The following is a 48,702-nucleotide window of genomic DNA, read 5'->3' on the forward strand; positions in this document are numbered from 1 at the left end:
GGTCTTCTTTCTTCTCGACCTATCAACAGCACCGTACACAGAACTATCAGGCAGAGATCATTAAAGATTTAGAACAAGCAGACCCTCTAGTCGCTCAAAGGCTCTCTACCTATCAACGCAGTGCATCAATCACCACTACTGACCCAGCATTACAAACAGCTCAATCCATGCGCTCACTTAATCAAGTGGTCACTCGTGAAGCCCAAGTGCGAGCCTACAATGACGTTATTGCATTAAACGGTATTTTTGCCGTCGCCCTACTCTTATGGGGTGGATTTAATATTGCACGTAGTAAATATCTACAACGCAGAGGAATTAGCCGTCCTTAACGGCTTTCGTATTTGATGAAATAGAAATTGAGATTGATATATGTCAGATGATCAAAACAAACCAGAACAAACACCTGCTCAGGCACCTGCCAACGAGCCAACACCTGCACCTGCACCTGCACCTGCAAGTAAACTCATTCCGACAAAACGCTCAACTTTATTATGGATGCTGGTTGTTCTTATTGTCGGTATTTTAGTGATTTTATGGGCATGGAGAATCGGGCCATTTGCAACCAGTGTTCAGCAAACTGACAATAGTTATGTCAAAGGTAAAACCACAATTTTATCTTCACAAATTAATGGCTACGTTAAAGATGTAGTCGTTAAAGACTTTGATCATGTCAAAAAAGGTCAAGTGCTCATGCATATTGATGCAACCACTTACGACCAAAAAGTAACTCAAGCAGCATCAGGTGTTGAGCAAGCTAAAAATACTTTAGCCAATCAAACTCAATCCATTGCCCAAAAACAAGCTGATATTGTGGCGGCACAAGCCAAAGTGGATCAAGCAAAAGCTCAATACGAACTCTCTTTAGCACAGCTTAGACGCTATCAACAGTTAGGAAATAGTGGTGCAGCCTCTAAGTCTGAGCAAGATAAAGCCGCGGCAGATGCAGAAAATAACCTTGCAGCCCTTAAACAGGCAGAAGCCAATGTATTAGTTGCAAATGAAGCGCTTAAAACAGCACAAGTCGCAGAAGCCGGCTTAGAAGCACAAGTTTCAAGCGCTAAAGCACAGTTAGATCAAGCACAAACCACCAAAGACTATAGTGTCATTGTTGCCCCAATGGAGGGTCAACTTGGTGAAGTGAACCCACGTGTTGGTCAATATGTAGCAGCAGGATCACAATTACTCTACCTCATTCCCCAGCAAACTTGGGTGATTGCCAACTTTAAAGAAACCCAGATTACCAATATGCGGATTGGGCAAAAGGCATGGTTTACAGTCGATGCCATGAAACACAAAAAATTTACTGGACATGTTGAACAGATCTCTCCTGCTGCGGGTTCCGAGTTCAGTGTATTAAAACCTGACAATGCAACAGGTAACTTTACTAAAGTTGTTCAACGTATTGCTGTGCGCATCACCATAGACCCAAATCAAAAAGGAATGGAACATTTACGTCCAGGTATGTCAGTAGTTACTTCTGTCGATACAAACTCGTAAAGAGCTTTTTAAAGTTCTATTTAAAAAGCTACAATGTGATCAATCATTATTTTCTCAATTTCTAATGTTTGATCACATTGCTCAATCCGTTCCTTATCAACATATTCAACTACCCTACTCCCTGCATCTCGACATTAAGCGGTTAGATCTCATTCATCCTCAAATCTCGGGGAATAAATTTTTCAAACTAAAATACAATCTACTTGCAGCGCAGCAACGAGAATTATCACGTGTTTTGACTTTTGGTGGGGCTTATTCAAATCACATTGCTGCAACTGCATATGCAGCTCATCTCTTTGGCTTTAAAAGTGTAGGCATTATTCGTGGTGAAGAGTTAGCTGATAAACCTCTTAATTCAACCTTAGCAAAAGCTCAAAGTTTAGGAATGCATCTACATTTTGTCTCGCGCACTGAATATCGCTTGAGAGATGACGCAAACTACCTTCAACAATTACACAATCAATTTCCTGAAACTTTCATTATTCCTGAAGGCGGTTCTAATGAGCTAGCAGTTCAAGGCTGTCAGGAAATTCTCAGTCAAAGCGATTTACAAAACTATGATGTGATTTGCTGTGCAGTCGGAACTGGTGGGACTATTTCAGGACTAATTGAACAAAGTGCACCACATCAAAAGGTTCTAGGGTTTTCAGCATTAAAAGGCGACTTTCTACAACAAGATATTATGCAGTGGACTAAAAAACAGAATTGGTCACTGACAGATGCCTACTGTTGTTGTGGTTATGCTAAAACTTCATCTGAGCTATTCACATTTATCCAAAACTTTGAAGAGCAACATGCGGTACCTCTTGAACCGATCTATACGGGAAAAATGATGTTCGGTCTCTTTGACCTTATCAAAAATAATTATTTCCCTGAAGGAACTCGCATTCTGGCAATTCATTCTGGTGGCTTACAGGCCGATATAAGTAACAAGCTAAGCTACTGATTCATTAATATTTAGGAGATATCGCTCCTCATACCGATAAATGTCTTTAGCATGAGTAAGTGTCGGCATGATAGTATATGCCCCTTTTTAATTTTCAAGATTAATCGAGAATCTCTTATGTCTAACAGTCATGTCGATGTCATTGTCTTAGGTGCAGGTGCTTCTGGACTCATGTTGGCTGCACATGCTGCTAAACGCGGGCGCTCGGTTTTAATTTTAGAAAAAGCCAATAAAATTGGTAAAAAGATTTTAATGTCGGGTGGTGGTAAGTGTAATTTCACCAATCTATATGTAGAACCTGATAACTATATTTCTCATAATCCGCACTTCGTTATTTCAGCCCTGTCACGTTATAGCAACTGGGACTTTATCGGTTTGGTATGTGATTATAAAATTGCCTATGAAGAACGTAAACACGGGCAATTATTTACTCTAAACGGCGCTAAAGAAATTTTAGAAATGCTGGTGAGTGAGTGTAATAAAACTAAAAATGTAGATATTCAAACCCATTGCGAAGTTGGACAAATTACACCCTTGGAAAAAGGTGGATTTTCACTAAATACCAATCAAGGACATTACACTTGTGATTCTTTAGTTATTGCTACTGGGGGCTTATCGATTCCAACATTAGGCGGTTCTGGTTTTGGCTATGAACTAGCACAAAAATTTGAACATCAGGTTTTTCCAACTCGTGCAGGTTTAGTTCCATTTACTTTTTCAGACCATATTAAAGAAGTGACCACACGTTTAAGTGGTAATGCTTTGGATGTGACGTTAAGCAACTCAAAAAATAGCTTTACTGAAGCATTATTATTTACCCACCGTGGTTTGAGTGGACCAAGCTCCCTACAGCTTTCAAACTATTGGAATTCAGGAGAAAGTTTTAAAATTGACTTTTTCCCAAGCCAAGATTTAGTGACTTATTTAAAAGATAAAAAGAAAACACAGCCTAAAGTTTTATTACGTACTCTTCTTAATGAGTTTACTGCCAAAAGTATCATCCAAGAGTTACAACAACTCATATGGTCAGAGCAGAGCGAAACAGCGATTGGTAATATCAGTGATGTACAGCTAGATCATATTGCCGAGCAATTACATGGATTCGCAGTTAAACCATCTGGAACAGAAGGATATCGTACCGCTGAAGTTACTTTAGGCGGAATAGATACAACAGAAGTATCTTCCAAGACTATGGAAAGTAAAAAGCAGAAAGGATTGTTTTTTGTTGGCGAAGTACTCGATGTAACTGGCCATTTAGGAGGTTATAACTTCCAGTGGGCATGGTCTTCTGCCTATGCTGCTGCTCAATACGTATAAGCTAATTTGAGTTTTTCGAACTATTTGATGCGTTCTGTGAATCTTGCGGCTGGGAAGTAGTCTGTTTCGAGTTTTCTGACTTACTAAATACAAACTTATAAGCACTCGCTAAAAAACCTACCGTAATTCCGGCAATGACAATTGGTGCTAAAAAACGACCTGGTTTCTTCATCGTATTTTCCTCACTTATTTGTTTTTATAACGGCCAAAAAAGAACGACCACTCAATATAGAGTGGTCGAACTTATCACAAAAATCAAAGATTTTTTGTACTGTTTATCTGAAATTTAATTTAATTCCCTTAAATTTCATCATTTTCCCCCGTAGAACCAAATGGTTTATTGACTGGAGGTTGCGCTGGATTCACCTGCACAGAATCTGCTGGTTTTGCATCAGATGAAACTGTTGATGGTGGAGTAATTGGCGCAGATGTAGTTGTCGATGAAGCCGCACTAGTCGTACTAGAAGGCGGTTGATAAAGAGGATTTGGTTGATTCGCTTCTTTCTTAGCTTTATCTAACAAATCAGTTAAAAGTCGTTCTGCTGGTTGGCGACCACCTAAACCGAATGCAAGAGCGAAAGCCACTGCAACCGCACCTAGAGTTAAACCAAATGCAAGATTAACAATTGAATCTGCAATACCCATCGCTCTTAAACCAAGCGCAAGTACTAGACCAATAATTAAGACACGAACTAAACTAGCTAACCAACGCGAGCTATTATATTCACCACGTTGCACCACGTTCGCCACAACATTTGCGAGCCAGAAGCCAATAACCAAAATAACAGCACCTAACAGAATGTTTGCACCGAAATGGATGAACATTGCAATTAGACCACTGATTTGGTCGAAACCAAGACGATCCGCAGCTTCAGAAACCGCAAATAGCATGGTAAAGAATACGATTAGGCAACCGACAGCACTAGAAACTTTAGTTTGACCCAAAAAGCGTTGTACATCTAATTTAGCAGGAATTTCATCAACACCAGTGCCAGCAATTAACTCTGCAACCAAACGCCCCACAAAACGAGAAACAATATAAGCAACCAGTAAAATTAAACCAGCCGCAATAATGTTTGGAATCGCCTGCAAGATTTCATTCAGCATTGCTGTTGCTGGCTGAGAAATTGTTTCAATGCCTAAAGCTTCAAACGCTACAATCAATGTTGTAATAATAATGATGGCAAAAACAAACGAACCTAAGAATTTGCCTACATTAGAGCTTTTGAAAAGACCAATTTTTTCAGCTTGAGCCTGAACACCTAAGCTATTTACTAAACCTTCAACAATACCACGTACAATTTTTGCCAAGATATAACCAACAAAAACGATAACGCCAGCAATAAAGATATTTGGTAAGAACGCTACGGCGTCATTTACCATATTTTGAACTGGAATCAGTAAGCCTGTTAATCCTAATATTGAAAGAACAATCGGAAGGAAAAGTAACAATACAAGCCAGTAAAGAATTTCACCGATATTTTGGCTAATTCCACCTACACCCACTTCACTGCTTAACTTATCATCGAGTTGGGTTCTGGATAAAACATTGGTAACCCCTGCTCGCACCAGTCGAGCAACGATCCAACCAATAAAACCCACCACCACAGCAGCAATAATATTTGGAATATAGACGAGTACCTGATTTACCATATTGCTGAACGGGCCACTTACTCCACTAATGTTAAGTACATTTAGAGCCGCAACAACAGCTAAGATTAAGATAAACCAGAATACGACTTTGGAAATTAAGCCTTCAATATTGGGGGCTCGACCAGTGGCTGAGGATAGTTTTGCATTGGTATTTACTTTTTGTAGTAGCTTTTTCACACCTGCTGCTACCAATAAAGCAATTATCCAACCAACTAATAAGATCACTATCGCAGCCAGAATAGGATGAAACTGATCCCAGTAATACATTGCATCAAATTGAGCGCCGCGAGGCCCATCAAAAAAATCATTCATATTGTTATGTCCTCAATTGTTCTGTTCTTTTCAGTGTTATCTCTAGGAAACACCATTCGTTGTAAAAAATGACGATGAATGTGGTCTATCTCACATTATGTTTTGAATATTTTCTAATCAACACACTTCTGCATAAATACAACAAATTGATGCAAAAGGTTGCAAAAAAGCCTTCAGGTTTACACCTAAAGGCTTGATATCAAGATAAACTGATTCGCTTATTACCCTATATAGGTCTTTAAATTCAAATCTGAACTACCCTTAATTACATGTGGTGTGGTCTCATTTTGAAAAGCTCCCTCTTGTTTAGGAGTCTGGTTGTGGTCAGCAACCATATAAACGATAAGCGCAAGAAGAAAAAGCCCAACAATAATTAAAATATAAACTGGCAATCTTCTTTTTTTCGCAGTTTCTTCAGGACTCGTCACATGAGGTGGTTTTGAAAAATCATGCATCTTCTTTCCCCTCTTCTATTATCATTAACTTTATATTCATCATAGCAATTTGCTTTGTTGCATTGTGTGAAAAAGCATTATGCGAAGGTGTCTGTGATTGCAAAACTCTACTTTTAAAATAATAAAAATAGTATAAAATTTGCACACATTAATTTAGACGATTAAAAATAATTTCTAGTTATTCACAAACTTCGTCTATGTCCCATTTGTAATACAATATGTTTTAGCGCTTACTTTTTAGAAAATAGGCTATAATAAGCCCCCATGTTTTAAAGCTACTCTATTTTATGATGTATCGTCAGCAAAACGTAACTCTTGATCTCGACACTGACGTCACACATCAATGTTATATTCACCAGACAAGGGACGAACATCTCATTGGTATTATTGAATTTAATAAACCAAGTTATGAACTCAAATGGGGTGATCTGGAGTATTTTCGTCGTCGCACTGAAGAATTTTCAGTTATGCCATTTCCTGACTGCATTAACGCCATGATTGTTGATATTCGTAATATCAATATTTTTCTGGACAATGAAGTTCCGATTTTACCTTGGCGTTTACTTGAAGAAGACTGTCCTGTTCGCTTAGTTGTTCCCCAAGAACGTTTAGAACACTATGCAGGTCTTTTTGAGCCAACTTGGCTTTCAAGCGATGTAGACAGTGCGATTTCCGAAATTCGTGAATTTATGGATATGTTTGTCCATTAATAAACATATCCATAAAAATAATTTTAAAGTTCTTTTAATTGCCATTTATTACCAGTAATTTTCTACTGCAATATTTCCCTCACCTCGACGATTCATCGTCAAACCACGGCGTTTTAAAGCCTCTTTCGTGTCATCCACCATTTGTGGATTTCCACAAAGCATGACATGGCTTGTTGCGGGGCTCAATTCTATACCAGCACCTTTTTCTAATTCACCATTTTCAATCAAAACCGGCAAACGATCATGTAATTGTGCTGATGGATCACGAGTGATAATTGAAATAAATTTAAAACATACGTGCCCTTCTCCAAAAGTTTCAGCAATCTCTTGAATACGATCAACATAAGCTAACTCAGCTGCGGTACGTACACTGTAAACCAAATTAATCTTTTGATATTTCGACCATGTTTCAAAGTCTTGTAGCATCGATAAAAATGGAGCTAAGCCAGTACCTGTTGCCAATAACCATAAATCATGCGGTAAAGGCTGTTGATAGCGAGCTAAAGTAAGATAACCATATGGTATTTTTTCTAAATAAAGCTCATCTCCTACCTTCAAATGTTGAAGATTTGAGGTAAATGCGCCATCAGGTACCACAATCGAGAAAAATTCTAGCGTTTCATCAAATGGAGAAGACACCACCGAATAGGCACGAACAACAAGTTCTTCTCCAACTTTCAGTCCAAGACGTGCAAATTGCCCAGCCGTAAATTTAAAATGTGCAGGGCGAGTCATGGTGAAACTAAAAAGAGTTGGAGTCCAGCGGTGTACAGATAAAACTTTTTCTACGCTAAATTTTTCAATTGACATGATTTCAACGTGGCATGAAATAGTGCGCTCATGTTAGCATGACAGCCGAAATAATGAATACTTTTAAACGTTAAGGCTTTTTAAACATGCGCATGACATTACGCCAGTTGGCTGTTTTTGTAGCAGTCGCTCAAGAAGGAACTGTCACCAAAGCCAGTGATGCGGTCAGACTGACGCAAAGTGCAGCAAGTATGGCTTTAGCCGATTTAGAGGATGGTCTTGGTGCCCCTCTATTTGATCGTTTAGGTAAACGACTACAACTTAATGATCTTGGTCGCTTTTTATTGCCACAAGCGCTAGAAATATTAGGTCGCTGTGAGGCTTTTGAGCAAGCTGCAAAAGGTGAGTTGCAAAGCATTGATTTACGTATTGGGGCAACTCTAACGATCAGTGATTACCTCATGCCAGATTTAATGGCGAACTTTTTACAATCTCATCCTAAGGCGCACTTGCAATTACAGGTGGGCAATACACGCCAAATGATTGAAGCGGTTAATCAGTTTCAACTTGATTTGGCATTAATTGAAGGCTCGTGTCATCTGCCTCAACTTCAATGCATTCACTGGCGAGATGACGAGCTTGCTGTATGCTGCTCCCCTAATCACCCGCTAGCACGTTTAAATCGACCTTTAACAGCACATGATTTTTATCAAGTTGAATGGATTTTACGTGAAGAAGGTTCGGGAACTCGTGAAGTGTTTGATAATGCTATTTTGCAAGATCTACCAGACGCTAATATTCGCCTCACCCTAGGCCACAATGAAGCAATTTTGAAAATCGTTGCTGGTGGTTTAGGAATGTCTTGTATCTCTAAACTCGCTATTGAACCTTTAATTGAAAAAGGACAATTAGTTATTTTAGATACACCATTCTGGCAACTTACTCGCCCACTTTACATGTTGGTACACCGTCAAAAATACCAAGGTCCTGGCCTCAAAGCATTCTTACAATTCTGTGAAGAGCAGGTTTAAGACCTGATCTTCTAGTGCCATCTTGAGTTGTTCTCAGATAACTCACCATTCTTTTCATTTTATTATTTATTACTTAAAACAATTAAGGGAAGTTAACACCTCCCTTAATTTTGTATTACTTACTCGTTTCAAACGCGATCAAAAATCTTCTCTGCCAATCTCAGCCCAAGATAGCCTTGAAGATTGAGAACACTATTAACGTCGAAAATGTGATAACAACTCTGTTGTAATCGCTTTATTATGATCGGTAATTTGAGTTTTTTTGGTTTTAGACGGATTAGGATCGATACGTTCAATCTTTATAGCCTTAAATTTCCCCTGATTATCTACAGCGAGAAATTTCACTTTTTCATTTCTTTTCGGTTCCCCTTCTGATGCAGGAAAATCCGAAATATGAAAGAAAATATCTCCTTCAGCCGTTCCAATAAAACCAAATCCTTTGTCAGGATCATATTGTTTAACTTTTCCGGTATAAAACTCTTGCTTCATGATCTTTACCCTACTTTTTCAATACTGTTATTACAGCAGAAAATTAAAAAGAGACTTTCAATCCGCCCTCAAAACTTTACGGTTTGATTAAGTCTCTTTTTATCGTTATTTCAAAAATTAGTCTTTTTGGACACTACCAAAAATTTTATCGCCCGCATCACCTAAACCAGGAACAATATAACCCTGTTCATTTAAGCCATTATCAATAGATGCTGTATAAATCTGTACATCTGGATGAGCGGCTTCAACTTTAGCAACACCTTCTGGGGCAGCAACTAATACCATAACACGTATATCTTTACAGCCACTTGCCTTTAACACATCAATAGCAGCAACTAATGAATTACCTGTTGCCAACATTGGATCGATAATCATTGCAAGACGATTAGCGACATCTGGAACTAGTTTTTTATAATAAGTACGAACTTCCAATGTTTCTTCATTACGTTCAAGACCTAAAACACTAACCTTTGCACTTGGAATCAGATTAAGTACACCATCTAGCATACCAATTCCTGCACGTAAAATCGGTACAATCGTTATTTTTTTACCAGCAATACGCTGAGTAGTAACAGTTCCGGCCCATCCATTAATTTCACAATCCACAACTGGTAAATCTTTTGTTGCTTCATACGTCAATAACATAGTCACTTCCTGAGCAAGCTCACGGAAATTCTTAGTACTGATGTCAGAACGACGTAACAAACCTAATTTATGACGAATAAGTGGGTGACGAATTTCTTGAATGGCCACAGATGTTACCTAAAAATATAAAAACGTATTTATTATAATCTTTTTTTAATGCCCAATAAAAAAAAGCCTCCAGATTTGGAGGCTTTTTTGTACACTAGAATTATTGTTGTTGTGAAAGCATGAAATGTAATGGAGATAAAATTTCTGCTTTTAATGCCAAATTAATCATTGGATCTGGGTAAACACCCAAAATAATAACTAATGCAGCAGCAGCCAATACCATTAAACCACCTACTTTTTGACCCCAATGAGCATCTGCATCAATACGAGGAGTTTCTGGTGGTGTCATATACATTACAACCATCACACGTAAGTAATAGTACAAACCAATACCACTACCCACAATAATCATTGCAGCCAAGAACCAGTGTTGAGTTGTTACAGCAGCCATTACAACCAAGAACTTACCAATGAAGCCCGCTGTTAATGGAATACCAGCCAAAGATAGCATCATGACTGTTAAAGTTGCTGTAAGTACTGGACGACGCCAGAACAAACCACGGTAGTCTGCAAGGCTTTGTGCTTCATCTACGTTGTTATATGGGCTAGACATTAACGCTACCGCACCAAAAGCACCGATAGTTGTTAATACATAAGACACCACATATACAGTTACGCTACCCAAGCTCGCATAAGTCATGCTAATTAAAGCAATTAACAAATAACCAAAATGAGCAATAGATGAATAACCAAGAATACGTTTTAAGTTAACTTGACGAACAGCGAGTAAGTTACCCACTAAAATCGACAATACTGCAATGATTGTCAAAATAGTGACTAACGAGTCCACCATAATTGCGCCTGAAGCAAGCATATAGCGCACGAACAAACCAATTGTTGCAACTTTAGCAGCGGTCGCCAAGAAGGTTGCCATTGGCGCTGGTGCACCTGCATATACATCTGGTGTCCATTTATGGAATGGCGCAAGCGATAATTTAAATGCAACAGCAAAGATAATGAGTGCTAAACCTAATAACACCATTGGCTGTTTGATTGCACCAAATAACGCCTGTACAGAATCATAGAATGAAAGCGAACCAGTATATGCATAGATGTATGCCATACCCATCAACAGCATTGCAGAAGCTGTCGCTGAAAGTACAAGATATTTAATACCAGCTTCAAGTGAACTACTACGTTGATAGGTATAAGCAAGTAAGCCATATACAGGAATCGACATTAACTCAAGGCTAATGAAGAACGATGCATAGTGAGAACTTGCAACCATCAACATTGCACCTGCTACTGAAGCAAGTAACAAAAGATATAGTTCTTCGCGGTTATCTTTATAAGTTTCGATGTAAGCATGAGACAAAGTACAACAAGCCAATGCCGCAATCAAAATCATAAATTGATAGAACATGGTAAATGGATCAACCATAAACATGCCCATCACATTTGCCGGTACAAACTTACCGCCAAATACTGCAAATAAAATATAAAGTGCAGCGAGGTTTAGACCAACAACAGAAGTTGTTGCGATTAAATTATGATTACGCTTAATAGAAATTAATAGCATGACGACGATTGTTGTCAAAGCAACAATCATCACCGGAGCTAAAGGCATAAGCGTAGAGAGTGATACTGTGAAGTTCATGATTATTGGATCTCCACATGGTCAAGTTGAGTAGCTGTTTGCTGAACAGTTTCAACGACTTCTTGAACTGGCATATAACTATTGACCAACCACTGCATGCTTGAATGAGACATATCCAAGAATGTTTGTGGGTAGATACCAAGCCAAACGAGACCAATCGCACAAATCATCAAAATACCAACTTCACGAGCAGATAAGTCTTTTAGTGGACTAGTGTAGTGTTGCTTTTGTTCAGGATTTGGTTCACCAAATAAAGCACGGTGAATCAAGATCAAGCCATATAAGCCTGCAAATACAAGGCTGATAGAAGCAAGAATCGTGAAGACAGGATATTTATTAAATGAACCCATCAAAATCAGGAATTCACCAATAAAGTTACCCAAACCTGGCACACCTACAAGAGCAGCTACGAAGAACATCAAGAAAAATGGCAAGTACTGAAGCTGGCCACGAAGACCACCCATTAAACGTAAATCACGTGTATGTAAACGTTCGTAGATCTGACCAGACATAATGAACAATGCAGCTGATGACAAACCATGTGCCAACATCATGATCATTAGACCTTGGAAGGTCAAAATGTTACCTGCGTAAATTGCAAGTAAAATAAAGCCCATGTGTGAAATCGACGTATACGCAAGTAAACGTTTCATGTCAGTTTGCTGGTAAGCACACCATGCGCCGTAGAAAATACCAATCAAACCGAAAATAATCGCAATATCTGCAAACTGAGCAGAAGCTGTCGGGAAGAATGGAATTACAAAACGAAGCAAGCCATAGGCAGCTGTTTTAATCAAGATACCCGCTAAGTCCACAGAACCTGCTGTAGGAGCTTGAGCATGCGCATCTGGCAACCAGCCATGTAATGGAAATACTGGTAACTTCACGGCAAAACCGATGAAGAAACAGATCATGAAACCATAAGCTAGGTTCGCAGGTAAGTGATTGGCTACAGCTAATAAATAGTTGTAATCGAAACCGATCATGCCTGTCATCATGTAGCCATAAACTACAAGACCAAGGATACCGATTAACATCACTAAACCAGCGATCTGCGTGTAAAGGAAGAACTTGGTAGCTGCGTAAACACGTGAACGACCGTTTGAACCTTTATGACCCCATAATGCAATCAAGAAGTAGATGGGTACAAGCATCATCTCCCAGAAGAAGAAGAACAAGAACAGGTCAATCGCTAAGAATACACCGATAACGCCACCTAAGCTCCATAAGAGGTTTAAGTGGAAGAAACCAACGTTCTTTTGAATCTCGCCCCATGAACAACCAACAGCAAGTACACCAAGTAACGCTGTTAATAACACCATGAGTAAAGATAAGCCATCCACAGCAAGGTGAATGCCGATACCGAGTGATTGAATCCACGGTAAATAGAACTCAGCAGTCCAAGTTGGGATTTTTGAACCCAACTCATAGCTATAAGTTCCACTTTGCCAAAGTGCAAGACCTAAGCCCAAAGTAATGAGCATACCAATTAAGGCAATCCAGCGTGGCAAAGTTTTGTCGAGCTTATCGACTAACCAACAAATAAAACCAGCAATGAACGGAACAAGAATCAGCGCGGGTAAAATTAAATTGTTTTCCATTTTATTTCCCCACTACCTGAATAACGATCAAGATCATCAATAACACCACTACACCGAGTGACATACTTGATGCGTATTCACGCAATGAACCGGTTTGACGTGAGCTTGTAAAACTATTTCCGCCTTTCACAAGTGCAGGAAGAACTAGCCACAAACTGTCAATCGGATCACGGCCAAAGATTTTGGCGAAGAATAAATAAGGTTTAACAAAAACGATGTCATACAATGCATCAAAACCAAAAGCGGTACGGCAAATATGTGCCAGACCTGCACCCAAACTTGTTTGAGCAAATGATTTCACTGCACCATAAGCAAATGTAAATAATGCTATACCAACAACTAGACCAACTAGCGCAATCCCTACTGCTAAATGCTCTGCCCCATGCATGCCTTCTACAAATTGTTCAGCTACATGGAATTCAGGAATTTTTGCAGTATTAAGAATACCAGCTACAGGTGCTTTTAATACGGCACCAACAAAAGTAGACAGTACAGCTAAAATGCCCAATGGAGCCCAGTACGTTGCACCTTTAATTTCATGGTAAGGCGTGTTTTCTTGACCAAAGAATACAACCCAGATTAAACGGAATGTATAAATTGAAGTCAGGAATGCACCTGCTACACCCACCCAATATAAGGTGTGATATAGAGCAACTGATTGACCTTGTACCCAAACTTCACCAAGAATCGCATCTTTAGAGAAGAAGCCAATGGTCAAGAATGGAATAGCTGCTAATGCACCGCCACCAATCGCGAAACAAGCAAACAGGAATTTGTTACGTTTGAACAAACCACCCATTTTGAAGATATTTTGCTCGTGGTGGTAAGCAAGAATCACCGCACCAGAAGACAAGAATAATAAAGCTTTGAAGAATGCGTGAGCCAACATGTGGAACAAGCCAGCTTGATAAGCTTCAGCACCTACAGCCATAAACATATAACCCAACTGACTCATTGTTGAGTAAGCCAAGATACGTTTGATGTCTGTTTGAACGAGTGCAGCAAAACCTGCAACTAACAAAGTCACAGCACCAGTTACCGAAATGAATTGCATCACTTCAGGCGCAAGTTCAAATACGCTGAATAGACGGCAGCATAAATACACGCCCGCCGTTACCATTGTTGCAGCGTGGATTAATGCAGAAACAGGTGTTGGACCTGCCATTGCATCTGCCAACCATGTTTGCAATGGAATTTGCGCAGATTTACCAGCAGCACCCAAGAACAACATTAATGCAGTCCAGATGGTAAGTGACGAACTCTTCGTCATTACTTCTGCTGCGTGTTCAACGATGTACTGAGTATTCAATGTACCAAATTGTTGGTAAAGCAAGAATAAAGCAATAAGCAAGAATACGTCACCTACACGGGTAACTGTAAATGCTTTGATCGCAGCCCAACCATTTGCAGGGTTTGCATAATAGAAACCGATAAGCAAATAAGAGCAAAGACCTACGCCTTCCCAACCTAAGAATAACAACGCTAAGTTGTCGCCCAATACAAGCACAAGCATGCTGGCAACAAATAGGTTGAAATAAGAGAAGAAGCGCGCATATCCCTCTTCACCACGCATGTACCATGATGCAAAGATGTGGATTAAGAAACCAACACCTGTAACCATGCCCATCATAAGTAAAGATAAGCCATCTAAATGTAAGCTAATGCCCGGTGCAAAACCGCCAACATTGAACCATGTCCACAGATTTTGAACAAAAACTTGCTGACCACTTGTGGTAAATGCCATTCCAGCAATCAATGCAAATAATGCAGATAAACCTACAGAACCCACACCAATAATTGCTGCAACATTCTCAGAGAGTTTATCTCGTCCTGCCGCCAATAAAATAAAACCGATTAGCGGAAATAATACTGTTAGATATAAATAACTCATCCGCGCATCTCACTAGCAGCATCCACATCCAAATGATGGAAGCGATGATAGAACTGAAGGACAATCGCAAGACCAATACATGCCTCTGCTGCTGCAAGGGTCAAAATCAGAATGAACATAACTTGTCCATCTGGTTGTGCCCATACGCTACCCGCAAGAACAAATGCCAATGCAGCAGCATTCATCATGACCTCAAGGCTCATTAACATAAATAATAGGTTGCGTCGCACCATTACACCGTAAAAACCGAGTGCAAAAAGGATGGTTGCAACAATCAAACCATGTTCTAAAGGAATCTGGCCCATTATTCTTTTTCCTCTTCTGCACCTGGTTCACGTTTACCTAAGTGGTATGCTGCAACAAGGGCTGCTAGCAATAACATCGCGGCAACTTCAACCAATAGTAAATAGTGAGTAAAGAGTGCTTGACCAACTACTTTTGGTCCAATCACTTGTGCCCCAAGTGGTGCTGAAATTGTGGTGTATTCACCACCAAGCATCCAAACCAAAAGCAAGCCGAGTAAGAAACTCATGAGTGCTGGATATGCCCAAGCATCTGAAGAAAGCCATTTACGTTCTTGTTCAACCGTGTGTTGACCTAAATTCAACATCATCACCACGAAGACAAACAGAACCATAATTGCTCCGGCATAAACAATGATTTCAAGAGCACCTGCAAAAGGCGCCCCCACGATCATGAAAATACCAGCAACAGCAAGCAATGAAACAATTAGACTAAGTAAAGCGTGTACAGGGTTCGTGTTAGTCACTACACGAACCGTAGAAACGATGGCCACGAGTGCCATCAAATAAAACGGCCACATCATGGTAATAGACTCCGTACATCGATTGGTGCACTTTCTTTCTGCGCCTGACCTTTCTCTTTACCGTTAATTGCCATACCAGCTACACGGTAGAAGTTGTAGTCTGGGTATTTACCCGGACCTGAAATGAGTAAGTTTTCTTTCTCATAAACCAAGTCTTGACGTACATATTCACCAAGTTCGAAATCTGGTGTCATCTGAATCGCAGTTGTTGGACAAGCTTCTTCACACATACCGCAGAAAATACAGCGTGAAAAGTTGATACGGAAAAATTCCGGATACCAACGTCCATCTTCTGTTTCTGCTTTTTGTAATGAGATACAGCCAACCGGACACGCAACCGCACATAGGTTACATGCCACACAACGCTCTTCCCCATCTGGGTCACGCGTCAACACAATACGACCACGAAAGCGTGGCGGCACAATCTGTTCAGCCGGTACTTCTGGATATAAAATCGTGTCACGTTTACGCGTTACATGGCTAAATACCATAAATAACGAACGTACAATCGATCCGAATCCAGCTAGAAATTTATACATTTTGTACTCCCTGCTGTCCTAGGCCTGATTCATCAGAATCACAGCACCAGTCACTAACAAGTTGACCAACGCCAATGGCAAACAAATTTTCCAACCAAAGTTCATGACTTGGTCATAACGTGGGCGCATTAAAGAACCACGAGCCAAAACAAACATCATTACAAAGAATGCTGTTTTAATCACAAACCAGAATACTGGCGGAACAAATGGAATTTCTAAATTGAATGGCGCTAACCAGCCACCGAAGAATAAAGTTACGATCAATGCAGAAATAAGTACCACGTTGACATATTCAGCAACGAAGAACATACCCCATTTCATACCACCATATTCAACATGGTAACCTTCAGCCAATTCTTGTTCTGCTTCTGGTTGGTCAAATGGATGACGGTGAGTTACCGCAACACCAGCAACCACAAAAATCAAGAAACCTAAGAATTGTGGAATGACGAACCAAACATCGCGTTGTGCTTCAACAATTTCACGAAGGTTAAATGAGCCTGCAATTGCAACCACACCCATCAATGAGATACCCAAGAACACTTCATAAGAAATGGTTTGAGCAGCTGAACGTAAACCACCAAGCAATGAGTATTTGTTATTTGAAGCCCAGCCACCAAACAATACTGCATAGACTGCAATACCAGCCATTGCCATGAAGAACAACAAACCGATACTCATGTCGGCAACACCCAGTGAAGGACTCACCGGGATAACCATGAATGAAAGAACCGCTGTTGCCATTGCAACAGCTGGTGCTAAACGGAATGTAAGCTTGTCAGCAAATTTTGGTGTCCAGTCTTCTTTGAACATGATCTTGAGCATGTCGGCAACGATCTGGAACATACCACCAGGACCAACACGGTTTGGACCATAACGGTCTTGCCACAAAGCAAGCAAACGACGTTCAATAAAAGACATCAACGCTGCAACTAAAACAACCACAAGCAAAATCACAACTGCTTGAACTACAGCGTAGGCAATTGGCCAGTTCTCAGCCCAAAGTGGCGTTTGACGTATAATTTCTTGATTCATGAATTACACTCCTAAAGCCACTGAAACAGGCTCAGCTAGTGACACCATTGGTGCTAAACCAACTGGGTAACCAATATAACCTGTAGGTAAATATTCAATTACTTGTACAGGCAAGCTCACACTGGTTTCGCCTGCTTTTACTGTAATACGTTGACCTTCTTGAAGGTTCAAACGAGTTGCATCTTGTTCGCCCACTGCAAACATAGCTTCTGGAATACGAGTTTCCATTGCAGGTGTTTTAGTTGTGAATTCACCAGAACCAAAAATATGATGCATTGGCACTAAGCGGAAACTTTCAGGGTTTGCAACTACCGCTACTGGAGCAACATAGCTACGTGCAGGGCGTTTTGCCAAGCGATCGAATAAACGCACCCCAGAATCACCACCTTTTAAGTGACCACCCACTTCATCTTGGTATTTGTTCCAAGATTGTGGAGAGTTCCAGCCCGGAGCCCATGCAAATGGTACTAATGATGATGCTTTTTGCGGCCCAACATAACCTTCCATTGAGAATGTTAATGCTGAATCTAGATCTGTAGGCTGTTTAGGTTCATGAACCGATAACGGCGCACGCATTGCTGTACGACCTGAATAACGACGTGGTTCACGTGCAATTTTCAAACCATGTACACGGTAACCTGCATCAGGCGCCACATCTTGAATAGCTTCAAGTACTGGTACATTTTTTACGATGCTTTCAATCACATCATCAAGCAATGTCCAGTCTACAGCTTTACCTTTAATGCCAGTTTCAATGGCATGTAACCAACGCCATGATTCTTTAATTGCATATTCAGGCTTATAGTAACTTGGATCGTAAACTTGATAGAAACGCTGTGCACGACCTTCTTGGCTTACAACAGTACCGTCACCTTCGGCAAAGCTTGCTGCTGAAAGTACAATATCAGCCTGTTTCACAGTTTCAGTTTCACTGTGATCAAGCACAATTACTGTTTCAGCTTTATCAAGTGCAGCCTGCACTTGTACAGCAGGTAAGCGACGGAACAAGTCATTTTCAACAATAACAAGTGTGTCGTAGTCTTGAGCAAATGCTTGTTCGAGGCTTAAGCCACCAAACAATGCCAAGCCCATCGAGTTCACTTCAGGAACCACAAGACTTAAACCAGCTTTAGAACCCAAGTTTTGAGTCAACTCAGCCGCAGCTTCCATAATAGAAGCATCTTGCAAGCTAGTACCCGCAATGATTAATGGCTTGCTTGCTGCTTTTAACGTATCAGCAATGGTTTGAGCAAATGCTTTTGCATCGTCATCTAAACCATTCACTGTTTCGCCTTTCACTGCCGCAGCTACTGCAAAACCTAAACGAGCAATGTCATTTGGAGAAGCAACAACTTCACCAGTTGCAACATCGGCAAGACGAGTTTGAGTTGCAGCCAAGATATAGATCGGAGATTTTGCTTCTTGACCAATACGTTGTACAGGTTCAGCCAACCAGTCTGGGGTACGTGTTTTTGCAGCCATTTCACGAGCTTTGTTTTTCGCAGCTTGACGAACTGACAAGGCCATACGTGGTGCAGTTTGAGTCAGGTCTTCACCTAAAATCAAGACAGCATCATAGCTTTCGATTTCACGCATGTTCGGGTTGTAAATACCCTCGGTTTGCATGATAGATGCAGCAAGTTCAACAAGTTTTTGCTCTTTTTGTGCAACACCAGTTGAGTAATTTGCCTGACCTACAAGCTCACGTAATGCATAGTTCGATTCCAAGCTTGCACGCGGAGAACCGATACCCAAAACTTTTTTACCTTGAAGCTTCGCAATCGTTTGATCTAAAGCTTGATCGACAGAGACAGTTGCAACAGTTTCACTGTTACGGAACTGAGGCTGACGTGGACGGTCTGCACGGTTTACATAACCTGTGCCAAAACGACCTTTGTCACAAAGGAAGTACTGGTTAACCGAACCATTGAAACGATTTTCTACGCGACGGATTTCACCATAACGTTCACCCGGAGAAATGTTACAGCCAGAAGAACAGCCTTGACATACGCTTGGTGCATACTGCATGTCCCATTTACGGTTATAACGCTCTGAATGTGTCTTATCAGTGAATACACCAGTTGGACATACTTCAGTCAAGTTACCTGAGAATTCAGACTCTAAAGTACCCGATTCAGGACGACCGAAATACACACGAGATGCATTAGCATACACACCAAAGTCCGTACCGCCCGCATAGTCGTTGTAGTAACGAACACAACGGTAACAAGCAATACAGCGGTTCATTTCATGTGCAATGAATGAACCAAGTTCTTGGTTGTAATGCGTACGTTTTGTAAAACGGTAGCGACGACGGTCATGACCAGTCATCACAGTCATATCTTGTAAATGACAGTGACCACCCTCTTCACAGACTGGACAGTCGTGCGGGTGATTCGTCATCAAAAATTCAACAATAGATGCACGGAAATCTGTTGCTTCTTTGTCTTCAATCGAGATATAGGTATTGTCAGATGCTGGTGTCATGCATGACATGACTAAACGACCACGCGTATCTTCTGGATTCGCATATTGCGTAACAGCACATTGACGGCAAGAACCAACCGAACCTAAGGATGGATGCCAACAAAAATATGGGATGTCGATGCCCAGACTCAAACATGCTTGTAGCAAGTTTTCCGAGCCGTTGACTTCATACGATTTTCCATCGACATGAATTGTAGCCATAAGTCGAATTCCTTAAGCTTGTTCTACGTTGCTGGTTTGCACGACAGGACGAGTCGTCACTTTCGCTTCAAACTCACCACGGAAATGTTTGAGTGCGCCCATAAGCGGCTCCATCGCACCTGGTGCGTGGGCACAGAAAGTTTTACCAATCCATAATTTACGAGTCAATTCTTGTAAATGATCGATATCTTCTTTCTTACCTTCGCCTACTTCAAGTGCTTTAAGCGCTTTAACAGCCCATGGCAAACCATCACGACATGGTGTACAGAAACCACATGATTCGCGCGCAAAGAACTCTTCTAAGTTACGAGTGAGCGATACCATACATTGAGTTTCGTCAACCACCATCAATAAACATGTTCCCAAACGAGAACCTGCTTTCATAATCGTGTCTGCATCCATTGGTAAATCAATGGTATCAGCCGGTAAAAAGTCAGTTGAAGCACCACCCGGTAACCATGCTTTAAGCTTTAAGCCCTCACGCATACCACCAGCATGATCTTCAATCACTTCACGTGCAGTTGTACCAAATGGCAACTCCCAAAGACCTGGGAATTTTACTTTACCTGATGCACCATAAATTTTAGTGCCAGGGTCTTTTGATTTACCTGCTGATAAACCGATATACCACTCTGGACCACGAAGCATAATTGCTGGCAAGTTGTTATAAGTTTCAACGTTGTTCACAATTGTTGGACGGCCCCATGCCCCTGCAACTTGCGGGAACGGTGGCTTAGTACGTGGGTTTGCACGACGGCCTTCAAGCGAGTTAATCAATGCAGTTTCTTCACCACAGATATAACGCCCTGCACCCGTATGCACATGCAAGTCAAAATTCCAGCCAGAACCTAAAATGTTTTCGCCTAAATAACCTTTAGCACGAATCTGTTCTAATGCTTCATTTAAGTATTGAGCTGCCTCAATATATTCACCACGGATAAAAATATAGCCTTGAGTTGCCTCTAAGGTATAACCCGCAATCAACATACCTTCGATCAATTGATGTGGAAGTTTTTCCATCAACAAACGGTCTTTAAAAGTACCCGGCTCCATTTCGTCGGCATTACAGATCAAATAACGTGGACCACCATCATTTGGTGCCATTAATGACCATTTAATACCCGCTGGGAAACCCGCACCACCACGACCTTTTACAGTTGCAGCTTTAATGACATCTAACACTTCAGCAGGTTTCATGCCTAATGCTTTTTTAAAGCCAGCATAACCTTCAAGTGCTTCGTAATCATCAGCACCACGAACTTCTTCACGTTTACTTAAACGCCAAGTGAGCGGATGAGTTTCTGGATTACCGTCGCCATAAATTGGTTTTGGTTCAGTATTCATACATACTTCTCCAATAACTGTTTAATTGATGTCACTTCGACTAAACCGTGAGTATCTTCATCAATCATTAAAGTTGGGCCTTTGTCACAGTTGCCTAAGCAGCAAATTGGAAGCAGTGTAAAACGACCATCTGGTGTCGTTTGGCCATACTGAATTCCTAATTCGCGCTGGAATGCTTCAGCAAGTGTTTCTGCACCCATTAAGAAGCAAGCAATTGAGTCACAAAGCAAAATCACGTGACGACCTACCGGGTGGCGATAGATACGGTTGTAAAATGTTGCAACACCTTCCAAATCAGCAACACTCATCGACAATAACTGTGCGATGGCATTCATTTGAGCGTCATCTACCCAACCATTACGGCGTTGTACACACTTCAATGCATCCAAAGAGGCTGCACGAGGGTATGGATAGTGACCAATGTGATGTTCGATGTCGTGAATTTCTTCCGCAGTCAAAATCCCTTCAACATTCACACGTGGCTTTTTATCAGTCAAAATCATCATTATGTGTTACCTCTTAGCGATCCACGTCAGCCATAACCACGTCAATGGTCGCCAGATAAATGATTAAGTCAGATACCAAACTGCCGTTAATCACTGCAGGCATTTGCTGTAAGTGAGTAAACGTCGGTGTACGAATACGAGTACGATAACTCATCGTCGATTTATCTGAAGTCAAGTAATACGTACTTGCACCTTTAACCACTTCAGTCATAAATGATGACTCGCCCGCTGGCATGACAGGACCCCATGAAACGCTCAAGAAGTGCGTAATCAAGGTTTCAATATCTTGTAATGTCTTATCTTTCGGTGGTGGAACAGCCAATGGATGATCCGCTTTATATGGACCAGAAGGCATGTTATCCAAACACTGTTGAATAATTTTTAACGACTCAGTAATTTCACGGAAGTGAACGAGTACACGTGCATATGCATCGCCTTCATACTCAACTGGCACATCAAAATCGAAGTTTTCATAGCCACTATATGGACGATATTTACGAACGTCAAAATCGATACCTGTCGCACGTAAACCAGTACCTGTCACACCCCATGCGAGTGCAGACTTGGCATCGTATTGTGCAACGTTACGCGTACGACCAATAAACACAGAGTTTTTCAATGCTGCTGTGTAGTATTCGTTTAAGCGCTTAGGCATCCACTCTAGCAAGTCTTTAACAAGTTTTTGCCAGTTATTTGGAAGATCGTGCGCTGTACCACCAATACGGAACCATGCTGGATGCATACGGTAACCCGTGATTGCTTCAACAATGTCGTAAACTTTTTGACGGTCTGCGAACATATAGAATACTGGTGTCATACCACCGGCATCCTGAATTGCCGTACCACAGAATAACAAGTGGTTATTAATACGGAACAATTCGTTCAACATGACACGAATGACTTGAGCACGTTCAGGAACTTTGATTCCTGCCATTTGCTCTACAGCCATCACATACGGCATGTTCTGAGCACAACCACCTAAGTAGTCGACACGGTCTGTATAAGGAATGAAAGAATGCCATGTTTGACGTTCAGCCATCTTTTCCACACCACGGTGGTGATAACCGATATCAGGAACACAGTCCTTCACTTCTTCGCCATCTAACTGCAATACAACACGGAACGCACCATGTGCAGATGGATGGTTAGGACCCAAGTTCAAGAACATGAAGTCTTCGTCAGCGTTACCACGCTTAAGACCCCAATCTTCTGGCACAAAGCGTAAGTGCTCTTGTTCAAAGTCTTGTTTCGCTTTGTCTTGCATGTACGGCGTATATTCTGTCGCACGTGCTGAATATTCTTTACGTAACGGGTGACCTTCCCAATACGTTGGCAACAAGATACGACGGAGCATTGGATGCCCTTCGAAATTGATACCGAACATATCGTAAGCTTCACGTTCATACCAGTTGGCATTTGGCCAGATATTGGTCGCTGTCGGAAGGTTAAGATCATTTTCGTTCAAGGCAACCTTGATACGAATGTCACTATTACGCTCAAGCGATAATAAATGATAGAACACAGTGAAGTCAGATGCTGGTAAACCATCACGATGAACACGTAAACGTTCATCCATCGCCGATAAGTCAAACAACATTACATACGGACGTTCCACTTTACGTAGGAACATAAGGACTTCTTGCACGCGTGCGCGCTCAACCCAGACTGTTGGAAACTCTTCAAAAGTCGCCTGCACGTAAAAGTTCTCACCAAATTTGGTTTTGAGTTCTTCTACGATTGCAAATGCTGGGCGTGAATCAACTGGTGTTGACTCTGGCATAGCAATGTCAGTTTCAGCCATTGGCTTGGCTTCCTATTTAATACAAATTCTGTCAATTTTCTCGATGAACATATCGGTTAGATATGTCAAAGCACCGTCAAAAAATTATTTAATCTCATCCATAGAGCGTAAGTTTTTAACGGCAATACGCTCTGCATTCTTACGGTCACGTTCTGGCATCATCTTTGGCTTATACACTGGCTGAAGATCATCACCGATCACGGCAGAAAGCGGGCGTCGCTCTAATTGAATCTGGTCTTGTAAAAGCATTAAAGCTTGAATTAATGCTTCAGGACGAGGTGGACAACCTGGGACGTACACGTCAACAGGAATAATTTTGTCTACACCTTGTACTACTGAATAGATGTCGTACATACCTCCAGAGTTTGCACAAGCACCCATCGAGATGACCCATTTAGGCTCTAACATCTGTTCATATAGACGCTGAATAACTGGTGCCATTTTTACAAAACAGGTCCCTGCAACAATCATCAAGTCAGCCTGACGAGGTGAAGCACGGATAACCTCTGCGCCGAAACGTGACAAGTCATGCACACCTGTTAAGGTTGTTGCATATTCTACGTAACAACATGAGGTACCAAAGTTAAATGGCCATAAGGAGTTTTTACGCCCCCAGTTTACTGCTGTATGCAAGACATCCTCTAAACGAGTCATGAATACGTTTTTATTCACTTCCTCTTCTAGTGGATCTGTCACGATTTGACGTTCTTGCAATGGGTATTGATCAGCATCCGGATTCGCGCGGGTCAGAGTATATTTCATCCCGACTTACTCCTTTTCAGATGACAATGCAGGTGTAGTTTTTGACTTAACACGACCTGATGATTGAGCTGGAATCTGGCCTGTAGGGTCAGTTACGAGCTCTTCAATAGAGTTAAAGCGTGTAATTTCAGCAATGTTCATTGTTGGTGAACCGATTTTAATCGCCTCACCTGCTGATTTACGGCGATCTGCTGGTGACCAACTTAAAGCACCTACAGAGAAGGCATAAACAAGCGCAATCAATAAATCAACGACAAAGATTACTACAGTGGTATATCCCAACCACCCTACTTCACGCACAGAAGTAGACCATGCATAGAGGTAAAGTGCCTCTAAGTCGAAGACAACAAAGAAAATTGCAACTAAATAGAACTTTGCAGACAGGCGAATGCGAGCGCCACCAGCACTCACGACACCCGATTCAAACTGCTCTTGCTTAGCACGCCCCCACGATTTCCCCCCGAGGAGTAAGGGAACTGTGAGCATAAAGACGCAAAGAAATGTAACGCCGATCACGAAGGCGATAATCGCCCAGTCGTATGGAGTAATGGCACTCATGCGGGGATAACTCCTGGCAGGCCTATTATTTAACAAAGAATGTATGTATTGGCCTTCAAATACACCAAACACAAAATTAATCCCGCCAATTGTACCTGATTTCTAATTTCGCATGCTAGTTGAAGCGTCTTAGTCTTTCGGATGATTTTCTAAACAAAACTATTCTTCTATGGGTTGTAAGGGGGGTTTCACCACGCATAATCGGTTTATTTAATAGTTTTTTTGTTTATGATGATTTTTTTCATTTTTTAATTTTAGAATAATTACACAGTTCATCGACCATTAAGTTTTTATAACTTACTTTTTTATAATATTAGTTTGTTTTTTATTGTATTCAACTTCCCCTCTGAATTATGATGAATGTTTAGTCATACATAATATTTTATTACTCTTGGATAAGAGTGTTTATCATTAAGGGCAGCTGATGCCAGACTCACTTCGTGAATTTTCATTTCCCTCTTCTTTAAAATTTTTTCTCCTGTTTGGCTTCATTATTACGGTATGTTGTTTTATTGGCATCGCATCTCGTCCTTTAAGTTTTCTGGCGTTCTTCTGGCCAGCCAATTCTGTTTTGCTCGGTCTACTCATTCGCTTTCCGAGCACACGTCGACCCAGCACGTTTTTAGGTGCCTACATAGGTTATGTTATTGCTGACCTATTTCAGGGTACTCCATTTGCTCTCACACTCGTTTTAACAACTTCAAATTTTATTTATGTTGTTACTACCCTCGCCCTCTATATGTTTTTTAATCAGCATATTAAAGCGGCCTATCGAGGCTATTCTTACCTCTTTTTATTTGGTTTATGCGGTATAGGCAGCGTAGCAGGTGCATTGTTTGCAGCAACTTTTGTGCCTATGTTTAATACCAAATTTATGCTTGGTAATTTGTGGGATGAATTCGGTTACTGGTTCACTTCAGAACTACAAAATGCCCTACTTCTTTTGCCGATCATATTAAACCTACCTCAATATAGTCAGGTAAAGCATTATTTTTCGAGAAATCGTGGTTTAGAAGCAATTGACCTTTTACCTTTCTTGGCTGTCATTATTTCTATTGGCGCTAGCTATTATGACTCTGGTCCTGGTTCATTACTTTACCCGATTGCCGCACTCATCTGGTGCGCTATTCGCTACAAACCTATTATTGTTGCACTCATTACGACCTTTACCAGTGCCTATATTATCTATCATGTCTCTGGACATTATCTTTTACTCTATCCGAACGAATATTTAAGCAATACCATTTCCATTCGTATTGGATTAATCATGATGACGATTGCACCTCTTACCGTCTCTAGCATTAGTGTTTTACATTCAGAGTTAATTCAAAAGCTTCAACATGCCATTGCGCATGACGAGCTAACCTCTAGCCTCACCCGACGCCAGTTTTTGCAGTCGGTCAGACTACTTCAAGAAAAGGTATACAAGGAAAATAAAACCTCAGCATTTTTCATGCTTGATGTAGACCATTTCAAACACGTTAATGACAACTACGGCCATCAAATAGGCGACCGCGCCCTACAGACTTGTGTCACCACTATTCAAAATATTTTGCATCCTCATGACTTATTGGGCCGCTTTGGCGGTGAAGAATTTGCAATTTTTATTGCAGATACCACCAAGGAGAGTGCTTTTGATCTTGCAGAGCAAATACGCATTAAAATTAGTCAGCAACCGATTTATATTTATGGGAAATTACCAATTTTCATTCAAGTGAGTATTGGCATAAGTTTATATTCCCCATCTTCTCATAGAGCGATTGAAAATTTATTTAAAGAAGCAGATGACGCTTTATATCAAGCAAAACGCCAAGGGCGTAATCGGGTCTTTATATCTTTATAGGTTTTCATTTAATCATCTAGTGTAATGAATTTTATACAATATCCTATATTTTGCCATGTATGCTAATAACAGATAATAAGGAGAAAAATGCATGACTCTAGAATATACGCATAAACCAAACTACTACTTGTTTGCACAGTTACTTGTGCGACATATAGAAAGCTATATTCACAAACATCCAGATGCTAACAATGCAATTTTTGACTTGCGAGATGTCTATGAAATATTTAGGCAGGATTTTGCGTCAACCACAACAAACCTAGAAGGTATTTTGCATATTGCGGATGAATATAAAATAGAAACGCTTAATGGAGATCAACCTCTTATTCAAAAATACCAGATCGATGCAAAAAATAATTCGTTGCTGATCGACTTTAATTCCGATGCGTTGACCAGCTTAAGAAGCGGAAAACCTATTTTGGAACCAGATGCAACTCGATTATAAGTAATGCAATAAAAAAGCACCTTTATGAAGGTGCTTTTTTATTGGCTTTCAAAGGAGGTTGTTTAAAGCGTTTTGCAGGCCATGTCATGATAAAGCGAGCTCCACCTAAGGTAGGACTTTCATCTACTTTAATTTCACCACCGAACCAGTAAGCAATACGGCTTACAATTGACAAGCCTAAACCATAGCCACCCGACGCACGAGTACGGCTATCATCTAAACGAGCAAAGGCTTCAAATACTCTTTGACGATCTTGTTCCGGAATTCCAGCACCATCATCTTCAACACAAACAAAGGCCATACCGTCGCTGTGAACACCACCTGTAATGCGGACTTTGTTATCACAATAACGAACAGCGTTACCTACCAAGTTTTGAACAACCCGATGTAAATAACGACGCTCTGCATCTACTTTCAGATAAACAGGGGGAGCAACAAGTTCAATTTCTTTTTGCGTTTTTAAAGCTTCGGTTTCTACCGCAACCTGATCCAACACATCGAATAGAGCAATTTCAGCAAAATCTAATGAAGGTGTACCCTGCTCTAGTTTTGCATAAGTCATGATTTCATCAATTAAGGTATTGAGCGCTTCAATATCTTTATCAATCATATCAACCTGATGCATACGATGGTTGTAATCGTCTTCTTCTGCCAACATTTCTGTACCAAAGCGTATACGGGCAACCGGCGTTCTAAGCTCATGAGATACTGCTCTCATCAACTCGCGCTGAGCCTCGATTAAACGCTGAATATGATCAGACATGTTGTTATAACTTGATGCCAAGTTTGCCATTTCATCACTTCCTTCAATAGGAACACGCAATGACAAATCACCAGACTTCATACGGTTTAACGCATAACGGACTTGGCGAATTTTACGTTCTAACGGCAAGATAAGACCGTAAACACCTAAACTTAGTAGGAATAGGCTAAATAAGGTAATTCCTGCTGAAAGCTGTAAAGGCATCCAGTTAAACATCGGAACCGGTCCAAGAACCAGAACTTGTGCAGGATGATTTGGTATTGGAGATACGATCGAAATGGTCGTACCACGCATTGTTGCACTATCTTTGTACAACATGACACTTTGGTCTTGGCGTAAACGGCCAATTTGCTCGGAATCCAGATTAACATCTTGAATATTGTAGATATTAATTGGATATGAGAAATGTTTTTGAATCTTGGCAAGGTATTCTTGTTCTTGCCCCGGATAAAACATTAGATAATCAAGTACAAAAATAGGGAGAGCCTTCATTTGGCGCTCACTAATTTTGTCAACTTTTATGGATAAATAGTGCTGAGGATCATCACGTAAGCCAATAATAATATACGCAATACTATTACTGGCATCGTAACGGACAACAGATTTTTGAGCTTCGATCCGTTTTTTCTCGGTACGAGATAACTCAACCTTGCTCGCATCAGTGTAATAAATTGGAAGTTCCAATAAATCCGATGCATCTGAAACCCAGTCTATTTTCTGTTGCTTCCCCGGTTGTCGAGCGACTCCCTCACTAATGACATAAGAAATACCATCAGTTAAAGACTCTCGGTATTCTTGTGCCCGTTGATAATTGATGATTTGTACAAGCAAATAACCAAAAACGGCAACCAAAACAACAAGAATTACCAGTCCCGCATATATTCGCAGGAATATGCTGTGTTTAAACACTCGACCAACCTTATAGGAAGTTTATGCAGATCTTATAACCCATTGGTTTCTTTAACGAACAAGTAACCTTTACTACGTACTGTTTTAATACGCTTTGGATTTTCAGGATCATCGCCAATTTTTGGACGAATACGTGAGATACGGACATCGATTGAACGGTCCTGACCATCGTATTCAATACCGCGTAAACGTTCGAAGATATCTTCACGCGATAAGATACGGCCAGCATTTGATGCAAGCAACCATAATAGGTCATATTCTGCGCTAGTGAAATCAACAAGCTCACCATGCAACGTTACTGAACGGCCGCCATTATCAATTACAAGGTCATCAAACTCGATACGTTGTGCAACTTCGTCTTCTACAGTTTTATCTGTACGACGTAATAACGCACGGATACGTGCTAAAAGTACGCGTGGCTGAACTGGTTTAGCGACATAGTCATCCGCTCCCATTTCAAGGCCAAGTACCTGATCCATATCTTCTGTACGTGCAGTCAACATAAGAATCGGTTGATGATAATGTGGACGAACTTCACGGCAAACGGTTAAGCCATCGGCACCCGGCAACATGACATCCAAGACCACTAGATCTGGTTGTTCACTAATAATACGACGAATTGCACGGTTACCATCAGTTTCTACACCAACTTCCAAGCCGTTGCGGATTAAATACTCTTGAGTTAATCGTGCTAAACGCTCGTCGTCTTCAACGATCAGAATCTTTGGTAACTTTTCTTCTTGGCTCATATCATTGCCCCTATAAATCTCATTACATGCATCTTAAAAATCTTGCAGATACATTCGTTTATCATTTGCAATATACACACGTTTACATTGTAAACAAGTAGGCGTTCACCAAACTGATACATGACAACCATGTTTTGTTGCATTTTATTAACCTTTGAATTTTCTCGTGTTTTTAACATTTAGTTATTGTTATTAAATTTCATATTCTATTCATATTTCCAATGTATGAATATTAAACAAATTATTTCTTTAACTGCTTTAATTGTATTTAAGTGCTTGTTTTTTGAGTTATCCACAAAGTTATCTATAAGTGTTTTTTGATAGCTTTGCTATGCTATCTCCCATCAAATCATACAGATAAAAAATTACTAAAAAGTCAAGATTGATCTGCTATGAAAAATCCCGTATCTTGTGTTCAAAATAAACTTTAACTACTAAGTCTTGTGTTTATCCCTCAAACATCGTGGCATACTTTTTGCTCGGTTCAAACGGTCTATAAACATAACAAAAGTGACAATGGAGCTATGCTGGCATGAGCGTAATTACTTCGACTCCCGGTCAAATTCAGGTGATCAAACGCACTGGAGATGTTGCTGCATTTGATGCAGAGAAAATTTCTGTTGCGATTGGTAAAGCTTTTCTTGCTGTGGAAGGTCAACAGAGTTCGGATTCAAGCCGTATTCACGACCGTATTACCCAACTGACGGAAATGGTATTAAATACTTTCACTCGCCGTTTACCATCGGGCGGTACGATCCATATTGAAGAAATTCAAGATCAGGTTGAGCTTGCTTTAATGCGTACCGGAGAACAGAAAGTTGCCCGCGCTTACGTAATTTACCGCGAACAACGTACGACTGCTCGTCAGCAAACGAACTCAAACCACCATCCTACGTTACAAGTGACCGATGCAAATGGTCAGCTTCAGCCACTTGATTTAAGTGCATTGCAAGCAACTGTAGCTAAAGCAGCCGAAGGTTTGGAAGGTATTGACGTTCAGGCTATTGTCGATGAAACCGTTAAAAACTTATATAACGGCGTAAAAGAGACTGATATTGCCACTACGATGATGATGGCAACACGTACTCGTATTGAACAAGAACCAAACTATACTTACGTGACTGCACGTTTGCTCTCTAGTGAATTAGTGAGCACAGGTTTAGCGTTCTTAGGCTTGCCTACAGATACTCCTGAAAACACTGCACTCGAAGCCTTTTTGAAAAAAGGTGTAGAGCTTGATTTGCTTTCACCAGACTTGCTTGATTTCGATTTAGAGAAACTTGCAGCAGCAATTCAGCCAGAACGCTCTAATCAGTTTACCTATTTAGGTTTACAGACTTTATTTGACCGTTACTTCATTCACTCAAACGGCGTTCGCTTCGAATTACCGCAATTATTCTTTATGCGTGTGTCGATGGGTCTTACGTTAAATGAGCAAAATAAAGAAGAACGTGCAATCGAGTTCTATAACTTATTGTCTAGCTTCGACTACATGGCTTCTACGCCTACCCTGTTTAATTCAGGTACGTTACGTCCACAGCTTTCTAGTTGTTACTTAACAACGATTGGCGACGACCTTTATGACATTTATGGCGCAATGCGTGACAACGCAATGCTTTCTAAATGGGCTGGCGGTTTAGGTAATGACTGGACACCTGTACGTGCCTTGAACTCTTACATTAAGGGTACAAACGGTAAGTCTCAGGGTGTTGTTCCGTTCTTGAAAGTTGCGAACGATACAGCTGTTGCGGTAAACCAAGGTGGTAAGCGTAAAGGTGCAGTATGTGCATACTTAGAAACTTGGCACTTAGACATCGAAGAATTTTTAGAACTTCGTAAAAACACTGGTGATGACCGTCGCCGTACACATGACATGAATACTGCGAACTGGGTTCCAGACTTGTTTATGCAACGTGTATTTGAAGATGGTGAATGGACATTATTTACGCCTTCTGAAACTCCAGACTTGCACGACTTAACTGGTGCTGAATTTGCTGAGCGTTATGCTTACTATGAGTCTGTAGCGAAAGAAACAAACATGCTACACAAGAAAGTACGTGCTAAAGACTTATGGCGCAAAATGCTTTCTATGCTGTTTGAAACTGGTCACCCGTGGATTACATTCAAAGACGTATGTAACTTACGTTCACCACAACAACATGTTGGTGTAGTTCACTCATCTAACTTATGTACTGAAATTACCTTGAACACAAATCAAGACGAAATTGCAGTATGTAACTTGGGCTCGATCAACCTTGTACAACACGTTCAAGGTGGTGTGTTAGACCGTGAGAAGTTAGCTCGCACAATTAAAACAGCAGTACGCATGCTCGATAACGTTATCGACATTAACTACTACGCTGTACCACAAGCGAAAAACTCGAACATGAAACACCGCCCTGTGGGTATGGGTATCATGGGCTTCCAAGATGCTCTATATGAAATGAACATCGCTTACGGTTCAGACGCTGCTATTGATTTTGCTGATGAATCAATGGAAGTGATTAGCTACTACGCAATTGAAACTTCAAGCAACTTGGCTGTTGAACGTGGTGCTTACTCAACATTCAAAGGTTCATTGTGGGATCAAGGTATCCTCCCAATCGACTCTTTAGAAATTGTTGCGAAATCTCGTCCAGAACGTATGTTCGAAGTTGACCGTACTCAACGTTTAGACTGGGATACTTTACGTGCCAAAGTTCAAAAAGACGGTATGCGTAACTCAAATGTGATGGCGATTGCTCCTACTGCAACCATCTCTAACATTTGTGGTGTTTCTCAATCAATTGAGCCAACATTCCAGAACTTATATGTGAAATCTAACTTGTCTGGTGAATTCACTGTCATTAACCCATACCTCGTTCGCGCATTAAAAGAACGTGGTCTTTGGGACACAGTGATGGTTAATGACTTGAAACACTTCGAAGGTTCAGTTCAAAAAATTGCTCGTATTCCTGAAGAATTAAAAGCAATCTTTGCTACTGCGTTTGAAGTAGATACACGCTGGATCGTTGATGCTGCATCACGCCGTCAAAAATGGATCGATCAAGCTCAGTCGCTTAACCTTTACATTGCTGGTGCAAACGGTAAGAAACTTGACATCACTTATAAGATGGCATGGTTACGTGGTCTTAAAACGACTTATTACCTCCGAGCTTTAGGTGCAACTTCTGCTGAAAAATCTACAATCAACACAGGTGCTTTAAACGCAGTTAAACCTGCGACTGTTGAAGCGGCTCCGGTTGCTGCCCCTGTTGTAGAAGCGAAAAAGCCTGAAGCAGTTGAAGAAGATGGTTTTACCCAAGCAGCTCCAGTTCCAATGGCTTGTTCAATCGACAATCCTGATTGCGAAGCTTGCCAATAATATTCAATAAAATTGCTCTTTTTCGCTAAAGAGCAATTTTACAAGAGGTAAAGATTATGCTTTCTCATCTCAGCCATAACTATATGCTTGGTGTTGGAGTTTTAATCTTTGCCTTTCTTTTCTTTTATATACCGCTGATTTACGCATTTTTCACAATACGTAAGCAACAGCGTAAGCAAAATAAGTAGTAGAGACCAAAGGCCCAAAATTTGGTCATACCTCAATAAAACTTAATTTTGTTTACACATTAAAAGCGTATAGTAGGGACATCTTCGTTTAAGAGATGTCAAATATAGATATACACAACGAAGAGAGAACAAAAATGTCTATCCTTAGTTGGGACGATTTTGAAGATGATTCGCAAAAACCGGCTGCACCTGAACTCAAGTCTGCGCCCGTCAAATCGGAAAAAACGACTAATTCGCAGAATGTATCTTCTGCGGAGTCATCATCGCAGAGCTTGGCAACTTCACAATCCGCTGGAACCCATTCCGTGCGACCAACAGTTGCCTCCGATACGGTGGCTAGAGCCTCTGCAGCCTTAGAACATTTAGATGTTGCTCCTGGCCTTGAAGAGCTAGAAATGGGCGCACAACGTGTTCAAGTTGACGACAAAGCCATGATTAACTGTCGTGCGGACTTGAACCAGCTTGTTCCATTTAAATATGAGTGGGCTTGGCAGAAATATCTTGACGGGTGTGCAAACCACTGGATGCCTCAAGAAGTAAACATGAACCTAGACATCGCGCTTTGGAAGTCTGAAAATGGCTTGACTGAAGATGAGCGTACGATTGTTATGCGTTCTTTAGGTTTCTTCTCGACTGCTGACTCTTTGGTTGCAAACAACTTGGTATTGGCAATTTACCGCCACATTACTAACCCTGAATGCCGTCAGTACATCTTGCGTCAAGCATTTGAAGAAGCGATTCACACTCACGCTTACCAATACTGTATCGAATCTTTAGGTATGGACGAAGGCGAAGTCTTCAACATGTACCGTGAAGTTCCATCTGTTGCACGTAAAGCAGCGTGGGGATTGAAATATACTCAATCTTTAACTGACCCTAATTTCCACACAGGTACACCTGAAAACGACCAACGTTTACTTCGTAACTTGATCGCGTTCTACTGTGTTCTTGAAGGGATCTTCTTCTACTGTGGCTTTACTCAAATTTTGAGTATGGGTCGTCGTAACAAGATGAATGGTGTTGCTGAGCAATTCCAATACATCTTGCGTGATGAATCTATGCACTTGAACTTTGGTATTGACATGATTAACCAAATCAAGATTGAGAACCCTCACCTTTGGAGTGCTGAGTTCCAACAAGAAGTGGTTCAAATGATTGTTGAAGGCACAATGCTTGAAATCGAATATGCGCGTGACACTATGCCACGTGGTGTATTGGGTATGAATGCAAGCATGATGGAAGAATATTTGAAATTCATCTGTAACCGCCGTTTATCTCAGTTAGGTTTACCAGAGCAATTTGCTGGTGTAACCAACCCATTTGCATGGATGTCTGAGATGATGGACTTACGTAAAGAGAAGAACTTCTTTGAAACGCGCGTAACTGACTACCAAACTGGTGGTGCGTTAAGCTGGTAAGTTTAAGCATCTGCCAAACAATAAAAACCGCTATTGATAGCGGTTTTTTTTATTTAAAGTATAATTCACTAGCTCAAACAGATCCGACATACAATACAGCTAAAATAAACTTTAAAAATCAATAATATAAATTACAACAATAAAAACCCAGAGTAGTTTTAACTAAACAAAAAATAAGCGTTTTTTTAATATTCAAAAACTAACAACCACAAATCCAAAACATATTATAGACAATAAGAGCTGGAGCATTTACAGGATAAATATCACTATCGAGAGATTTATATAGCCTATCCTTATACTCAATAGTTAGTAACTTTTCTTTTCGATCAACGACCAAACCAACTCTATAAATAAAGTAGAAGGAATCATTATTATTTATTCGTCTAAATACAAATTGTACTGCATCTTCTTTTTGAATTTTTGAATGATCAACCGCTATAAAACCATTACATACAGGACACTTCCATTTATCTAAATCAATACTCATATCTATACTTCAAGTTAACGCATCGTATAAATTAATCGCATAGTCAAGTAATATAACTTTCAATGAATTAAAGTTGGGCTACAAAATACACATAACAATATCAATAGAAAAATAAAAACATCAATATGAATTTAATTTTAAAATAAAAATATTATTTAATAACTATTAAATTAAAAATTAAAACACAATTTAATACATAAAAAATCACTAAAATAATCAAAAAATATTTTAATCAATTATTAATCACAATATAAAAACCCCATATTAACCTTTATAGTTATTTACTGGATTTTTCAAGTATTCTTTGTATTACAGTCCTTGATACAGCAAGATCTTTAGCTAAAGAATATACGCTAAATCCTTTTTTAAATTTATTAATAACTTCCTGTTTTTGTTCGTTTGTTAGTTTTTCGGGTCTACCTACTTTTTTAGATAATCTATGATTCTTTTGTGTAGATTGATCGAGCAAGAAAAGTTTTTCAAAACTAATGCAAATTTCTATAAAATGAATAAAATCATTTCTAATACTTTCTTTCAACTCACAATTAAAATATTCCAAAATAATCAATTTGATTTGTTTTTTTTCAATCAATATAATTGTAGATAATATTTCTTTAAAACTATTCCCTAAACAGTCAATTCCTTTAACAATTAAAAAATCATCCTCTTCTAAAGAATAATTAATCAAATTAAAAAATATAGTCCGTAAAGATATAGACTTATCAACTGAAGCCAATTCCAGTACTACTCTACTATATGGAACTTTATGATTAAAAGTATTTAACAATGAAATAAAAGATTCTTTTTCTTTGTCTAATTCATCAATATTAGAATTAACCCGCATATAAGCATAAATACGCATGCTCCCCCCCTATCCCTTAGAGTCATGTGAAGTGTATTTCCAAAGTATGTTCAAATCGAAGAGTTTCTTTTAGATACTTTTAGAGCTTCACTTATTGTTTGTTATATAATTAATGTCTTAAATTTATAATTTTATACTAGTATAAATTTTCTTATATTACCACCATCCAAAACAATTAAAATATAATATAAAAAAATATTATATAAACACAAAAAACATTTGCCCGTTAAATCAATCATCAATTTCGGTCTTAAATATCAGTATTATAATCATCAACAAGAACTTAAATATCACTAGACATTAAATCAAATATCCACTTTAAATAAAACATTCAAAATATCATAAACACAGTGACAAAATATTTATAATAATAAACTCATTAATTTCTATAATATATTACCTAAAATTGTTTTAAAACTATGTTTTAAATTTACAATAAATTTAAACACACAATCAAAAATAAAATAAAATAAACATACAAATCATTAAAAATCAAATACCTACATCAAACATCTATAATCTTACAACTAACAAGTTATTACTTTGTTATATTTTGTGCATTCAAATTAGTTCAAATAAAAAATAAAACTAGATTTTAATATCAAATTTATATTAAATTCAGGAGTAGCTTAAGTAATTAGTTAATTTAATATACAATATACTAAACCCAAAAAGCCAATAAAATTATTAGGTAACATGATTATGGAAGTTAATAAAAATTTGAAAAAGTAATTATTTAACTATGTACTTAATTATTATGTTTTAAACACTGTATAGTACACTTTTGTGATTTAGTTCATGTTTTTTTTAAAAAAATAAGATGCTAATATTTGTTTTGTTTTTGTTTAATTTTGGTGTTTTAATATGCGTACATATGCCTATGTTAGAATAGAGCCTAATTTGCAATTTGAATTTTCTAGGTATATCTCTTTTTTTAGTGAGTATGGCTATAAAATCCAAAAGAATAGATTAGTAGTAGAAGAAGTATCTGTTGATAAATCTATTGCTTATAGAGATAAATTTCTTAATTTAATAAGTTACTCTTTAGAAGAAGGTGATATTTTAGTGATAAAAAGCATGGATTGCTTAGGAAATAGCTTTGAAGAAATTTTAGGAATAGTTGATAAAATTGATCAAAAAAAAATCCGGCTGATATGCTTGGATTACTCTAAAAATGAAATTAATGGTGACTTAAAAATTTTCTTTCTTCATTTTTTAAAGTTATCAGCTGAATTTGAGAAATTATTTAAGGCTGACAATAAAAAATTCAAGGATCACAAACCAACAAGAAAAGTTGGTCGTCCAGAAATATTAAATAATGAACAAAAAAATAGAGTAATTGAATTGTTTAAGAAAGGCTACAGCGTATATTCACTCGCTAAAGAATTTGCAGTTACAAGAACAGTAATTCAGAGAATTTTAAACAATGCATCGAAAAGTAATGCATTGTAATTATTAAATATTTTGGATTAAATGATCTATGACATACATATGGAATAATATAAAAAGGAAGAGTTATGAATTATATAGTATTAGTCCTCTAAATGAGCTTAATTAAATTTCAAGCAAAAAATTAGATAAGCTGTTGAAATACAATTGTATATTATTTATTTTTATGCTTGAAATTTAGATACGATTATCAAGAATGGATATAATTAATTCTATATTAAGTTAGTTTTTCTTATACTTCTTTAAAATTAGTTTTATGTCTTTCATCATGATTACGCTACCTATAAAAACATAATTAGTTAACTCTCAAACAATTCAATAAAAATAATATTTATTTTCAATAATTTAAAACAAAACACTTTATGTAAAAATATAATTTATATAGATTTACTATTGATTATATTATATTTACATCGTAGAGTTGTTTCCCATGAAATAAAACGATTTAACTTTTAAGAAAATGTTAATAGTGTAATTTTATTTCAAATAATTTCTTAACAAACTAACCATTTGAAATTTATAAATTTCAGCTTTTAACAAAAGCAAATTTATGTTTTTAAAGCATTTATTATGAAAATTTATTTATTTTAAAATATGATAATATTTAATATGAATGATATTTTTTGGAAGTCCTCAATAGGCTTAGCAACAGGTGATATTTATATTCCGAAAGGAATTGGACCCTTCCCAACTATTATTATTTTTGATACAGGGTTAATAAAAAGCACCAGAACTTATGCCACCTTCTATGCAGAGAAAATGAAAGAAATAGGTTTTTTTACTTTTCTAGTGACATTAAACTTAAACAAAATAAACAAGTATGAAAAAAATGAAATTGGCTTAGCTATAGAATATATTTCAAAACGAAAAGAAGTAAATGGTAATAAGATCTACTTAATAAAAATTGAAAAAAACAAAATAATAGATTCCAATATAAAGTTATACAAAAATTATTTTCAGGCTATCGCTTCAATTAATTATTTTACTTTAAACAGCTAAATCTTTAAATAAAAATTATTTGAATGAATTATAATGAGACCAAGCTAGTCAGGCTTAGTCTCCTTTTATTGTTTAATTATCAAAAACCATGACTAACAGATGATTTAGAAACATAAATTGAATTTTTGGGGTTTGCATCTTCTACCCAGCATGACTTAGAAACATTAATCTCTTCACCACTTACTAAAATAATTTTTGTCTGTTTCAGATCACTAATAACATTACTGGCAGCATAATAATGATGTTTATCACAAATTACTGTCTTCTTATGATTACTTGCATATTGAGAGGCTTTATCTTCTGTAACCTCTCCTGTACCAAAGCTAGGGTGGTTTGATTTTTCTGATATTAAATACAATTTATGACTAGCAATGGTATTAATAGAAGGTGGTGAATAAACTGATTGATGACCATATGGCTGATTCACACAACCCGTCAAGATTAGTGTTAATGAAAATACGATTTTAAATAGAAGTAAATTCTTCATTAATTTTAATCCTCATGTTAAATATATAATCATCCATTTTTATAAAATCCATCTTAAATTAAAATTTATAGAATCAGGATTATTAATAATAGATATATTACTATAATAGGTTTATGTTAAATTCAACTATACACTCTTAAATTATAATAAAAGAAATCAATATAATTTTAAATTCTTTATTAATTAAGAAGAGTCCACATCCTATAAGGTGTGGACTTAGTGAATATCACTCAAACCTGAAATACGAGGAAAGTTATATAACAACATCCTCAAGATTATATTCACATGAGAACTAGGCCTTATCAATTACAAATTAATTAAGTTCAAAATAAATTCCCATAGTACAAAAAATATCCTTATTTTACATACATTAAACTCACGCATAACTTAAAAAATGTTTTAAAATTATGTTTTAAATACTTAAATTTCAAACATTATAAAAAATTTGAAAGATAGAATGCGCTCACAATTTATTTTCCATAATTTATAGTTTTTATAACTATATTCCTCCTCATCCCAACTTTTATTTCATTTATAAATGATCTATTTAACTAATAATCAACTCAATAGATCAACTTATGGATTCAATGTAAGTTCATCTTTTAATATTTGCGTAAAACTATTTCTCATTAACCAGATAAATCTAATATTACTTTTAGTTCTACGCAAACAATATAGTAAGCTTATAAATTTGCTGCTTGGTCAAGAATATTTAAGGTTGGTAGCCCCCTTGCACACATCCCTGCGATCTTTGTAGCTTTCTCAGCCAGATTATGATGAGATCCGTCAATTGCTTGTAAATTTATGATATTTGACGTCCAAGATAATTGAATCAACTTGTCATGCAGTACCTTCTGGGAAACCCAGGGTACAATACTGTCATTTAAATCCCCTACTACAAATACTCTATTCGCTGGGTGCTTAGGTGTAAGTGCAGTTATTGCATCTACAGCTTCAAATAGTCTTGGATCAGGTGTCTTCCCCAATGCTTCAGCCTGTATTTTTGGTGATGAAGGAGCTGAACTTGGAACAGCGCATAATATGTCAGTCCTTTTTGACAATAAGGCAGATACAATATGTCCACCGCCACTATGTCCAACTAACACATAATTAAGGATTTGATGTCTTTGTTTAATTTTATTTAATGCTTCAGACATTAATAAAGATTCTAATGGCTTTCTAGCACCATTATGTACACCAGACGATCCATAAATTCCTGGGCGAGCTACAAAAACATATGGGAAATTATATAACTCTGTGGACGCAGTGACTGCTTTATTAACCATGTCCTGTGGTTTTAGATTAGTATATGATGGAGGTGCCCCCCCTACAATTCCTACATCACCAGAAAAATAGGCAATTGCTCTATTATTACTTTGATTTTCGAGTAATCCGGCAGAATAATATCGTATGCATTCTTTATATGAGTAACCATTTAAATTTACCTCAACCCATACAGTTCTTCCGATCCCAGAATTATCTAATTGTGTACATTGTGCTTGAGTCGAAGTAACAACTTTATACGCATCATCTCCGATAAAATTTCCATTTGTTAAATCAATACTAACTGTTTCAGCAAAACTATGATTAGCAGCTAACAACATCAATAAAGAAATTATTTTTTTCATAATTAACCTTTTTAATTCAGATAAACTTTAGATAATTAAACTAACAACCAAGATTAGTTGACACAACAACAAAAAAAATAGAAATATTAAAAACTATATAATCCATTTATTTTTATCAAAAAAATTAAGCTAGACTACATTAAAAATATAAATTATGTTTTAAATTACACTAAAATTAAAACATATGAATTAAATTTCGAATAATTTTAAACACAACTCAAGCCTTAAAATCACTTCTAGTACCACAAAAAAACAAATACAATAACAAACAGAATTAAATATCACTCTATTATTTTTTAAAAAAGGGATTAAAACAATTTAATTGTTTTATAGCCAAGATTAACTTAATTAGGTCGTAATATGCTACATCAATTGAAATATTTAGATTTAAGTAATTTAAAGAATCAGATCAGTGAATGGATATCACTATATGATCAGACTGACTCTGATAAAAAAATAGTCTTTATCTCATATGGTTGCCTAGATCAACGTTGTAAAGTTTTTTCAATCGCTAGTGCTGACATACAAAAATTGCAAAAAAAAATAAATAACTTTTTAGAAAAAATTTTTCTTAAAGATAAACGTTATCTAGCCTATATAAAACTTGATATTGCAACTCAAATAGAAAAAAAAAGTTGGACTGATGTTACCAATGATATATCTAATCAAAAGCATAATAATCATTTTAGGAAAGGTATTAGTTTTGATAAAGATTTCAATATATGTTTTTTAGAGCAAGAAATTTATGGGAATGCAATCATACGAGGAGTTTCATACGATCAAAAAAACTTTATTGACCAGAATAATTTAAATAATGCAATCAAGAAAAAATATCCTTCTATTCAAAAAGAATTAGAAATTAGTAAAATTAATGATGTATGGCTTTTTGAAACTGAAAGTGTATTTTACGAAAATGGTAAATTCATTAAACTTCAAAGTGGTGGTTGTGAAAATGGGGTTAGATTCATTGATAAAAATGATAAATCTCATATTAAAGAAATAATTAATAAAAATGCTAATTTTCTATCCAATCAACTTTTAGAAGATGGGAAATTTATCTATGGCTATTTTCCAGCATTTGATAATGAAATTAAAAGCTACAATACAATACGGCATTGCACTTCAATTTATTCTCTTTTAGAAACTTTTGAGATTGAAGAGAATAATCAATATTGGCCTAAAATTCACTTGGCTATTGAGTATAGCATCAAAAATTTTTATAAGTTAATCGATGAAGATACTGCTCATATGATTGATGGAAATGACAATAATTATGAGATCAAGCTTGGTGCGAATGCAGCTGCTATTTTAATGTTAACAAAATATCAGGAAATTACTAAAAATAAAAAATATCTAGAATATGCAGAAAAAATAGCAAATGGAATTATTCAAATGATTGATAAATCAGGACAAACAGTGCATATCTTAGAGTACCCATCTTTATCTATTAAAGAAAAATTTAGAATTGTTTATTATGATGGTGAAGCTGCACTAGCGCTACTAAGACTATATCAATTAAATAATAATAAGCTTCTTTTAGATACTGTTAAATTAATGTTTGATAACTTTATATCTAATTCATATGAAAAATATCATGATCATTGGCTAAGTTATTGTACCAATGAATTAACAATGTTATGCCCAGAATTTAAATACTATCAATTTGGTATAAATAACTACTTAAAACATATGGATTTTATTAAAAATCGAAAAACAGCATACGCAACTTTTCTTGAAATGATGATGTCTGCTTATAAAATGGTGAGTCGCCTAAGTGAGCAAGGGCATGAAAAATTATTTAACTCTTCTAGATTTGAAGATTTAAAATCTCTTATAAAATTACGTGCCGAATTTCAACGTACAGGTTTTTTCTATCCAGAAGTAGCTATGTATATGAAAAATCCCAAGTCTATATTAAATTCTTTCTATGTAAGGCATGACCGTTTTCGTACTCGTATTGATGATCAAGAACATAACTTATCAGGCTATATTGCATACTATTTGTATTTCAAAGATTAGCTTGGAGTTTCTAATTCTAGAATCAAAAATATCAAAAACTTTTTAATAGAGTAATTAAAGGTATCTTTATGAATGAAGAAATATTTACTTTATCAAATGAAACAATAAGTGTTGAATTTTTTAAAATTGAAGAAAATCTTAAAAAGCTCAATATAAATATGTTTTTCCTAAAAAAAAATCCACATCGGCTTATTACATTAAATAATGATTTGAAACTTGAAGGACATAATAATTTTTATAATAGTGTTTTAAGCCTTTGTACAATTGGTGCTTTCTCATACTCATCCTCAAGTCTTGGTTATGGTGTTTCTATTGGCCGCTATTGTAGCTTAGCTAGTAATATTAAAATTATGGGTGCTCATCACTTCACCGATTGGGTTTCTACTTCTCCTCACTTTTATACTGAAGATTATCATGATACTGACCCAGCATCAGTTACACATACTTTTAGAAGCCGACGTAATGTCACCATTGGAAATGATGTGTGGATTGGATCAGATGTTATTTTAAAAAATAATATTACTATTGGTGATGGTGCAATAATCGCTTCTAACAGTGTGATTACAAAGAATGTTGAACCATATACTATCGTTGGTGGTAACCCTGCCAGACTCATTCGTAAAAGATTTGACAATACAGTTATTAATGAATTAATAAATTTGAAATGGTGGAAATTTCACAAAAATGATTTAAAAGGCCTAAACTTCATGGAACCACTTGATTTTATTGATCAATTTAAAAATAAAATTTATACAGGAGGTTTAAATGAATATCATCCACCAATTCTTACAAAAAGTGATCTGCTTAAATCACCATCAAACAAATAAATCTTATTATATTTTATAAATGGTTATTTATTATGAAAACTCAATATTTTTTTCTATTTCCAAAAATTGACCAAAAGAAAAATGGATTGGTTTTTGCTCTTTTAAAACGTGCAAAAATATTAAATGAACAATTAGGTATTAGTCCCACCATTATTACTACTGATTATGATCGCTCTCTTGCAGAAAATTATTGGAGCCTTATTACTACAAATTTAGCTCCTACTTCTATTGGCTATCTCAATCTATATGGTGATTTTCAAGGAACTCATCTAAAACTGGCTAATAAAAAAATTCATAATACTATGGTAGAAATGTTTAACAGTAACATTTTAAAAACTATAATTCCTTTCACCTACAATCAGCGGTTTCATGATAAAAATAATAAAAACTATTTGTACGAAATACGGCAAAATGACTCTCCTACTTTAAGTTATGTAAATACTTTCAAAAAAGGAGTAAAAACAGGACGGATTATTTATGACTCTTATGGTTATCTTAGTTGTATTCAAGTCATCAACCCAGAAAATCAAATGATAATAACTGAAACTTATTATCATACAGAAGGTTATCCAGTTATTATAAAAAACTATCAACTCAACGAAAAGAATAAAAACATTGTTTCAAATATTTTTTTATTTAATAAACAAGGTGTTATTGACGAGGTTTTTGATACTGAGTCTCAACTCATTCAATACTGGTTCCTAAAAATCTCTCAACTTTATAAAAATGATCTAATGTATATTCTTATCGACCGTGCAATTCATTTCTATGAACCACTTAGAGAGATAAAACAAGAAAATATGCGTTTTATTGGTACAATTCATGCCACCCATTTAAATGGTCCTGATATTCAAAACTCTACAATTAATCGTCATTATCGTAGTTACTTTAAATATAGTAATGAATTAGATGCATTAGTAATCTTAACTGAACGCCAAAAACAACATATTCAACAGCGCTTTGGAATGGAAGGTAAACTATTTGTTATTCCGCATATATATGAAAAAATTGTCGATCATGTCAATTTTTCAAACAGAGATCCAATGTTTTGCTTAACTATTGCCAGATATGATAAAGCGAAAAATTTAGATAGCTTAATTAGGATCTTCAAAAAAGTTGTAGAAGTAATCCCCAATGCTTATTTAAACATTTATGGTTTTGGAAGTGAGTATAACTTCTTACAAAGTCAAATTGATGAACATCAATTAAATAACCATATTAAATTGATGGGCTATAATGAGGATACTGATGCTTTATATAATAAAGCAAGCTTATTCCTTTTTTCTAGCCGATCTGAAGGTTTCGGTATGGCAGTTTTAGAAGCCCTATGCCATGGTTGCCCTGTAGTGAGTTATGACATCGATTACGGACCATCAGACATGATTAATCATGATGAAAATGGCTATTTAATTACTTTTCAAGATGAAGAGTTATTTGCACAGAAAGTAATTTCTTTATTAAAAGATGAACAAAAAAGGCTTAAACTTAGTGAAAATGCATATGCATGTACTCAACTCACTGATCAAAAACAATTTGCACAAAAATGGCAATCACTTTTTCAGGCCATTCTGTAATGTTTTTTATGCATAAGAAGGGTTTGGTTTTATTATTTTCTACATTTTGCTTATCTACTTATATTCATGCAAAAACTGATTGTTATTCAAGTAACCCTCCAGTAGTTACACAACTTGATAAAGTCTATTATGGCATGGATAATCTGCGTATTTTTTATACTACATCTGGCGATAATGCTTTAAAATTTCAATTAGATAAAAATCTAAATCATGTTCCAGACTATGTAGAAAATATTGCTATTCAAGCAAATACCATACGCAAAGCTTGGTCCGTTTTAGGCTACCAAGATCCTTTGAATAGTCCACGCTATAAAAATAACGTCCAATATATTGATATACAAATACAGAAGCTTAATGGACTCGGACTAGCTTATGATAAACCCCATCGACATACCAATAATCCATTAAAAAAAAATGCGTGTGCTCTAATTATTCTTATTAGCAATAATATTCCAAATTTAACTACTGACTCTTCATTAGTTGAACATGAATTATTTCATCTTTACACCTACGGTTATACGATGTTTAAGCAACCTTGGCTCACGGAAAGCTTGGCAGCCTGGTCAGAAGGGATCATCAGAAAAGATAAGCTTGGTACATATGGACAGAGAAATTTGCCGAAAAATGAAGAAGATTTTGACAAATATATCTTGCAAAGAACTTATAGGACATCTCAATTATGGAACCGTCTTACCACACTTATAGATACATCTAATGGAAAACTACTTTTGCCCTCTTCTCTCATACAACAGAGATACACTGATGGACAACCTGTTTTTCAAGATCAATATTTAAAAGGAACCGTCTTTATGAAAAAGTTTCTTGGAAATCTTGGAAAACAAGATCAACAAATTTCTATTTTAAATAATTGGAATTTATATCACTGGAAAGAAATTGATCAAAATTCAGCTCATTTCAACCAACAAATTTTAGATACTTTATTGATAACTCTAGAAAAAACGAACGAAAGCAATATAGAGAAAAATAAATTTCAAAGTCTCTTAAAAAAAGTTATTAAAAATAAAAAAATCTAGTTAATTTTACTTTCAAAAATATTAAATAAGCCATTTACTGTAACTAATGCTTTTAAAAACTGTTTTTAAATAAAAAAAGAGAAGGCACTTATGCCTTCTCTTCTATTTACAGATTTCTATCAGCAATAATCAATTAAAATAACAACTGATTATTATTCAATAACTCATCCAGTGTTGTATCTGTATTTTTCAATACAATGAGATCGGTTGAGTTATAGGTATTACCAGTACCATCACGATCAATACTAATTAAAGTATTACCCGCACCATCAGAAGTAACAGACACATAATTAGAGATATTGCCTGCATTAGCACCATTTAACAATGAACTAATATCAACTTTATCACCTTGAGCCAAATTGAAGTCAGTCCACTCATCTGTACCATTACCACCCGTTGCATCAGCAGCGTTCAGCAAGTTATAGACAACTGTATCTGCACCAGCTCCTGTACTAATAATGTCATGGCTAGCAGTACTGATGGTCTCACTACCAATATTCACGGTCAATGTTGCAGGTGTACTTTCATCGCCTGTTGCAGCAACCAGTTTATAGTTCAATGTAGCGACATCACCAGAAGTCGCAGAACTATTTGCTGTGAACGTATATGTTCCATTTGCCGAAACAACGAAGGTACCATCTTCAACCGTGATTGTTTGACCATTCGCTTGTACATAAGTACCAGGTGAAGTTTCTACAAATACTTTTGTACTTGCCCCACCTGTTACATCTACACCATTACCAGAATCATCTGTTAACAAGTTACCTGTAGCCGTTACTGTCGCACCATTACCAACGAATTGATCATAATGTGTGAAAGTAGCATTTACTGTAGTGTTGACAGTGGTTGTATTCGTTCCAGCAATCAGAGGAATATTAGATTCTGTGCTACCAAACACGACACGCCATTGGCTAGTAGTGTCTGATGCAGAAACCTGATAAGAGCCGCTGATCAACACAGTACCGCCAGCATCACCTAAGATTGGTGATGAATGTACAACAGAAGCTGATGCTCCAGGTTGAGTTGTCCAAACACCATTCACAAGTTTTTGTACTTGATAACTGAAAGTATCACCATTAGCAGAGCTATTTAAGATACCACCTTGTGTAGTTACAGAGAAATTAATCGATGCAGCAGTATGTGCAGCGACATTAATCACATCACTCGTATCACTACCAGCAACCGAAGTAGCAGCACCAAATAACGGTTTCGTACTACTTGCAGCCATGCTACCCGTATCAACAGTTGTATTGGTTGATGGAACTAAAGTAATCGCAGCTATTGCTGAATTATCAGTTGCCGTCAATTCTACTACACCATCTTGAGTTGGATCTTCTGGCCATGTGATATCAAGATCATTTGTATCAATGCGAATATTTAAAGTCGCTGTATCTTGATGTCCATCACTATCCTGAATCGTATAAGTGAAGCTATCTACTTTACCTAGACTATTTGGAACAGTGAAATCACGGATGTATTCATAATTACCATTTTTATCAATGAACAACTCACCATATTCACCTTGAATACGAGTAAATGCTTCAGTGTCTTGTGGTAACGCAGTTGTTACACCATCTTCATTAGCAACACTAATAACTGTTGCTGTTTCACCAGCATGAATAACGTCTGCTACATCTGTAGGATTTTCAGGATTATTTGCAGTAATCACATTACCTTTGGCTACAACATCACCATAATCACTCAATACCTCGTTGGTAACAGAAATTGAAGCAATACCAATTCCTGTCACTTGTACGCCCTCACCAGGAGTTAATACAAGCGCATATTGTCCTTCAGGTAGATTACTGATAGATGCTCCACCACCCATGACTCCTAAACCAATTCCAAGCATGGATCCAGCATTATCTATTTTGCTGTACGGTTCATATCCACCCGTATTCTCGTTATAACGAAGAATATTAAGGTCATAAGAACCAATACCACCACCTATTAACACTCCACCAAAAGATACATCAAACGATGCAATTCCACCTTCAGGTACGGTAACTGTAATTGGTGTTTGACCTTTCAAGTCAATAATTGGACCAATCAATGATAATGATGGGAAGGTTACTAATGCACCGCCCGGAATATCAGGATGAGTTACTACAGGAGTAATCTCACTTAATACCGTAGCAATATCATCGATAGCATCAATGAAAACTGGAACTATAGATGTGACTGGTAATGAAGTATTACCTGCTGCATCTGTCGCTGTTGCTGTTACAACATCGCCAGTTACTAATGTACCAGGATTAGCTACAGACCAAGTACCATCACCTTCTGTAGTAGTAGTAATGGTACTACCATCTGGGAAGGTTACAGTTACTGTTGAACCTGGTTCTGCCGTACCTGTGATCGGATCAACATCATCCAATTCATCAATAGCAATTACTGGAGGTACAGTATCTACAACTTCTGTTGCTGGTGTCGATTCGTTACCTGCTGTATCTGTCGCTGTTGCTGTTACAACATCACCATTATTCAAGCCTGGGTTCGGCACTGTCCAGCTTCCATCTGTACCCGCAACTACTGTTGCTGTGGTGCCATCTGGATAAGTCACTGTCACTGTTGAACCTGGTTCTGCTGTACCTGT

43 protein-coding genes and 1 pseudogene (1 of these 44 cut by a window edge) are annotated in these 48,702 nt (G+C 37.5%); 17 read left to right on the forward strand and 27 right to left on the reverse strand.

The annotated features are described in order from the left end of the window. The 4 genes from BMW38_RS14515 to BMW38_RS14530 all read left to right on the forward strand — a co-directional run. Positions 1 to 329, forward strand: the end of a protein-coding gene (locus BMW38_RS14515; RefSeq protein ID WP_092709318.1) for an MFS transporter. 1,315 nt of this gene lie to the left of the window's left edge; 329 of the gene's 1,644 nt are visible here — the last part of the coding sequence; its start codon lies off the left edge, out of view; its stop codon occupies positions 327 to 329. A 40-nt stretch (positions 330 to 369) separates the two neighbouring features. Further along, positions 370 to 1,497 (forward strand): HlyD family secretion protein, encoded by a 1,128-nt coding sequence (locus BMW38_RS14520; protein WP_092709321.1) that lies wholly within the window; start codon positions 370 to 372, stop codon positions 1,495 to 1,497. 64 nt (positions 1,498 to 1,561) lie between these two features. After that, positions 1,562 to 2,443: a 1-aminocyclopropane-1-carboxylate deaminase/D-cysteine desulfhydrase gene (locus tag BMW38_RS14525; RefSeq protein WP_092709324.1), complete on the forward strand. Its 882-nt coding sequence runs from the start codon at positions 1,562 to 1,564 to the stop codon at positions 2,441 to 2,443. Positions 2,444 to 2,560: 117 nt separating this feature from the next. Then, a complete protein-coding gene (locus tag BMW38_RS14530; RefSeq protein ID WP_092709327.1) occupies positions 2,561 to 3,760 on the forward strand; it encodes an NAD(P)/FAD-dependent oxidoreductase in 1,200 nt (399 codons plus the stop codon). A 1-nt stretch (position 3,761) separates the two neighbouring features. On the opposite strand, the gene BMW38_RS14535 is transcribed toward BMW38_RS14530, so the two are convergent. From BMW38_RS14535 to BMW38_RS14545, 3 genes are all read right to left on the reverse strand, one after another. After that, positions 3,762 to 3,932 (reverse strand): hypothetical protein, encoded by a 171-nt coding sequence (locus tag BMW38_RS14535; protein ID WP_003653446.1) that lies wholly within the window; start codon positions 3,930 to 3,932, stop codon positions 3,762 to 3,764. Positions 3,933 to 4,060: 128 nt separating this feature from the next. Next, complete coding sequence (locus BMW38_RS14540; protein ID WP_092709329.1) at positions 4,061 to 5,725, reverse strand: mechanosensitive ion channel; 1,665 nt, start codon at positions 5,723 to 5,725, stop codon at positions 4,061 to 4,063. 221 nt (positions 5,726 to 5,946) lie between these two features. Then, a complete protein-coding gene (locus BMW38_RS14545; RefSeq protein ID WP_016139123.1) occupies positions 5,947 to 6,180 on the reverse strand; it encodes a hypothetical protein in 234 nt (77 codons plus the stop codon). 290 nt (positions 6,181 to 6,470) lie between these two features. On the opposite strand from BMW38_RS14545, the gene BMW38_RS14550 reads away from it, so the two are divergent. Further along, a complete protein-coding gene (locus BMW38_RS14550) occupies positions 6,471 to 6,890 on the forward strand; it encodes a hypothetical protein (RefSeq protein ID WP_170834073.1) in 420 nt (139 codons plus the stop codon). Positions 6,891 to 6,938: 48 nt separating this feature from the next. On the opposite strand, the gene BMW38_RS14555 is transcribed toward BMW38_RS14550, so the two are convergent. Beyond that, positions 6,939 to 7,700, reverse strand: coding sequence for a ferredoxin--NADP reductase (locus BMW38_RS14555; protein ID WP_092709336.1), 762 nt, complete (start codon positions 7,698 to 7,700; stop codon positions 6,939 to 6,941). Positions 7,701 to 7,786: 86 nt separating this feature from the next. On the opposite strand from BMW38_RS14555, the gene gigC reads away from it, so the two are divergent. Continuing rightward, positions 7,787 to 8,671 carry a LysR family transcriptional regulator GigC gene (gigC, locus tag BMW38_RS14560; protein WP_092709339.1) on the forward strand — a complete coding sequence of 295 codons (885 nt, stop codon included), beginning with the start codon at positions 7,787 to 7,789 and terminating at the stop codon, positions 8,669 to 8,671. A 195-nt stretch (positions 8,672 to 8,866) separates the two neighbouring features. On the opposite strand, the gene BMW38_RS14565 is transcribed toward gigC, so the two are convergent. From BMW38_RS14565 to ndhC, 15 genes are all read right to left on the reverse strand, one after another. Then, complete coding sequence (locus BMW38_RS14565) at positions 8,867 to 9,160, reverse strand: cold shock domain-containing protein (protein ID WP_005042841.1); 294 nt, start codon at positions 9,158 to 9,160, stop codon at positions 8,867 to 8,869. Positions 9,161 to 9,277: 117 nt separating this feature from the next. Further along, positions 9,278 to 9,913 (reverse strand): uracil phosphoribosyltransferase, encoded by a 636-nt coding sequence (upp, locus tag BMW38_RS14570; protein WP_003653460.1) that lies wholly within the window; start codon positions 9,911 to 9,913, stop codon positions 9,278 to 9,280. A gap of 100 nt (positions 9,914 to 10,013) precedes the next feature. Beyond that, positions 10,014 to 11,510, reverse strand: a complete 1,497-nt coding sequence (gene nuoN / locus BMW38_RS14575) for an NADH-quinone oxidoreductase subunit NuoN (RefSeq protein ID WP_003653461.1) — start codon at positions 11,508 to 11,510, stop codon at positions 10,014 to 10,016. A 2-nt stretch (positions 11,511 to 11,512) separates the two neighbouring features. Continuing rightward, positions 11,513 to 13,111 carry an NADH-quinone oxidoreductase subunit M gene (gene nuoM, locus BMW38_RS14580; protein ID WP_003653463.1) on the reverse strand — a complete coding sequence of 533 codons (1,599 nt, stop codon included), beginning with the start codon at positions 13,109 to 13,111 and terminating at the stop codon, positions 11,513 to 11,515. Position 13,112: 1 nt separating this feature from the next. Further along, positions 13,113 to 15,002: an NADH-quinone oxidoreductase subunit L gene (gene nuoL, locus BMW38_RS14585; RefSeq protein ID WP_003653465.1), complete on the reverse strand. Its 1,890-nt coding sequence runs from the start codon at positions 15,000 to 15,002 to the stop codon at positions 13,113 to 13,115. Next, positions 14,999 to 15,307 carry an NADH-quinone oxidoreductase subunit NuoK gene (gene nuoK, locus BMW38_RS14590; protein ID WP_003653467.1) on the reverse strand — a complete coding sequence of 103 codons (309 nt, stop codon included), beginning with the start codon at positions 15,305 to 15,307 and terminating at the stop codon, positions 14,999 to 15,001. The genes nuoL and nuoK overlap by 4 nt, the downstream gene beginning before the upstream one ends. After that, positions 15,307 to 15,825, reverse strand: coding sequence for an NADH-quinone oxidoreductase subunit J (gene nuoJ / locus BMW38_RS14595; protein WP_014205902.1), 519 nt, complete (start codon positions 15,823 to 15,825; stop codon positions 15,307 to 15,309). Before nuoJ ends, nuoK begins: the two co-directional genes overlap by 1 nt. Continuing rightward, the gene (gene nuoI / locus BMW38_RS14600) at positions 15,825 to 16,367 is read right to left on the reverse strand and encodes an NADH-quinone oxidoreductase subunit NuoI (RefSeq protein WP_003653469.1); all 543 of its coding nucleotides are present in this window, start codon (positions 16,365 to 16,367) and stop codon (positions 15,825 to 15,827) included. The genes nuoJ and nuoI overlap by 1 nt, the downstream gene beginning before the upstream one ends. An 18-nt stretch (positions 16,368 to 16,385) precedes the next feature. After that, positions 16,386 to 17,402 (reverse strand): NADH-quinone oxidoreductase subunit NuoH, encoded by a 1,017-nt coding sequence (gene nuoH / locus BMW38_RS14605; RefSeq protein ID WP_003653472.1) that lies wholly within the window; start codon positions 17,400 to 17,402, stop codon positions 16,386 to 16,388. Positions 17,403 to 17,405: 3 nt separating this feature from the next. After that, positions 17,406 to 20,090, reverse strand: a complete 2,685-nt coding sequence (nuoG, locus tag BMW38_RS14610; protein ID WP_092709342.1) for an NADH-quinone oxidoreductase subunit NuoG — start codon at positions 20,088 to 20,090, stop codon at positions 17,406 to 17,408. A 12-nt stretch (positions 20,091 to 20,102) separates the two neighbouring features. Further along, the gene (gene nuoF / locus BMW38_RS14615; protein WP_003653475.1) at positions 20,103 to 21,434 is read right to left on the reverse strand and encodes an NADH-quinone oxidoreductase subunit NuoF; all 1,332 of its coding nucleotides are present in this window, start codon (positions 21,432 to 21,434) and stop codon (positions 20,103 to 20,105) included. After that, on the reverse strand, positions 21,431 to 21,940 hold the full coding sequence (gene nuoE, locus BMW38_RS14620) for an NADH-quinone oxidoreductase subunit NuoE (protein ID WP_003653477.1): 510 nt from the start codon (positions 21,938 to 21,940) through the stop codon (positions 21,431 to 21,433). The genes nuoF and nuoE overlap by 4 nt, the downstream gene beginning before the upstream one ends. 13 nt (positions 21,941 to 21,953) lie before the next feature. Further along, a complete protein-coding gene (gene nuoC, locus BMW38_RS14625; protein WP_003653478.1) occupies positions 21,954 to 23,741 on the reverse strand; it encodes an NADH-quinone oxidoreductase subunit C/D in 1,788 nt (595 codons plus the stop codon). A gap of 84 nt (positions 23,742 to 23,825) precedes the next feature. After that, positions 23,826 to 24,503: a NuoB/complex I 20 kDa subunit family protein gene (locus BMW38_RS14630; RefSeq protein ID WP_002120034.1), complete on the reverse strand. Its 678-nt coding sequence runs from the start codon at positions 24,501 to 24,503 to the stop codon at positions 23,826 to 23,828. A 6-nt stretch (positions 24,504 to 24,509) separates the two neighbouring features. Further along, positions 24,510 to 25,061 carry an NADH-quinone oxidoreductase subunit A gene (ndhC, locus tag BMW38_RS14635; protein ID WP_003653481.1) on the reverse strand — a complete coding sequence of 184 codons (552 nt, stop codon included), beginning with the start codon at positions 25,059 to 25,061 and terminating at the stop codon, positions 24,510 to 24,512. Between the two features lie 424 nt (positions 25,062 to 25,485). On the opposite strand from ndhC, the gene BMW38_RS14640 reads away from it, so the two are divergent. After that, positions 25,486 to 26,904, forward strand: coding sequence for a GGDEF domain-containing protein (locus BMW38_RS14640; protein WP_092709345.1), 1,419 nt, complete (start codon positions 25,486 to 25,488; stop codon positions 26,902 to 26,904). A 91-nt stretch (positions 26,905 to 26,995) separates the two neighbouring features. Then, positions 26,996 to 27,349 carry a hypothetical protein gene (locus BMW38_RS14645; protein WP_009393940.1) on the forward strand — a complete coding sequence of 118 codons (354 nt, stop codon included), beginning with the start codon at positions 26,996 to 26,998 and terminating at the stop codon, positions 27,347 to 27,349. Positions 27,350 to 27,371: 22 nt separating this feature from the next. Here BMW38_RS14645 and bfmS read toward each other — a convergent pair whose 3' ends face one another. The 3 genes from bfmS to BMW38_RS14660 are packed head-to-tail and all read right to left on the reverse strand — an operon-like array spanning position 27,372 to position 29,949. Next, entirely contained in the window at positions 27,372 to 29,021 is a 1,650-nt protein-coding gene (bfmS, locus tag BMW38_RS14650) for a sensor histidine kinase BfmS (RefSeq protein WP_017392321.1), read from the reverse strand. 32 nt (positions 29,022 to 29,053) lie between these two features. Next, positions 29,054 to 29,770, reverse strand: a complete 717-nt coding sequence (gene bfmR / locus BMW38_RS14655) for a response regulator transcription factor BfmR (protein ID WP_003653488.1) — start codon at positions 29,768 to 29,770, stop codon at positions 29,054 to 29,056. After that, the gene (locus BMW38_RS14660; RefSeq protein WP_016801725.1) at positions 29,767 to 29,949 is read right to left on the reverse strand and encodes a hypothetical protein; all 183 of its coding nucleotides are present in this window, start codon (positions 29,947 to 29,949) and stop codon (positions 29,767 to 29,769) included. The genes bfmR and BMW38_RS14660 overlap by 4 nt, the downstream gene beginning before the upstream one ends. A gap of 353 nt (positions 29,950 to 30,302) precedes the next feature. On the opposite strand from BMW38_RS14660, the gene BMW38_RS14665 reads away from it, so the two are divergent. The 3 genes from BMW38_RS14665 (at position 30,303) to BMW38_RS14675 (ending at position 34,740) form a co-directional block, all read left to right on the forward strand. After that, positions 30,303 to 33,134, forward strand: a complete 2,832-nt coding sequence (locus tag BMW38_RS14665; protein ID WP_092709348.1) for a ribonucleoside-diphosphate reductase subunit alpha — start codon at positions 30,303 to 30,305, stop codon at positions 33,132 to 33,134. 56 nt (positions 33,135 to 33,190) lie between these two features. Then, the gene (locus BMW38_RS14670) at positions 33,191 to 33,322 is read left to right on the forward strand and encodes a preprotein translocase subunit YajC (RefSeq protein WP_080593108.1); all 132 of its coding nucleotides are present in this window, start codon (positions 33,191 to 33,193) and stop codon (positions 33,320 to 33,322) included. Positions 33,323 to 33,456: 134 nt separating this feature from the next. Then, the gene (locus tag BMW38_RS14675) at positions 33,457 to 34,740 is read left to right on the forward strand and encodes a ribonucleotide-diphosphate reductase subunit beta (RefSeq protein WP_005042873.1); all 1,284 of its coding nucleotides are present in this window, start codon (positions 33,457 to 33,459) and stop codon (positions 34,738 to 34,740) included. Between the two features lie 199 nt (positions 34,741 to 34,939). Here the strand turns inward: BMW38_RS14675 and BMW38_RS14680 are convergent, their stop codons facing one another. After that, positions 34,940 to 35,233 (reverse strand): hypothetical protein, encoded by a 294-nt coding sequence (locus tag BMW38_RS14680; RefSeq protein ID WP_092709351.1) that lies wholly within the window; start codon positions 35,231 to 35,233, stop codon positions 34,940 to 34,942. A gap of 271 nt (positions 35,234 to 35,504) precedes the next feature. Further along, positions 35,505 to 36,089, reverse strand: a complete 585-nt coding sequence (locus BMW38_RS14685) for a recombinase family protein (protein WP_092709354.1) — start codon at positions 36,087 to 36,089, stop codon at positions 35,505 to 35,507. A gap of 864 nt (positions 36,090 to 36,953) precedes the next feature. Between BMW38_RS14685 and BMW38_RS14690 the strand changes: the two genes are divergently transcribed. After that, a complete protein-coding gene (locus tag BMW38_RS14690) occupies positions 36,954 to 37,541 on the forward strand; it encodes a recombinase family protein (RefSeq protein WP_092709357.1) in 588 nt (195 codons plus the stop codon). A gap of 606 nt (positions 37,542 to 38,147) precedes the next feature. After that, positions 38,148 to 38,537, forward strand: a complete 390-nt coding sequence (locus tag BMW38_RS19635) for a hypothetical protein (protein WP_227560474.1) — start codon at positions 38,148 to 38,150, stop codon at positions 38,535 to 38,537. Between the two features lie 79 nt (positions 38,538 to 38,616). Here BMW38_RS19635 and BMW38_RS14700 read toward each other — a convergent pair whose 3' ends face one another. Together BMW38_RS14700 and BMW38_RS14705 are read right to left on the reverse strand one after the other, a co-directional pair. Beyond that, complete coding sequence (locus tag BMW38_RS14700) at positions 38,617 to 39,024, reverse strand: hypothetical protein (protein WP_092709360.1); 408 nt, start codon at positions 39,022 to 39,024, stop codon at positions 38,617 to 38,619. Between the two features lie 661 nt (positions 39,025 to 39,685). Then, positions 39,686 to 40,310: pseudogene (locus tag BMW38_RS14705) on the reverse strand (hypothetical protein). Between the two features lie 702 nt (positions 40,311 to 41,012). Between BMW38_RS14705 and BMW38_RS14710 the strand changes: the two are divergent. The 4 genes from BMW38_RS14710 to BMW38_RS14725 all read left to right on the forward strand — a co-directional run bounded on the left by BMW38_RS14710 (position 41,013) and on the right by BMW38_RS14725 (position 46,106). Further along, positions 41,013 to 42,671: a poly alpha-glucosyltransferase gene (locus tag BMW38_RS14710; RefSeq protein ID WP_092709363.1), complete on the forward strand. Its 1,659-nt coding sequence runs from the start codon at positions 41,013 to 41,015 to the stop codon at positions 42,669 to 42,671. A 68-nt stretch (positions 42,672 to 42,739) separates the two neighbouring features. Further along, positions 42,740 to 43,498, forward strand: a complete 759-nt coding sequence (locus BMW38_RS14715) for a CatB-related O-acetyltransferase (RefSeq protein ID WP_092709366.1) — start codon at positions 42,740 to 42,742, stop codon at positions 43,496 to 43,498. A 32-nt stretch (positions 43,499 to 43,530) separates the two neighbouring features. Continuing rightward, the gene (locus BMW38_RS14720; RefSeq protein WP_092709369.1) at positions 43,531 to 45,072 is read left to right on the forward strand and encodes a glycosyltransferase; all 1,542 of its coding nucleotides are present in this window, start codon (positions 43,531 to 43,533) and stop codon (positions 45,070 to 45,072) included. After that, positions 45,072 to 46,106, forward strand: coding sequence for a peptidase MA family protein (locus BMW38_RS14725; protein WP_139193542.1), 1,035 nt, complete (start codon positions 45,072 to 45,074; stop codon positions 46,104 to 46,106). Before BMW38_RS14720 ends, BMW38_RS14725 begins: the two co-directional genes overlap by 1 nt. A 133-nt stretch (positions 46,107 to 46,239) precedes the next feature. On the opposite strand, the gene BMW38_RS14730 is transcribed toward BMW38_RS14725, so the two are convergent. Beyond that, positions 46,240 to 48,702, reverse strand: a 2,463-nt coding sequence (locus tag BMW38_RS14730) for an ABSDF2314 family large adhesin (RefSeq protein ID WP_139193541.1), incomplete at its 5' end; no start/stop codon positions are given.

The organism is Acinetobacter sp. yr461, assembly GCF_900110445.1.
GTDB lineage: Bacteria > Pseudomonadota > Gammaproteobacteria > Pseudomonadales > Moraxellaceae > Acinetobacter > Acinetobacter calcoaceticus.

Coding starts and splice junctions, on each gene's coding strand:
- nuoM (WP_003653463.1), bottom strand. CDS start 13,111: ATGGAAAACAATTTAATTTTACCCGCGCTGATTCTTGTTCCGTTCATT.
- nuoH (WP_003653472.1), bottom strand. CDS start 17,402: ATGAATCAAGAAATTATACGTCAAACGCCACTTTGGGCTGAGAACTGG.
- ndhC (WP_003653481.1), bottom strand. CDS start 25,061: ATGAGTGCCATTACTCCATACGACTGGGCGATTATCGCCTTCGTGATC.
- bfmR (WP_003653488.1), bottom strand. CDS start 29,770: ATGAGCCAAGAAGAAAAGTTACCAAAGATTCTGATCGTTGAAGACGAC.
- nuoF (WP_003653475.1), bottom strand. CDS start 21,434: ATGAATACTGAACCAAAACCAATTTATGGCGACGGTAATCCAGAAACT.
- BMW38_RS14645 (WP_009393940.1), top strand. CDS start 26,996: ATGACTCTAGAATATACGCATAAACCAAACTACTACTTGTTTGCACAG.
- BMW38_RS14630 (WP_002120034.1), bottom strand. CDS start 24,503: ATGAAATATACTCTGACCCGCGCGAATCCGGATGCTGATCAATACCCA.
- BMW38_RS14690 (WP_092709357.1), top strand. CDS start 36,954: ATGCGTACATATGCCTATGTTAGAATAGAGCCTAATTTGCAATTTGAA.
- BMW38_RS14700 (WP_092709360.1), bottom strand. CDS start 39,024: ATGAAGAATTTACTTCTATTTAAAATCGTATTTTCATTAACACTAATC.
- BMW38_RS14685 (WP_092709354.1), bottom strand. CDS start 36,089: ATGCGTATTTATGCTTATATGCGGGTTAATTCTAATATTGATGAATTA.
- BMW38_RS14525 (WP_092709324.1), top strand. CDS start 1,562: ATGTTTGATCACATTGCTCAATCCGTTCCTTATCAACATATTCAACTA.
- BMW38_RS14660 (WP_016801725.1), bottom strand. CDS start 29,949: ATGTTAAAAACACGAGAAAATTCAAAGGTTAATAAAATGCAACAAAAC.
- BMW38_RS14520 (WP_092709321.1), top strand. CDS start 370: ATGTCAGATGATCAAAACAAACCAGAACAAACACCTGCTCAGGCACCT.
- BMW38_RS14565 (WP_005042841.1), bottom strand. CDS start 9,160: ATGAAGCAAGAGTTTTATACCGGAAAAGTTAAACAATATGATCCTGAC.
- BMW38_RS14540 (WP_092709329.1), bottom strand. CDS start 5,725: ATGAATGATTTTTTTGATGGGCCTCGCGGCGCTCAATTTGATGCAATG.
- BMW38_RS14715 (WP_092709366.1), top strand. CDS start 42,740: ATGAATGAAGAAATATTTACTTTATCAAATGAAACAATAAGTGTTGAA.
- BMW38_RS14675 (WP_005042873.1), top strand. CDS start 33,457: ATGTCTATCCTTAGTTGGGACGATTTTGAAGATGATTCGCAAAAACCG.
- nuoJ (WP_014205902.1), bottom strand. CDS start 15,825: ATGTGGCCGTTTTATTTGATGGCACTCGTGGCCATCGTTTCTACGGTT.
- BMW38_RS14725 (WP_139193542.1), top strand. CDS start 45,072: ATGTTTTTTATGCATAAGAAGGGTTTGGTTTTATTATTTTCTACATTT.
- BMW38_RS14720 (WP_092709369.1), top strand. CDS start 43,531: ATGAAAACTCAATATTTTTTTCTATTTCCAAAAATTGACCAAAAGAAA.
- BMW38_RS14665 (WP_092709348.1), top strand. CDS start 30,303: ATGAGCGTAATTACTTCGACTCCCGGTCAAATTCAGGTGATCAAACGC.
- nuoG (WP_092709342.1), bottom strand. CDS start 20,090: ATGGCTACAATTCATGTCGATGGAAAATCGTATGAAGTCAACGGCTCG.
- BMW38_RS14555 (WP_092709336.1), bottom strand. CDS start 7,700: ATGTCAATTGAAAAATTTAGCGTAGAAAAAGTTTTATCTGTACACCGC.
- BMW38_RS14550 (WP_170834073.1), top strand. CDS start 6,471: ATGTATCGTCAGCAAAACGTAACTCTTGATCTCGACACTGACGTCACA.
- nuoE (WP_003653477.1), bottom strand. CDS start 21,940: ATGATGATTTTGACTGATAAAAAGCCACGTGTGAATGTTGAAGGGATT.
- BMW38_RS14640 (WP_092709345.1), top strand. CDS start 25,486: ATGCCAGACTCACTTCGTGAATTTTCATTTCCCTCTTCTTTAAAATTT.
- nuoL (WP_003653465.1), bottom strand. CDS start 15,002: ATGAGTTATTTATATCTAACAGTATTATTTCCGCTAATCGGTTTTATT.
- nuoI (WP_003653469.1), bottom strand. CDS start 16,367: ATGTATAAATTTCTAGCTGGATTCGGATCGATTGTACGTTCGTTATTT.
- BMW38_RS14530 (WP_092709327.1), top strand. CDS start 2,561: ATGTCTAACAGTCATGTCGATGTCATTGTCTTAGGTGCAGGTGCTTCT.
- gigC (WP_092709339.1), top strand. CDS start 7,787: ATGCGCATGACATTACGCCAGTTGGCTGTTTTTGTAGCAGTCGCTCAA.
- BMW38_RS19635 (WP_227560474.1), top strand. CDS start 38,148: ATGAATGATATTTTTTGGAAGTCCTCAATAGGCTTAGCAACAGGTGAT.
- nuoN (WP_003653461.1), bottom strand. CDS start 11,510: ATGAACTTCACAGTATCACTCTCTACGCTTATGCCTTTAGCTCCGGTG.
- BMW38_RS14670 (WP_080593108.1), top strand. CDS start 33,191: ATGCTTTCTCATCTCAGCCATAACTATATGCTTGGTGTTGGAGTTTTA.
- nuoK (WP_003653467.1), bottom strand. CDS start 15,307: ATGGGCCAGATTCCTTTAGAACATGGTTTGATTGTTGCAACCATCCTT.
- BMW38_RS14710 (WP_092709363.1), top strand. CDS start 41,013: ATGCTACATCAATTGAAATATTTAGATTTAAGTAATTTAAAGAATCAG.
- BMW38_RS14545 (WP_016139123.1), bottom strand. CDS start 6,180: ATGCATGATTTTTCAAAACCACCTCATGTGACGAGTCCTGAAGAAACT.
- nuoC (WP_003653478.1), bottom strand. CDS start 23,741: ATGGCTGAAACTGACATTGCTATGCCAGAGTCAACACCAGTTGATTCA.
- BMW38_RS14535 (WP_003653446.1), bottom strand. CDS start 3,932: ATGAAGAAACCAGGTCGTTTTTTAGCACCAATTGTCATTGCCGGAATT.